Source organism: Aeromonas sp. Y293-4, assembly GCF_027705905.1.
In the GTDB taxonomy this organism is placed as follows: Bacteria; Pseudomonadota; Gammaproteobacteria; order Enterobacterales; family Aeromonadaceae; genus Aeromonas; species Aeromonas veronii.
The window spans coordinates 1-57,244 of the sequence record NZ_JAPDCI010000011.1; the positions used below are offsets into that span (position 1 = coordinate 1).

The window sequence follows — 57,244 nt, forward strand, 5'->3', positions numbered from 1 at the left end:
CCTATCTGGAAAAGGTACTGGATGCTGGGTTGGCTAAATTGACCTCAATTTAACAATTTGTTCACGCTCTCACCCTGTGTTTTTTGCCGCAGCCGTTGATGAGGCACTGCACGTGCCAGCAGAACATCTCGAGCGGTCAAAGTGTGAATATGTTTGGCCAGGTGCCGAAGACCAAGGGCGCCCAGCCCATGACAGATATCTTGGTTCAACAACAGGTATGGTTCTTCGCCTTCGAATGGATTATCACCATCCAAACCCGCATCATCTCGCTTGGCTAATTCCGCCAACTCAAAAAAACTTTTTTTGCTACTGAGTTGCTGCAACTTAAGGTCGGCCCCTTCAAGCCAATCAAATGCAATTTTAACCTTCCGTAATGGCTCCTTCAGTTCAGGGTATTGCTCCATAATCTGCTTGATGGAGCTATTGAGCGGAAATATGTCGAGTGGATTTGGTGCATGGTTCATAGCGCTAATAACTCAGCCTTATCTTGAAAGTGGCGTGGTGAAGGGAATGACATTCGGCATGTCGTTGATGATGGGTGTCAGTATGCAGACTAACTTTTCAAATGCCTCCCTGCGTTCGTTCAGGTAGTCGTGACGGTTGTAAATCCCTTCAACACCCTTGAGTTTGTGGTTAAGGCAGCGTTCGGCAATGTGGCTTGGCACCCCTAATGATGCCAACAAGCTGCGGCAGGTCCGTCGCAAGTCATGGATAGTGAAATGTTCCACACCTGCTTCTCCCAGCCGATTGGCAGTCGGTTGCTTCTTGCTGTCGACTTTTTTTCCAAACAGTTTCGCTAGGGCATGGTTAAGAGTGTCACTGGAGATATGTCCGTGTCGTTTGCTGGAGCGCCGAGATGGAAAGACATAGGGCGATCCGCAGGCGCGCACCTTCAGTTCGCTGAACCACTCTAGGCTGGTGGAACTCAGCGGTATGGTAATTGCTGCATCGGTTTTGCTGCGATTGATCGGGAGTCGCCAAACTCGTTCGTCAAAATCGATCTCGCTCCACATCGCCTCAATCAATTCGCTTTTACGCACCCCAAGATGAACCAGCAGGGCGATCGCCAAATAGTTTTCACGCACGAACTGGTCACGGTGTTTGCGCAGTACCCGGAACAAAATCTCCAGTTCATCCAGACTCAAGATTCGTTTCCGGCTTGTCTCTTGCCCACCAGCATCCGTCATGGTGAAAGCCTGTGCCGGGCTGTAGTCAATCAAGTTGAGCTTGATAGCGTGTTTGAACAACTGTTTGCAGACCATCAAAGTATCGTTCGCGGTGGCGTTGCGCCCAGAGTTGGCCACTTTATGGATGATGGCGCGGATATCGCGGGCATTAACCGCTTTCAATGCCAGCTTGCCAATGTGTGGTGCTATCTCTTTCCGGTAGATACGCTGGGGGATTTGCGGGTTCTTCAGTCGTCGTTTGACATCATGCTGATACCAGTCGAGAAACAGCTGTTCGACGGTTTTGACGGTCTCTTGCTGATCCCGTTTGCGCTCTACTGATGGGTCTTTGCCATTTTCTATATCGGCATTTAGACGGGAGGCCTCACCGCGAGCCTGAGCCAGAGACAAATGAGGGTATGACCCTATCGTGAACCAGACCCGCTTCCTAGCAAAGTTGGTATAGCGGAACATCCATTTACGGTTGCCGCTGGGGAGTCTTCGAAGATACAGGCCATCGCCCACGTTGATGTTATTGGTGGTGCCGAGTTTTCCCTCTTTCTCATCTTCACCATCCTGTTCCTTGATCTTCTTGGTGAGTGTACTTGCTTTCATGCGCAGTCCTTCAGCTAGTGGTATCACGTTCTCAAAAAAGTGGTATCACGTCGTGTCGTGATACCAAACGTGATACCACTTTATCAGGACAGCTGCGGACGATTCAAATCACACACAAACAACAAACCCCTGAAAATCAGGGGCTTGCGAGTCATATGAAACGGCCTGAAACGGCCAAAAACATCATTCTATGTTCTGGATCTGCTCGCGCATCTGCTCGATGAGGACTTTCAGCTCGACGGCGGACTGGGTCACTTCGGCGTTGATGGACTTGGAGCCCAGGGTGTTCGACTCGCGGTTGAACTCCTGCATCATAAAGTCGAGACGACGACCGCAGGCGCCACCCTTCTTCATGATCTTGTTGGTCTCGCTGATGTGCATCTCCAGACGATCCAGCTCTTCGGCTACGTCGATCTTCTGGGCCAGCAGCACGATCTCCTGCTCGATGCGGGCCGGATCCAGCTCCACCTTGGCTTCGGCCAGCCGGTCGGTGAGCTTCTGGCGCTGCCACTCGATGATCTGCGGCAGGTGGACGCGCACCTTCTTCACTTCCACCTGAATACCGGCCAGACGCTGTTCGATCAGCGCCTTGAGGTTGGCCCCTTCGCTGGCGCGGGAGGCGAGGAAATCTTCCATGGTCTGGTCAAAACCGCCGAGTAGCTCGGTGGCGACCGCGTCCATGTCCTGTTCGGCGGCAGCCATGACGCCCGGCCAGCGCAACACGTCGACCGGGTTGAGCTGGCCCTGACCCGCCTCTTTCATTACCCAGCTGGCGCTGTCGATGATCAGCTTGGCCAGCTCTTCATTGATGTGCAGCTGGCTGGCTGCGGCCTGAGCGGCCTCGAAACGCAGGTTGCACTCCACCTTGCCGCGCTGCAGCTTGGCTCGGAAACGCTCACGCAGAACCGGTTCCAGGCTGCGCAGTTGCTCCGGCAGGCGAATGTAGGTTTCCAGATAGCGCTGGTTGACCGAACGAATTTCCCAAACGGCTGTGCCCCAGTCGCCCTTGAATTCCTTGCGGGCGTAGGCGGTCATGCTGTGAATCATTGATTGTTCCGGGCTTGATGAAGTGTGCGGCCAGTATACTCAGCCCGGCCCTGTTCGTCAGCCGATGCCGTGGTTTTAGCGGCTGATATTTGGGGCGGGATCACTTATAATCCCCCGCCAATTTGAGCCAGCCCAGAGGTCCGTTCCATGTCACGTCCAAGCGATCGCAGTGCCGCGCAACTTCGCCCGGTTACCATTACCCGCAATTTCACCAAACATGCAGAAGGCTCAGTGCTGGTGGAGTTCGGTAACACTCGCGTGCTCTGCACCGCCAGCGTCGACACCAGCGTGCCGCGCTTCCTGAAAGGGAAGAACCAGGGCTGGGTGACTGCCGAATACGGCATGCTGCCGCGCTCCACCCACTCCCGGATGAACCGCGAAGCGGCCTCCGGCAAGCAGAGTGGCCGCACTCTGGAGATCTCCCGGCTGATCGCCCGCTCCCTGCGCGCAGCGGTAGACCTGACTGCGCTGGGCGAGCACTCCATCACCGTTGACTGTGACGTGCTGCAAGCCGATGGTGGCACCCGCACCGCTTCCATTACCGGTGCCTGCGTGGCGCTGGTGGATGCGCTGAACTGGATGGTCGAGAAGGGCATGATCAAGCAGAGCCCGCTCAAGCAGATGATCGCCGCCGTCTCCGTCGGCATGTATCAGGGCGAAGCCATCTGCGATCTGGAGTACATCGAAGACTCCGCCGCCGAGACCGACATGAACGTGGTGATGACTGAAGATGGTCGCATCATCGAGGTGCAGGGCACCGCGGAGGCCGAGCCCTTCACCCATGAAGAGCTGCTGGAGATGCTGGCGCTCGCCAAGGGCGGCATCGCCGACATCATTGCGTTGCAGAAGCAGTCGCTCTCCTGATACCAGGACCTGTTGATGTTTCGGCACAAGTCGCGTTGCAGTGTCAAAGGATGCCAGGCTAGGCGCAGGATGCCGCCAATGGTTATTCCCTTGGCAAGTCCTGCAACAACGCATGGCATCCTTTGCCACGCAACCCGTAGGGACGGGGCGGTTTTTGTGCACAACGTCGTTATTCGATGCCTCGTTTGGATTACCAAACTTCGCATCTCATGCCTAGTTCTGCGCAAAAACCGACTCCGTCGCGGCTGTGACGAAGCGTCAACAGATCCTGCAAACGCGGCATTGACCGCGTTTTTTTATACCCCCACACAAGACAACGACAAGCCAAGCAAGGAGCCAGAATGAAAGCCTACCAGCGTCAATTTATCGAGTTCGCCCTGGAGAAACAGGTTCTCAAATTCGGTGAATTTACCCTGAAATCCGGTCGTAAAAGCCCCTACTTCTTCAACGCCGGTCTGTTCAACAGCGGCCGCGATCTGGCCCGTCTCGGCCGCTTCTATGCCGCCGCCCTGATGGATGCCGGCATCGAGTTCGATGTGCTGTTTGGCCCGGCCTACAAGGGGATCCCCATCGCTTCCGCCACCGCCGTGCAGCTGGTGGAGCAACACGATGTGGATGTGCCCTGGTGCTTCAACCGCAAGGAGGCCAAGGATCACGGCGAGGGTGGCAATCTGGTGGGCAGCCCGCTCAAGGGGCGCATCATGCTGGTGGACGACGTTATCACCGCCGGCACCGCCATCCGTGAATCCATGGATCTGATCCAGGCCAACGGCGCCTCGCTGGCGGGCGTGCTGATCGCGCTGGACCGTCAGGAGAAGGGCAAGGGCGAGCTCTCCGCCATTCAGGAGGTGGAGCGTGACTACGGCGCCCACATCATCGCCATCATTCAGATGAGCGACCTGATTGCCTATCTGGAAGAGAAGCAGGCCGAGCAGCCGGATCTGGCGGCGCAACTGGCTGCCATGAAGGCTTACCGCGCCCAGTACGGTATCTGAGTCGCAGTTCACACCGCGCAATAGCTGAATGCGGCGCCCGTTTGCTCTCTGGCAGCAAACGGGCGCCGTTTTTTAATCTGCAAAAAGTGGAGCATGTGGCTTGAGCTTGCCCTTACAGTAAAGGTTAGGGTTTGCCCGTCGGCGTTTTGTGGTGCCGACGGGTTCCGGGGAGGAACAACATGACCACTCATCTTCAATCACCCATTCATCTGCAGTTGCCGCTCAGCGGCATGAGCTGCGCCAACTGCGCAGGCCGCATCACGACCGCCCTCAACAAGCTCGACGGGGTATCGGCCACCGTCAACTTCGCGCTGGAGCAGGCGGCCATCGAGCTGGCCAGCCACGACCGCCTGCCTGCGGTGCTCGAAAGCATCAAAAGTCAGGGTTATGACTACGGCAGCGAGACCTTTTTGTTTCAAATTACCGGCATGACTTGTGCCGGTTGTTCAGCTCGGCTTAACAAAATGCTGGCCGCGTTGCCCGGCGTTATCTCCGCCGAGGTCAACTTCTCCATCGAACAGGCCCGGATTGTGCTGGTGCCCGGGATGCAGACTCCGGCCGCTTTGCGCGAGCAGATCGAAGCGCTCGGCTTTGGCGCCCAGCTGGCACAAGGCTCGGCCAGCGGTCGTCGCCAGCAGTTGCTGGAGCGGGAAGCGCAGGAGGCCGCCACAGCCCGTCAGGCACAAACCCGGGTCATCGTCTCGGTTTTGCTCACCCTGCCGCTGCTGGTGGGGATGCTGGCCATGGCTGGACTGTTCCCCTGGCATCTTCCCGCCTGGCTCGAGCTGCTGCTCGCCACCCCGGTGCAGTTCTGGATCGGGGCCCGTTTCTATCGCGGCGCCTGGCTTGCCATCAAGAACCGCGCAGCCAATATGGATGTGCTGGTGGCAACCGGTACCAGCGCCGCCTACTTCTACAGCCTCTATCTGCTGCTGACGTTGGGGATGGCCGCCAGCGGCAAGCTCTATTTCGAGGCGAGCGCCATCATCATTACCCTGATCTCCCTCGGCAAGTTGCTGGAGGCTCGGGCCAGACGCAGCACCCAGTCCGCCATTCGTGAACTGATGGCGCTGCGACCGGAAACTGCCACCGTCTGGCGTGGCGAAGCGTGGCAGAGCGTCGCTATCGATGAGGTGCTGCGCGGCGATCGGCTGCGGGTGCTGGTGGGTGAGCGGGTGCCGGTGGATGGCAAAATCGTGAGCGGTGCCAGCGAACTGGACGAGTCGATCCTCACCGGCGAGAGCCTGCCGGTGCCGCGCGGTGAAGGCGACAAGGTGCTGGGCGGCGCCATCAACCGCACCGGCGTGCTGGAGATCGAAGCCACTACCGTGGGGGAGGACTCCAGTCTCAGCAAGATTATCGCATTGGTGGAGAGTGCCCAGATGGGCAAGGCCCCGCTGCAGCAACTGGTGGACAAGGTTTCTGCCGTGTTCGTACCGGTGGTGATGGCCATCGCCCTGTTCACCCTGCTGGTGTGGTACGCCATCAGCAACGACTTCGGTCAGGCCCTGCTGGCGGCGGTGGCGGTGCTGGTGATCGCCTGCCCCTGTGCGCTGGGGCTGGCGACCCCGGCGGCCATCGTCACCGGTACCGGAGTCGCGGCGCGCCACGGCATTCTGATCAAGGATGTGGATACCCTGCAGAAGGCCCACGCCATCAAGGCGCTTATCTTCGACAAGACCGGCACCCTGACCCAGGGCCGGCCGGTGCTGGACAGCTGGAGCGGCAACGACGAGCAGTTGCATCTGGCCGCCGCCCTGCAGCAGGCGAGCGAACACCCGCTGGCGCTGGCGATGCGCGAGGCGATCGGCAAAGAGGCGGTATTGCCCCAGCCGGAAGCGGTGGAGGTGCTGGTCGGGGCCGGTATTGTCGGTCAGGTGGCGGGCCACAGGGTCGCCATCGGTAATGGCTCCCTGCTGGCCCAGCTGGGCATTGATCAGCCGCAACAGGATAAACAAGCCGCCGATGGCGCGACCCGGGTTTGGGTGGCCATCGACGGCGTGGTGGCTGGTATCGCGGCGCTGGCTGATACCCTGCGCCCCGAGAGTCCGGAAGCCATCGCCACCCTGCGCCAGCGCGGCATTGCCAGCTGGTTGGTGAGCGGCGACGCGCCGGCCCCTGTGGCCCATATTGCCGCCAAGCTGGGGCTGGACGGGGCCTTTGACTCCGTGCTGCCTGCGGGCAAGGTGGAGAAAGTGGAGGCGTTGCGGGCGCAAACCCATGGGCTGGTGGCCATGGTGGGGGACGGGGTGAACGACGCCCCGGCGCTGGCGGCGGCGGATGTCGGTATCGCCATGGGCTCCGGCTCCGATGTGGCGATGGAGACCGCCTCCATCACCCTGATGCGATCTGACCCGCGGTTGGTGGCCGATGCCATCGATATCTCGGCGGCGACCTGGCGCACTATCCAGCAGAATCTGTTCTGGGCCTTCGTGTTCAACATCATCGGCATTCCGCTGGCGGCGCTGGGCTACCTGAGCCCCGAGCTGGCGGGGGCGGCCATGGCCCTGAGCAGCATTACCGTTTTGAGCAATTCCCTGTTATTGAAACGCTGGCAGCCCAGGGCGGCGCACGGGCCAGCATCCAACCCGATCAGTAAGGAGGCATAAATGAACATCAGCAAGGTTGCCAAGGCCACTGGGCTGACCGCCAAGACCATCCGTTATTACGAGAGCATTGGCCTCATTACAGCCCCGGTACGCAGTGACAACGGCTATCGCAGTTACACCGAGGGGGCGTTGCGCGAGCTGCGTTTCGTCAAGCGGGCGCGGGAGACCGGCTTCAATCTGGAGGAGTGTCAGGAGCTGCTGGCGCTCTATCGGGACGAACACAGAACCAGCGCCCAGGTGAAGAAGCTGGCGCAGGAGAAGATCGTCGATCTGCGCGCCCGCATTGCCGGTTTGCAGGCCATGCTTACCTCCCTGGAAGGGTTGGTTTGCTGCTGCCACGGGGATGAAAATCCCGAGTGCCCGATCCTCGACGAATTGGAGAAGGGGTGAGCAAGGACTCACCTGCCAGCGCAGAAGAAATCGTTATTGATTGATTAACTTCTTAATAAGCGGCGCTTTATTGTTGCGGGTCAGGGGGTAATGGTAGACTGCTCGGCTCTTGTACAGGAGTACTCAGTTGACCCAGAGTGTGACACGCCAGGTTAAGCAGGCCATTATGGCCCAGCTCTATACCCATGCATCGTTCAGTCTCCCCTGTTTGGGCGTGTTGGCATTTGGCTGGAGTCTGCTGTTTCACGACTATCTACCCGCCATCGAAGCGCTCGGTTGGCTGGCAGGCACTTTCCTGTGGCTGCTGGGTCGGGGTTGGCACCTGCGCTGGCGCCGAGCCCGCCTGCACCAGACACCGCTGCCGGTGCTGGAGCGGGAGCTCTTTATCGGAGCCACCATCACCTCAATCATCTGGGCGCTCGGTGTGCTGCTCTACATGGACAAGCTGCCCGATACCTACCGGGCCGCCATGATGATGCTCTCCAGCCTCATTCTGACCGGCAGCGCCATCATGCTGTTTGGCAGCCGCCGCACCCTCTATGGTTCCGCCCTGCCGCTGGGTATGGCTATGCTGTTCGAGCTGGGCAATGGCAACGAGCAGGAACGAATCGTCTCCTGCATGCTGGCGGGCTATCTGTTTGTCTTTCTGCCGACCCTGCTGCGCCGGATGCGGCGGGATCAGATCGCCTCGCTCCACCACCGTTTCTCCAACGCCGAGCTGGTGGCCGAGCTGAAGGCGGTCTCCGAGCATTTGCGTCTCACCTCCCGCCTCGACGGCCTGACCGGCATCGCCAACCGCGCCCATCTCGACGACTCTCTGGAGCGGGCCTGGCGGCGCTGTCACCGAGCCCGGGCGCCGTTGTCGCTGGTGCTGGTGGATGTGGATTACTTCAAGCAGTTCAACGATCTCTACGGTCATCAGCTGGGGGATGACTGCCTGCAACAGGTGGCGGGCTTGCTGGCCGAGGTGGAGCGGCGCGAGGATGATCTGGCGGCCCGTTACGGGGGCGAAGAGTTTGCCCTGCTGCTGCCCTGCACCGGCATGCAGGGGGCATTGCAGGTGGCCGACAATGTGCGGCAGGCACTCAAGGAGCTGGCCATCCCGCACCAGAAGTCACTGGTCTCCGGTCGGGTCACATGTAGTTTTGGTGTTGCGACACTGATACCGGACAACAACATGAAAATCGCCGATTTGATCCAAAAAGCGGATGCGGCCCTGTATCAGGCCAAGCATAATGGGCGGGATCGAATCGAAGTAGCCTTGATGGGTAAGGTTGCCTGAATTTAACGTGACAGATTAAAGAGGTTGTCTATGCAATGTCATCGTATCGAAGAGCTGCTGGAGTTGTTGCAGCCTGCCTGGATCAAGGAACAGGATCTCAGCCTGGTGCAGTTTGTTGCCAAACTGGCCCAAGAAGCGGGATTTGAAGGGCCTCTGTCCGAGCTGACCGACGACATGCTGATCTATCACCTCAAGATGCGGGAATCCGATAAGCAGGCGATGATCCCCGGTCTGGCCAAGGATCATGTGCCCGATTTCAAAGAGGCACTGCTCAAGGCTAGAGGAATCAAGTGAATCTTTAGCGGAAGCGCATCACCCCGGGGTGATGCGCTTTTTTGTTGCCGAAAATTGCGATCCAACCCCAATATTAGATACATCTAATCCACACAATTAGCATGCTGTTTAAGATATAATCCGCTCCATAACAAATAAGGGAGCGATGTCTTGCAATGGCCGACCACGATAAAATCGATATCAAGGACGTCACCGACAAGGGCGTAACCGGGACCTTCAACCCCAATACGTTCAAAGCCAGCGACGACAGATTCAATCCGGGCAACCGCATCTATGTGCGGGCCCAGAAAGGGTATTGGCAGCGGATGCGCAAGGCCATGGGCTGGTTCTTTGTGGCGCTGTTCGTGCTGCTGCCCTGGCTGCGTTACGACGGGCGACAGGCGGTGCTGTTCGACCTCGGTCACCAGCAGTTCCATATCTTTGGCGCCACCATCTGGCCGCAGGATCTGACCCTGCTCGCCTGGCTCTTCATGATCGCCGCCTTCGGACTCTTCTTTATTACCACCTTCCTCGGTCGGGTCTGGTGTGGTTATCTCTGCCCGCAGACGGTCTGGACCTTCATGTTCATCTGGTTTGAAGAGAAGCTGGAAGGGCCCGCCAACAAGCGGCGCAAGCTGGACGAGGCGCCCTGGAGCGGCGAGAAGCTGGCCCGCAAGGGAGCCAAGCATCTCGCCTGGCTGGCGATCTCGCTGGTGACCGGCCTGACCTTCGTCGCCTACTTCCAGGATGTGACTGAACTGGTGCCAGAGCTCTTCACCCTGCAGGCCAGCGGATGGGTGCTGTTCTGGGTGATCTTCTTCACCATCATCACCTACGGCAACGCAGGCTGGATGCGCGCCATCATGTGTATCCACATGTGCCCCTATGCCCGCTTCCAGTCCGCCATGTTCGACAAGGACACCTTCATCGTCGGCTATGACACCAAGCGTGGCGAGACCCGTGGCGCCCGCTCCCGCAAGGCGGATCCCAAGGCGATGGGGCTGGGCGACTGTATCGACTGCGATCTCTGCGTGCAGGTTTGCCCGACCGGTATCGACATCCGCGATGGCCTGCAGTACGAGTGCATCAACTGCGGCGCCTGCGTCGATGCCTGCGACCAGACCATGGAGCGGATGGGCTACCCGAAAGGGCTCATCAGCTACACCACAGAGCACAAGCTGGCCAACGACTCCACCCATGTGGCGCGGCCCAAGTTGATCGGTTACGGGCTGGTGATGGCGGTGATGCTGGGGGTCTTTGTCTACAATGCCATGTCCATCATGCCGATGGGGCTCGATATCCTGCGGGATCGCAACCAGCTGTTCCGCGAAAACAGCGAGGGGCTTATCGAGAACACCTACACCCTCAAGATCCTCAACAAGACTCTGCAGTCCCAGACCTACCAGCTGGATGTGGAGGGTTTGCCCGAGTATCAGTGGTTCGGCCCCCGTGAAGTGACCCTGAAGGCGGGCGAGATTTACACCCTGCCGGTCAGTCTGGCGGTCGATCCCTACAACCTGAAACGGCCGGCGCTGGATATCCAGTTCGTGCTGAAACGGGAGGGGGCGGCGCCCGATGACAGCAAGGGCAACCTGCGCCAGGGCAGCAAGTTTATCAGCCGGTTGTAACTGCGTGTGGCTGCGGGCCGGGCGTGACACCGGTCCGGTCACCAGCGAGCACGGCAATGGCGGGCAGTAGTGATAGAATGGGGCGCAACGGCGCCCCTTTCTTATGGTGGATGACATGCGTTTCAACTATTCCGACCTCAATCCCGACCTCATCATGGATGCGCTCGATCTCAGTGGCCTGCGGCTCGACTCCGGCCTTATCGAGCTCAACAGCTACGAAAACCGGGTCTACCAGTTTCAGGATGAGGATCGTCGCCGCTATGTGGTGAAGTTCTACCGTCCCGGCCGCTGGAGCTGGGCCCAGATCCTCGAGGAGCACGAGTATGCCACCCGCCTTGCAGAGGCTGAGATCCCGGTCGCCGCGCCGCTCGCCTTTGCAGGCGAGACCCTGCTGGAGCACGAGGGCTACCCCTTTGCCATCTGGCAGAGCGTCGGTGGCCGCCAGTTCGAGGTGGATAACCTCGACCAGCTGGAGTGGGTGGGGCGTTTCCTCGGCCGTATTCATCAGATCGGCGCCAGCAAGCCGTTTCATCATCGGGTGCGGCTCGATGTGGAGAGCATGCTGCACGAACCGCGTCAGCTGCTGGCGTCTGGCGAGTGGCTGCCAAGCGGGCTGGCGAAGCAATTCTTCGGGGTGCTGGACGAGCTGATTAAACATGTCAGCGACGCCATGACCCTGGATGTGGCGCAGATCTCCCTGCATGGCGATTGCCACCCGGGCAACATCCTCTGGCGCGATGGCCCCATGTTTGTCGACCTCGATGATTGCCGCACCGGCCCCGCGATTCAGGATCTCTGGATGATGCTGAGCGGCGAGCGCCACGAGCAGCAGATCCAGCTCGACACCCTGCTGGCGGGCTACGAGGAGTTTATGGAGTTCGACTCGCGGGAGCTGGCGCTGATCGAGCCGCTGCGGGCGATGCGCATCGTTCACTACATGGCCTGGCTGGCACGGCGCTGGGAAGATCCTGCCTTCCCCCGTCACTTCCCCTGGTTCAATACCGATCACTACTGGCGTCAACAGATAGCGACACTGCACGATCAGCTGGAGGCACTCAAGGCGCCACCGTTGAGCCTGATGCCAAACTGGTGAAATAGAAGGGATCTTGCGCGGCAAGGGGGACTCGATCTCCGGCCCTGACCATTGACGTCAGCATGGCGAAACAATAGGCTTGGCACTGCTTCGGTTCGCCGGGCGTGCCTCACAGTGATCCCTTAACAGGAAACATCATGAAAAAAGTTCTATTTTTCCTTGCTGCCATGCTGATGATCCCCATGGTTCACGCCGCCCCCGAGTTCAAGGAAGGCGTCAACTACGATGTGGTCAAACAGACTGGCAGTGCCCAGCCGGAAGTGATGGAGTTTTTCTCCTACTACTGCCCGCACTGCGCTACCTTCGAACCGATCGTTGAACAGTTGAAGGCCGGGTTGCCAGAGGGTGTGCCCCTCAAGAAGAACCCGGTTGCCTTCCTCGGCCGCGAAATGGGCCCCGAGATGCAGCGTGCTTATGCCGTTGCCAGCCTGCTCAACGCCGAAGCCAAGCTGACTCCGGCCATCTTCACCAAGATCCACACCCAGCGTCAGCCGCCGATGAGCCGTGACGACGTGAAGAAAATCTTCGTGGACAACGGCGTACCGGCTGAAGAGTTCGACGGTGCCGTCGACAGCTTCGCCGTCTCCGGCATGGTCTCCCAGTTCGATCGCAACACCGAGAGCTACAACATTCGCGGTGTACCGGCTTTCCTGGTGAACGGCAAGTACATGGTGAAGATTGAATCCATCACCTCTCAAGAGCAGTTCAACAAGCTGGTGCAGTTCCTGCTGGCCAAGAAAGACTGATTGTTGCCTGACCGCATAAAGAAAGCCCGCCGGTGTGAACCGGCGGGCTTTTTGTTTTCTGATGTTCGGGAAGATCAGACCCCGACGTGGAATGCCTGTTTGAGGTTGCGGATAAACTCCGCATCCCGACAGAGGGTCTTGCCCGGGCTGTCGGAGATCTTGGCAACCGGGCCACCATTGCACTCGATCAGCTTGAAGACGATGTTCATCGGGCTGACACCGGGCAGATCGCAGGTGAGCTTGGTGCCGATGCCGAAACTGGTGTTGATGCGGCCACGGAAGTGGCGGAACAGCTGCACCGCCTTGTCGAGGTTGAGCCCGTCGGAGAAGACCAGGGTCTTGTCGGTAGGATCGATGCCGAGGCGCTGATAGTGGCTGATCGCCTTCTCGCCCCACACCACGGGATCGCCGGAGTCGTGACGCAAGCCCTGATAGCTGCTGGCCAGCTCGAAGTCGAAGTCCCGCAGGAAGGCATCCATGGTGATGCAGTCGGTCAGGGCGATGCCGAGATGGTCGGTGAACTCGTCCAGCCAGCTGGTGAGGGCAGCGCGCTGGCTGTGCTCAAGCGGGAAGCCGAGCTGCTGGTGCGCCTGGAACCACTCATGGGCCTGGGTGCCGACCGCGGGCAGCTTGTACTTCTGGGCCAGCATGTAGTTGCTGGTGCCGCGAAACGCCGGCAGCCGCTCCTTGAGGCGACCCACTACCGCATCCTGTACCGCGTGAGAGAAGCGGCGGCGGGTGCCGAAGTCGATGAGGTTGAACTCGCTCATCTCGTCGCTGCTCAGCTCCTTCTCCAGCTTGTCGATCTTCTGATCGAGCCGCTCCAGCGCGTGGCTGACGCCGAACTGGGGGTAGCGGAAGCGGTTGCGCATCTCGCTGATGATGGCGAGCACCGGGATCTCCCACAGGATCACATCCTGCCAGGGGCCCTCGACCCGCACATTGATGCGGCCATCCTGCTCGAACACTTTAAGCAGCGAGGCGTCGAGCGGCTTGCGGCGCAGGTGGTCGAGGTAGTCAGGAGTGAAGAAGGGACGCTCGGCCAGAAAATCGAGCTCTGGCCTGGTCAGTCGCAGGGAGCCGGCGAGGCGCAGTTGCTCTTCGATCTGCCCCATCATGGGCAGCAGATCCTCTTCATTGCGGCTGTGAAACTCGGCCACCACCTCGGCATCCGGATAGCGATGGAACACCGCCTGCTGCATATGCAGCTTGTAGGCATCGGTGTCGAGCAGGCTGGTGAGGATTGGAGGCATATCAGGCTCCTCGCAGGCGGGCGAACGCCAGTTGCATAGGTAAATTGCAGGCGCCGCTATCGGACAGGCTGGTGAGGATTGGGGGCATATCAGGCGTCCAGTAGGCGTTGTACATCGATCAGGGTTTGGGCCAGTTCGGCGCCAGCCTCGATCATCTGGGTGTGGGCGCTGGCAACCGTCGCGGGTGCAATGCCACGGCAGGCATCGAGATGGACGATTACCCGGAAACCGGCGCGGCGCAGTTGCAGCACGCTGGTTTTGACACAGTAGTCGGTGGCAAGGCCGCCGACCAGTACGGTATCGACCTGGCGGGCTTGCAGGAATTCGATGAGTCCGGTGCTGCGCCGTTCGGCCAGGTCGTGGAAGCAGGTGCCATAGGGATGCAGATCAGGCTCGACCCCCTTCCAGACGAAGAAGTCATAGTCGATGGGTGAGGGCAGGCCGTCGAGCAGCTCGAAGCCCTTGCTGCCCGGTACGCAGTGCACCGGCCAAGTGAGGTCGGCGTTGGGCAGATCCAGCGGCAACAGCATGCCTGCGGGGTCAGAGACGGCCCAGTCGGCATTGGCAGGGTGAGAGTCTTTGCTGCCGATCCGCAGCGTGGCTAGGGTGGCCTGAGCGTTGAGCGCAGCCACAATATCATCACCGCCCGCGACGGGCAGTTCGTTCGGGCAGAGGGGGGTAAAGCCCTTCTGCGCATCAATATCCAGGCTGGCGACGGTTCCCATGATTGGCTCCTGCACATACTATTCGTGTGATATTATCTACCAAACATTAATGGAAGGCGAGCAGGGCGATCGGCATGCTGAGAATGAGTCTGGATATGGTGGTGCTGCGGTTGCATGAGGAGCGGCTCGAGCTGCTGCTCGAGACCCGCGATCGCCCCCCCTTTGCCCACTGCTGGCAACTGCCTGCGCTGCGCATCGACGAGACCCGGGATCGGGATCTCGATGCCGCCCAGCGCCGTCTGCTGGCGGAGTGGGGGCTCGGTCACTGCTACAGCGAGCAGGTCTGCACCCTCGGCAATCTGGAGCGGGATCCCCGCGGCTGGTCCACTACCCTGGTTTACCTCTGTCTGGTGGCGCCTGAAGTGGAGACCCGCCACGGTTGCTGGCATCCGGTTTCGACCCTGCCGGGCATGAGCCTCGCCTTCGACCATGTCCAGCTCATCGCCAAGGGGCTGGAGCGGCTGCGGATCAAGAGCCGCTACAGCACCCTGCCGCTGCAACTGCTGGGGCCCGAGTTCACCCTCTCCGAGGTGCAGCGCGCTTTTGAAATCATCCTGCAAACACCCATGAATACGGCGGCATTTCGCAAGCGGATCCATCGCGCCGACATTCTGGTGGATACCGGCCGCAAGCGCACCGGCAAACAGCGTCCCGCCATCCTCTACCGGCTGGAGAGCCCCTGCTGCGTGATGTTCGATCAAGTGATGCATGGAGCGGAAGCATGAGTGATACCAGCGTGCACAAGGTGCTGGTGAGTGCCTGCTTGCTGGGTCAGCCGGTGCGTTACGACGGTCAGAGCAAGGGGATCGTCAGCGACTGGCTGAGTGAGCTGGGTGCCGAGGGGCGGGCGCTGGCGTTTTGCCCCGAAGTGGCGGGCGGTCTGTCGACCCCGCGTCCTCCTGCCGAGCGGCAGGGCGAGCGTGTAGTGACGGCGAGCGGGCTGGATGTGACTGAAGAGTTTGATCGCGGCGCCGAGCTGGCGTTGGAAATCTGCCAGACACAGGGCATTCGCTTCGCCCTGCTGAAAGAGGGGAGCCCCTCATGTGGCAGCGGCCGTATCTATAACGGCCGCTTTGAAGGGGTTTCTGTGGCGGGCGAGGGCAAGACCACTGCCCTGCTGCGCCGCCACGGGATTGTGGTCTTTTCCGAAGATCAGTTGGCCGAGTTGGCCTCGGCACTCTCTTTGGATTCATCCCCGGATTTGGCGGCAACCGGCAGCGGCGCCTGACCGCTCTGCCACCCCTCCAGCACCTCGTCCTTCTCCTGCCAGCGCTGGTTTAGCCACTCCTGAAAACCGCGCTTGAATTGCTTGTCGTTGAAGTAATCTCCAATCAGCTGCTCATTCACCGGCAGCTCCTCAATCCGCACCTGAATGCGTTTTACCCGCCCCATCAGGAAGTCCTTGAACGGGGTCTCGGCGTTGTCCGGATAGCGGATGGTGACGTTGATCAGGCTGTCGAACTGCTCGCCCATGGCTGCCAGCGTAAAGGCCAGCCCCGCCGCCTTGGGCGGCATCAGGTGACGATAGCGGGAGCGGGCCGCATCCCGTTTCTGCTCGGTGAAGCGGGTTCCTTCCACGAAGTTGATGACGGTAGTGGGGATGTGGCGAAACTTCTCGCAGGCGTTGCGGGTGGTTTCTATATCTTTGCCGCGCAGATGGGGATTTCTTAACAGAAATTCTCGCGAATAGCGGCGCATAAAGGGCATATCGAGCCCCCAGCAGGCGAGCCCCAACAGCGGGATGTAGATGAGCTCGTGCTTCATGAAGAACTTGGGCACCGGCAGCCTATCGCGGAACAGGTGGCCGAGCACCACGATATCGGTCCAGCTCATATGGTTGCTGATGATGAGATACCAGCCATCCTTGCGCAGCTTGGTATTGTCCTCCACCTGCCAGTCAATACGGGTGGTGAGGCGGATCACCAGCGCATTGCAGGCCAGCCACAGGCGCATGAAGCGGTTGTTGAGGCGGCTGCAGGCGCGGCCAAAGGCCGGGATCGGCAGTACTAGTTTGGCCAGCGACACCAGCAGGATCAGGCTGGCGCACAAGGCGGTGAAAAGGATGGTCAGGCCCGCGCTGATGATCAGCACCAGCGGGCCGGGAAGCAGGGATAGCATGAATGTTTACTGCGCCTTGGTTGCCAGCAGTTGGCTCAGGGTCTGGTCCTTTTCGTGCCAGATCCCGTTCAACCACTGTTGAAACTCTTGTTGGAACTCGGGGTCATTGAAGTAATCCCCCACCAGCTTGCGGTCGATCGGCAAATAGCGGACCTGAACCTTGATTTGCCCGACCCGGCCACACATGAAGTCCCAGTAGCTGGGGATGCCGTCCGGATAGGCGATGGTGACATCCACCAGTTGATGCAACTGATCACCCATAGCGGCCAGAGTAAAGGCGATGCCCCCCGCTTTCGGGAGCAGCAGATGACGATAGGGCGAGCCCTGCTTCTGATGCTTGCTGCCGGTGAAGCGGGTGCCTTCGACGAAGTTCATCACACTCACCGGAATGTGGCGGAACCTGGCGCAGGCCTTACGGGTTGTTTCTATGTCTTTTCCCTTCAGATGGGGATGCTTTTCCAGAAATTTCCGGGAATATCGCCGCATGAAGGGGAAGTCGAGCGCCCACCATGCCAGACCGAGAAAAGGTACCCAAATCAGCTCTTTCTTGAGGAAAAACTTCAGGAAGGGGATTTTTCGGTTAAAAACCCGCTGCAGTACCAGTATGTCGACCCAGGATTGATGGTTGGCAATCACCATATACCACTCATTCCGGCGCCCTTTGTCCACTCCGACCACCTCGAAAGGGGTTTTTATGATGGTTTTCTGGATCAGATTGTTGAAACCTATCCAGCAGCTGGCACAGCCATCCAGCAGCCAGTTGCAGAGGGTGCGCCACCCCTTGAGGGGGAGCAGGAGCTTGAGCAGGCCCAGCGAAAAGATGGGGACAAACCAGAAGAGGGTGTTGAAAAAATAGAGCAGGGTGGAGAGGCTGCCGCGCAGTCGCTCTGTCAGCTTGTTGGGCATGAGTCGGGTCCGTCTTGCTGTCGATAAAGGGCCATCAAGTGGTCAGATCTGTGGCCATAATATCAGCCGATTGCCTGCGAGACCATGCAGAGCCTTTACGGGGTTGGACTCACCCTTTCCCTTCTGTCAGCTGCTGCGCAGTCGCGACAGCAGCCTGTCCATGGCGCGATAACCGAGCGCCTCGATAAGATGCTCCTTGCCGATGGCGGGTTGCCCGGCCAGATCGGCGATGGTGCGTGACACCCGCAGGATGCGATGCCAGGCCCGGATGCTGAGCCCCAGCTTCTGGATGGCGTTCTCCAAAAATTCGGCATCTTGCACCGATAAGCGGCAAATATCCTCTATCTCACGGCTATCCAGCAGGTTGTTGAGCTTGCCGTTACGGCTCAGCATGCGCTCCCGTGCCGCCAGCACCCGATCGCGGATCTGTTGGCTCGACTCCCCTCGCTCCGCCTTGCCGGTGAGGCTCCCCTTGGGCAGCAGCGGCACCTCCACCGTCAGGTCGAAGCGGTCGAGAAAGGGGCCAGAGAGTTTGCCGAGGTAGCGCAGGATCTGATCCGGGCTGGAGCGGGTCTGGCCGTCGCCATAGTGGCCGCAGGGGCTGGGATTCATGGCGCCCACCAGCTGGAAGCGAGCGGGAAAATCGACCTGACGGGCGGCCCGGCTGATGGTGATGTGGCCCGTCTCCAGCGGCTCGCGCAGGGAGTCGAGCACCTTGCGCTCGAATTCGGGCAATTCATCCAGAAACAGCACCCCGTTGTGGGCCAACGAAATTTCGCCGGGCCGCGGGTGGCTGCCGCCGCCCACCAGCGCCACCGCCGAGGCGCTGTGGTGGGGCGTGCGATAGGGTCTGTGGTGCCAGTGACCAGCGCGCGGGGTGAGACCTCCGATGGAGTGGATGGCGGCGGTCTGCTGCGCCTCCTGCTCGCTCAGCGGTGGCAGAATGCCGGGCAGACGGCTGGCCAACATGCTCTTGCCGGTGCCGGGCGGGCCGATGAACAGCAGGTTGTGGCTGCCGGCGGCTGCGATTTCCAGCGCCCGCTTGGCCTGTGACTGGCCGATCACATCCTGCAGATCCGGTACATCGGGCAGGCTCTCCGCGCTTTGTTGATCCGGCAGTGGCAGTTCGTATTGGCCTGCCAACCAGGCGGTGACGGCCAGCAGTTGGTGAGCGGTGCGCACCTCTGCATCCTGAATGAGGGAAGCTTCCGGGCCGTTCTCCCGCGGTACCAGCAGGGTGCGTCCCGCATCGCGGCAGGCGAGCACGGCGGGCAGCACCCCGAGCACGGGGCGAATTTCGCCGGTCAGAGCCAACTCGCCTAAAAATTCGTGATCGAGCAGGTATTTTGCTGGTATTTGCTTGGAAGCAGCGAGAATGCCGATGGCGATGGCCAGATCGAAACGGCCCCCCTCCTTGGGTAGATCGGCGGGGGCCAGATTGACTGTGATGTGTTTGCTCGGGAACTCGAAATTGCCGTTGAGCAGGGCGCTGCGCACCCGATCCCGTGACTCCTTCACCGAGGTTTCCGGCAGGCCGACCATGTTGAAGGCGGGCAGGCCGTTGGAGAGGTGAACTTCCACTGTAACTTGCGGGGCCGCGATCCCGAGGCTGGCACGGCTATAAACCACAGCTAATGACATTAATCCCGTCCTTGAGTTGATATATGTTCTGACTAACTGCTTGTTGTTGGTTTTTTATTCCAGAGTTCCGGCTGAGGAATAGCCAAAATCAGTGGGTTGTCACAGAAAAAAGGCTTGCCCAATAAAAATCACCGTGCTAGTTCTAATAGCCATTCGCGGTAGAAACCTCCCCAATTTCACAGGATTTCCGGTTGTAACTATGAACATGGCCTCCCGTTTCGTCAGCATTATTGTGGTCCTAGTGGTGATTATTATCTCACCGCTCGGGGCTCGTTTAGCTGCACGGAACAAGGGATAGACCCACCACCGGACAGAACGAAACAAGCGACCCCCGAGCCTCACAGCTCGGGGGTTTTTTTTCGACCAAAGGACAGGATTTTCCACATGAACGGCGCGCAGTTTTTGGTACAGGCTCTCAAGAAACAGGGTGTGACCCAGGTGTTTGGTTACCCGGGCGGGGCCATCATGCCGGTCTACGATGCTCTGTATGACGGTGGTCTGGCCCATCAGCTCTGCCGCCACGAGCAGGGCGCCGCCATGGCTGCGGTCGGTTATGCCCGCGCCTCTGGTCAGGTGGGCGTCTGCATCGCCACCTCCGGCCCCGGCGCTACCAATCTGGTGACCGGTCTGGCGGAGGCGCTGCTCGATTCGGTGCCGCTGGTGGCCATCAGCGGTCAAGTGCCCTGTTCCGCCATCGGCACCGATGCGTTTCAGGAGGTCGACGTGCTCGGCATGTCCCTCTCCTGTACCAAGCACTCCTTTATGGTGACTGATGCCGCCGATCTGGGGCGGGTGCTGGCAGAAGCCTTCGCCATCGCCACCGAAGGGCGCCCCGGACCTGTGCTGATCGATCTCCCCAAGGATGTACAACTGGCTGCCGTGCCGCCCCAGAGCCCGCTGTTTGCGGTGGAAGAGCCGGAGGCGCTCAACCCCTCGGAACTGACCGCAGCCCGCACCCTGCTGGCTGCCGCCGAGCGCCCGGTGCTCTACGTCGGTGGCGGGGTGGGTATGGCCAATGCCGAGCAGCAGTTGCGCGAGTTTGCCGCCGCCACCGGCATGCCTGCAGTCACCACCCTCAAGGGGATCGGCGCACTCGACCCCGACAGCCCTGTTTATCTGGGCATGCTCGGCATGCACGGCACCAAGGCGGCCAACTATGCGGTGCAGCAGTGCGATCTGCTGGTGGTGGTGGGTGCCCGTTTCGATGATCGGGTGACCGGCAAGCTGGAGGAGTTTGCCCCCGAGGCCAAGGTGATCCATCTCGATGTGGACGCCGCCGAGTTCGGCAAGCGCCGCGCCGCCGAGGTGGGTATCACCACGGATCTCAAGCAGGTGTTGCCAAGCCTCGCCATGACTCTCGACATCGCCCCCTGGCGTGAACACTGCGCCGCCATGGCCCGCGAATATGCGTTTCGCTACGACCATCCGGGTCAGGCCATCTATGCCCCGGCTCTGCTCAAGCAGCTCTCTGCCCGGCTGCCGGAGAGCAGCGTGGTGGCCTGCGATGTGGGTCAGCACCAGATGTGGGTGGCCCAACACATGCGTTTCACCAGCCCGCGCAACCACCTCTCCAGCGCCGGTCTCGGCACCATGGGTTTCGGTCTGCCGGCCGCCATCGGCGCCAAGATGTCGCGCCCGGAGGATGAAGTGGTGTTGGTAAGCGGTGACGGCTCTTTCATGATGAATGTGCAGGAGCTTGGCACCATCCGCCGGGCCCAGCTCAAGGTGAAGATGGTGCTGCTGGATAACCAGCGCCTCGGCATGGTGCGCCAGTGGCAGGAGCTGTTCTTCGACGGCCGCTACAGCGAGACCATCCTCTCCGACAACCCCGATTTCGTCGCCCTGGCTGCCGCTTTCGGCATTCCGGGTGAGACCATCACATGCAAGGAGCAGATAGCCGGTGCCCTCGATCGCCTGCTGGCAAGCGAGAGTGCCTATTTACTGCATGTGGCTATTTCAGAGGAAGAAAACGTCTGGCCCCTGGTTCCGCCGGGAGTCGCCAACCACCAGATGATGGAGCAACGCCCATGAACCCGCACACCCTTGCACAGCCAGCATTTGCACAACACACCCTGCATATCCACGCCCAGCCCAGACCCGAAGTGATGGAGCGGGTGCTGCGGGTGGTGCGCCACCGCGGCTTCAATCTCTGCGCTCTGAACATGGAGCAGGATTGCCAACAGCTGCGGATCACGGTTACTGTCGAGTCGGTGCGTCCCATCCAGCAGTTGTGGAGCCAGCTGGTGAAGCTGGTGGACGTCTCCCGGGTCGATGCACTGGAACAGCAACCCCGGATCAGAGCTTAAGGAGCCAAGCCAATGTCACAGCCTTCCCAATCCGCCACTCACCCGCAATACATCTGGTTCAACGGCACACTGGTGCCCTGGCAGGATGCCCAGGTGCACGTGATGAGCCACGCCTTGCACTACGGCTCCTCGGTGTTTGAGGGGGTGCGTGCCTACGATACCCCCAAAGGCACCTGCATCTTCCGTCTGCAGGAGCACACCCGCCGCCTGTTCGACTCCGCCAAGATCTACTGGATGGACGTCCCCTACAGCGAGTCCGAAGTGAATGAAGCCTGCCGCACCGTGGTGCGCGAGAACGGCCTGAAGAGCGGCTACCTGCGCCCGCTGGCCTTTGTCGGCAACGTGGGGCTGGGGCTGCATCCGCCGCTGGATGCCAAGGCTGACCTGATGGTTGCCGCTCTGCCGTGGGGCGCTTATCTGGGGGAAGAGGGGCTGAAAAACGGGGTGGATGTGTGCGTCACCTCATGGAACCGGCTCGCGCCCAACACCATTCCCACCGGCGCCAAGGCGGGCGGCAACTACCTCTCCTCCCAGCTCATCAGCCGCGAGGCAAAGCGCAACGGCTTTGCCGAGGGGCTGGCGCTGGATGTGAACGGCTACCTGAGCGAAGGGGCGGGGGAGAACCTGTTTCTGGTGAAGAACGGCGTGCTGTTTACCCCGCCCGCTACCGCCGCCATCCTGCCCGGCATCACCCGTGACACCATCATGACGCTGGCGCGTGACTTGGGTTACGAGGTACGCGAGCAGGCGTTGCCCCGTGAGGCGCTCTATGTCGCAGACGAAATCTTCATGACCGGCACCGCCGCCGAAGTGACCCCGGTGCGCTCCGTCGATCGGATGAAGGTAGGGGCTGGCAGCCGTGGCCCGGTGACCGAGCGGCTGCAGAACGCCTTCTTCGGCCTTTTCAATGGCAAGACCGAGGACAAGTGGGGTTGGCTGACGCCCGTCAATGACTGATGAGAGAGGGGAGGCGCTGTGCCTCCCCGAGTCGCTTCCGGTGAGTGCTTCCCAGAGGAGTCTTCACCAGGATCGATTCCGATCCACTCGTATCATCACCGCATAACGCATCGAGCCCATATGGGCATTCAGGGAGTAGAGACATGCCGAAGTTGAGATCCGCCACCACCACTCACGGACGTAACATGGCCGGGGCCCGCGCCCTGTGGCGCGCCACCGGAATGACCGATCAGGATTTCGGCAAGCCCATCATCGCCGTGGTCAACTCCTTCACCCAGTTCGTGCCGGGCCACGTCCACCTAAAGGATCTGGGTCAGCTGGTGGCCCGCGAGATTGAAGCCGCGGGTGGTGTTGCCAAGGAGTTCAACACCATAGCAGTGGATGACGGCATCGCCATGGGCCACGGCGGTATGCTCTATTCCCTGCCATCGCGGGAGCTGATTGCCGACTCGGTGGAGTATATGGTCAACGCCCACTGCGCCGACGCCATGGTCTGCATCTCCAACTGCGACAAGATCACTCCGGGGATGCTGATGGCCGCCCTGCGCATCAACATTCCGGTGATCTTCGTCTCCGGCGGCCCGATGGAAGCGGGCAAGACCAAGCTCTCCGACCAGATCATCAAGCTGGATCTGGTGGATGCCATGATTCAGGGCGCCGACCCCAAAGTTTCCGACGCCCAGAGTGAACAGGTTGAGCGCAGTGCCTGCCCTACTTGCGGCTCCTGCTCCGGCATGTTTACCGCCAACTCCATGAACTGCCTGACCGAAGCGCTCGGCCTCTCCCAGCCGGGCAACGGCTCTATGCTGGCTACCCACGCCGATCGCGAGCAGCTGTTCAAGCTGGCGGGTCAGCGCATCGTGACTTTGGCCAAGCGCTGGTATGAGCAGGACGATGCCTCGGCACTGCCGCGCAATATCGCCACCAAGGCGGCGTTCGAGAACGCCATGGCGCTCGATATCGCCATGGGCGGCTCCACCAATACCGTGCTGCACCTGCTGGCGGCGGCGCAGGAGGCCGGGGTGGACTTCACCATGGCCGATATCGACCGCATGTCCCGCAAGGTGCCGCAACTGTGCAAGGTGGCGCCCTCTACCCAGAAATACCATATGGAAGATGTGCACCGCGCCGGTGGCGTGGTCGCCATTCTGGGCCAGCTGGAAAAAGCGGGTCTGGTGCATGGGGATGCCCGTACCGTGCTGGGTTGCTCCCTCGTCGAACAGCTCAATGAATATGACGTCAGCCGCCAGCCGAGTCAGGAGGTGGTGGACTTCTACCGCGCTGGCCCGGCCGGCATCCGCACCACCAAGGCGTTCAGTCAGGATTGCCGCTGGCCAGAGCTGGATCTGGACCGCGCCGAAGGCTGCATCCGCTCGCTGGAAAATGCCTACAGCCAGGAGGGCGGCCTTGCCGTACTCTCCGGCAACCTCGCGGTCAATGGCGCCATCGTCAAGACCGCAGGCGTGGATGAGGAGAACCTCACCTTCCGTGGCCCGGCCCGGGTGTTCGAGAGTCAGGAGAGCGCGGTGAACGGTATCCTCGACGGCACCGTGAAAGCGGGCGAGGTAGTGGTGATCCGCTACGAAGGGCCGAAAGGGGGTCCGGGCATGCAGGAGATGCTCTACCCCACCACTTATCTCAAGTCCATGGGGCTCGGCAAGGCGTGTGCCCTGATCACCGACGGCCGCTTCTCCGGCGGCACCTCGGGCCTCTCCATCGGCCACGTATCGCCGGAAGCTGCCTCTGGCGGCACCATAGGTCTGGTGGAGGATGGCGACATCATCAGCATCAACATCCCGGCCCGCAGTATGGTGCTGGAAGTGGCTGACAGCGTGCTGGCCACCCGCCGTGTCGCCGTAGAAGCTCGTGGCTGGAAGCCGCTCGATCGCCAGCGTCAGGTCTCCTTTGCCCTGCGCGCCTACGCCATGTTCGCCACCAGCGCCGATAAAGGTGCGGTGCGCGATCGCTCGATGCTGGGGGAATAAACCATGGTCTCTGCGGCTGATTATCTACGCAAGGTGTTGCTCTCTCCCGTCTATGAGGCGGCGCGGGTCACCCCCTTGCAAACCCTGAAGAAACTCTCCGAGCGGCTCGGCAACCACGTCAGCCTGAAGCGGGAGGATCTGCAACCGGTCCACTCCTTCAAGCTGCGCGGTGCCTACCACAAGATCGCCACCCTGACCGAGGAGCAGAAGGCGCGCGGCGTCATCGCCGCCTCTGCGGGCAACCACGCGCAGGGGGTCGCCCTGTCTGCCGCCAAGCTCGGCATCAAGGCGATCATCGTGATGCCCAAGACCACGCCGGACATCAAGATCGATGCGGTACGCCGTCAGGGCGGCAACGTAATGCTGTTCGGCAACAGCTTCGACGAGGCCTATGGCGAGAGTCGCCGCCTCTCCACGCTTGAGGGCTACACCCTGATCCCGCCGTTTGACGACGTTGAGGTGATCGCCGGGCAGGGCACCATCGGCAAGGAGCTGTTGGAGCAGGATACCCACCTCACCCACGTGTTTGTGCCGGTGGGGGGGGGCGGGTTGGCCGCCGGGGTGGCGGTCTATATCAAGCAGCTGCTGCCGGATGTGAAGGTGATCGGGGTGGAGGCTGAAGGGTCTGCCTGCCTCAAGGCCGCGCTGGCGGCTGGCGAGCCGGTCAATCTGGAGCGGGTCTCGCTGTTTGCGGATGGTGTAGCGGTCAAGCGCATCGGCGAGGAGACCTTCCGCCTGTGCAACCAGTATCTGGACGAGGTGGTGACCGTCTCCAACGACCAGATCTGCGCCGCGCTGAAAGATATCTTCGATGACTGCCGCGCCATTGCCGAGCCGTCGGGCGCCCTGTCGTTGGCGGGCCTCAAGGCCTACAGCGAGCGGGAGCAGGTGAAAGGGGGGCGGATGGCGGCCATTCTCTCCGGCGCCAACGTCAACTTCCACAGCCTGCGCTATGTGTCGGAGCGCTGCGAGATTGGCGAGAAGCGTGAGGGCATGCTGGCGGTGACCATCCCCGAGCGCAAGGGGGCCTTCCTCGACTTCTGCCGTCAGCTCGGGCCCCGTATGGTGACCGAGTTCAACTACCGCTACGCCGATGCCGAGCAGGCGTCGCTGTTCGTCTCGGTGCGCCTCACCGGTGGTGACGAAGAGCTGGGCCAGATCATCGATCAGCTCGGCGGCAACGGCTATCCGGTGGTCAACATGACCGAGAGCGAGCTGGCTAAAAACCACGTGCGTTACATGATTGGCGGCCGCCCGGCCCGGCCCCTCGGTGAACGGCTCTATAGCTTCAAGTTTCCGGAGCAGCCTGGCGCTTTGATGCGCTTTCTCGAGACCCTCGGCTGTCGCTGGAACATCAGCCTGTTCCACTACCGCAACCACGGTGCCGACTACGGCCGGGTGCTCTGTGCCTTCGAACTGCCGGACGATGACGTGGCCGCCTTCCACGACTATCTGCGCGAGATTGGCTACGGCTGGAAAGAGGTGAGCGACGACCCCGCCTACCGGTTATTTCTGGCCAGCTGAGCGAGATTATTCAACAACAAATCTGAAGGGAGGCATTATGCCTCCCTTTTCTATTGCTGCGTGTGGATAGGTCCACTCCGTACGACGCAAAGTCATGGTTTAACTGGCAAAACAGTGTGAATAGGTACACAGGTGATTTTTACGCCGGATATTGCTGGCAAGCTCACACTCCTGATGGCTTGGTCATTTGAGGCTGCGTTCGGATGGGATACCCTGAATAGCGGAGAGGCCGCCTGACGGCTTCACACAGGGAAAGTGCGCACTCAGGCGCCCATAACGACTTATTGCAGAGGCGAAAATATGAATAAATCCATGCTTGCCGTATTGGTCAGTGGTTTGCTGGCGGCCGGAGCCGTACAGGCCGCCGCTCAGGACAATACCTGGTATGTCGGTGGCAAGGCCGGTTGGTCCAATTACTATGGCGTTGACCACAACCAGTATGCCGAGTCGATTGCCCAGACGTTGGGTAATACCAGCGAGAACACGGATGATCTGGGTCTTGGCCTGTTCGCCGGTTACCAGCTCAACCCCAACCTGGGTTTCGAGCTGGGTTATGACTGGCTTGGCAAATACGACACCACTTCGGGCACTGGTGCCAATACCCTCAAGACCGAAGCCAAGAGCCAGATGATTCAGGCCACCATGAAGATCAGCTTCCCGGCAACGAACGTGCTCGATCTTTATGGCCGACTGGGCGGTGCTTATGCCTGGACGGATAGCGAGATCAGCTTCGCTAATAGCCGCGAGACCGGCAAAAAGCATGGCGCCGCCTTCGTTGGTGCGCTGGGTGCCGAATATGCCATCGATCGTGACTGGGCTGCTCGTCTGGAGTACCAGTACACCACACCGCTGGGAGATGCCTCTCTCGATCGCTCCGGTATCGAGATGGATAACGGCCTGATTTCGTTCGGGATGCTCTATCGCTTCGGTCAGCAAGGTGGCGAGGTCGCTGCACCGGCGCCCGCTCCGGCAGCCGAACCGGCACCTGTAGCCGTGGTTGAGCCCAAGACCTTCAGTCTGAGTTCCGATGTGCTGTTCGAGTTCAACAAGGCGACCCTGAAACCGGCTGCCAATCAGGCGCTCGATGCCCTGTTCAGCCAGATTGTGGCGGCCAATCCGAAAGATGGTGTCGCAACTGTCATCGGTTATACCGACCGCATCGGCTCCGACAACTACAACCTGGCCCTCTCCGAGAAGCGGGCCCAGAGTGTGGCCAGCTATCTGGTATCCAAAGGCTTGTATGCCGACAAGGTACGAGTCGAGGGACGTGGCAAGGCCAATCCGGTCACTGGCAGCAGCTGTGCCAGCCGATCCAAGCAGGAGCTGATCGCCTGTCTGGCACCGGATCGCCGGGTGGAAATCCATCTGGAAGGGGTTTCCCAGCCTGTCCAATAAGCAGAGCGACGGGAGCAGTAAATGTAAAAACGGGAGGCTTGGCCTCCCGTTTCTTATGGGGTGTTTACGATGTCGTGCCTCAGAGCCCGAACAGCGGGCGCAGGCGGATGCCGATGAGGCTGCCAGCGAGGGCCATCAACATCCAGACCCAGCCGTGCAGGCTGCCAGAGGCGGTGCCGTCGAAGAAGCCGCCGAGGTTGCAGGCGCTGTACATGGCGCCCATCCCCATCAGCAGGCCGCCGAGGATGGATGCCAGACTGTTGCCGATCCGCATCGGGGCGAAGTTACCGCCACCGCTAATGCAGCGCGCCAGCATAGCCCCCAGAATGCCGAGCCAGAACATGCCGACCATGGGATTGATGAAGAGCGGCTGGGCCAGCTTGGGGTTGCCCTCGAACAGGCCGAACAGAGAGGCGCCGCGCAGCGCCATGTCATAGACGGCGCCGGTGATGGTCCAGGCCGAGCCGTGCAGGGCGACGACAGTGGAGTTGAGCACCGCGATGATGATGCCGCCGGTCAGCACGGTGAAGCGGCCATCGCGCCAGAATAGGTTGCCGCCGCTGAAGAGGGGCTTGAGTTCGCCGGTACGCTTGAGTTCGCTCTTGCGAAACAGCAGGAACAGCGCGGCGACCAGCGCCAGGTTGAGCAGCATGCCGCTCCAGATATTGCCGGTCAAATCCTTGGCCAGCACCACATGGCTGGAGAAGGTGGCCTCCAGTTCGGGGCGGAACTGGTTGCTGATGAGGGTGCCGATGCCGTAGCAGATCAGCACCAGCCAGAAGCGGGGTTGCCCCTCGCCGCAGCAATAAAGAGTGCCGGTGGCGCAGACGCCTGCCAGCTGCATGCCGATGCCGAACAGGAAGGCACCGACGATGAAAGGAATGCCGATAGCCATCACGTTACCCACCATGGCATCGCCAAAGAGGGCGTGACTAAAGGAGAGGAAGGTGGTGAACAGCAGAATCTCGATGGCGATGGTGAGCAGGTGAACCCGCACGTAGTAACTGTTGCGCTTGGTCAGCATCTCGCGCCAACCGAACACGATGCCGAAGCGGCTGAAGGAGAGGGTGAAGCCGAAGCCGAATCCGATCAGGGCCATCAAAGCCCATTTCATACCAAAGGTGTTGCCGAGCCAGAGTAACGCTCCCCCCGCGATTGCCACGATGGGGAGCGACCATTTTCGATTCATGCCAGTTGATCCTTGTAGTTGGTTATTGGAGGGGCGGATCCTATTCCCTCATGGAGCCCAACACCACCCATTTTGCCAGTGATTGAAAAAATGGGTGGTGGAGTCGCTCGGCTATGGCCGGCCGGGTGATTCAGTGCTGCAGGGTGTCGAGATGGAAATGACGGGTCTGTTTGGTCAGGATGCGGGCATGCTGGGCCACCATGGTCGCCTCTTCGGCGGCGTGGCTGGCGTTTTGATTTACCTCGGTTGCCAGTCGGGACAGTTCGCTAACCTGATGATGGATCCCCTGCACCAGCCGGGTCTCATCGCTCATCAACTGATCGACCTGAGCGATGCGCTGGTTGATCTCCTCGCAGCTCTGCGCGATCCGGGCGACGCTCTGGCGTGCTGTCATCGTGTGAGTGACCGCCTGTTCGACCCGGGCCAGCTCGGTATCCATCTCGCTGGCGGCGCGCAGGCTGACATCCTGGATCTTGCCGATGATGGTGTTGATCTCGGTGGTGGCGCTGCCGGTGCGGGTCGCCAGCGAGCGCACTTCATCGGCTACCACGGCAAAACCGCGCCCTTGTTCACCTGCCCGCGCCGCTTCAATGGCGGCGTTGAGCGCCAGCAAATTGGTCTGCTCCGCAATATCGTGAATGGCGCCTGCCAGCCCGGCAATCTGCTGCGAGAGGCCAGCCAGATCCGAAATGGTCTGGGAGACCTGCTTCACTCCCGTGACTTGTTCCCCGATCACCTGTTCCACGGTGTGGATGGCGAGTGTCGCCTCTTGTGCCCGCTCTGCTGACTGCAGGGTTTGCTCCCCCACCTGATGCAGCTGGCTAACCGCCTGTTCAATGGAGTGGGTGAGCTGTTCGATGGCCTGTTCGATATGGTGGGCCGCCCCGACCTGAGCCTGACTGTCATCGGTGTGCCGTTGTGCCATGGCGGTCAGGCTGGTGGCGCGATCATCCAGCGTACTGGCGCTGCGTTGCAGGGACTCCACCAGGGTTGCCAGCTGGTCACGCATGGCCCCGATCTGGCGGATCAGCTCGCCGATGGCATCGAGGCCCGGCTCTGGCATGGGGCGGTTCAACTCCCCTTCGGCGATGGCGGCGGTGGCTTTGCCTGCGGCCAGCAGCCGCTGTTGGGTGGGGCGTCCCAGCCAGAAGATGAGCCAGGCCCCCAGCAGTGCGGCGCACAACAGCAGGGCGTAACAGAGTCGGGTGGTGTTGGCGAGATGGGCCATCTGCTCGGCGGCATACTGGTTGCCGCGGATGACGGTGGCGTCCACCCCTAGCCGGTGGGCGTTATAGAGGGTGTGCAGGCGTGCCGCAATCGCGCCCGCCTGCGCCAGATCCCCCGCCTTGATGGCGGGGACAAACTTGTCGTTGAGCAACTGCCAGAACAGTTCCCCCTGCACTTTTTGCTCCCCCAGCAGCAGCTCCCTGAGGGGCTCGTTCAGGCTGCTCTCTTGCCAGAAACGGTTACGGCTCTCGAACTCTTGCTGCAGCCGGGCGAGGGTTTGCAGCAGGGCCTCCCGCTCCTCCGGTTTGGCATGGAGCAGGGTGTAGACCTGCAACTGGGATTCGATGAGGTAGAGAGGCGGCGGCAGAATATCGGCTACCACATCCTTCCCCTGTCCCATCTGATCGGCTGCACTCCGGACCGAATAAAGCCCGAAAAAGCTGATGGAGATCAGCGTGATAATGACCATGATCCCCAGAACCTGACCAAAAAGCAGGGATCTGTCGTGAATGTGCTTGAGCATGTTGCCTCCATTCGGCTCCGTTCATGGATAGCATAGCTCTCTGGCGGGATAGTGAGACTCGGGTGTGGTCTGTTGATGGCGAGTCGGCATTGGAGAAGGGGAAGTAGCGCTCTAAAAACCGCTGGTGCCAGGAAAAAGAACCCCGGCCTATGAGCCGGGGTCGATGGTGGTGAGACGGTGTCAGGTTCGGCTTGGCGCGGCTTTGCCGCTGCGCAGCCCATCAAGACTGAACAGCACCAGCGCGCTCCAGATGCAGGCAAAGGTGAGCAGTTTGTCCATCGCCAGCGCTTCCCCATAGAGGGTGACCGCGAGGATGAACATCAGGCTGGGGCCTATGTACTGGAAGAAGCCCAGGGTGGAGAGCTTGAGCCGGGTCGCGGCGGCGGTGAAGCAGAGCAGGGGGGCCGTGGTGACGGCGCCTGCGGCGATCAGCAGCAGGTTGAGGTGCCAGTCATTCTGGGTGAGATGGCTGGTGGGACTGTCGGCAAAGCCCCACAGATAGATGGCCGCTGGCGGCAGCATGATCATGGTTTCGATCAGCAGACCGGTGAGGGCATCGAGGGCCAGTTTTTTGCGCACCAGCCCATAGATGGCGAAACTCGACGCCAGCACCAGCGCAATCCAGGGCAAGGAGCCAAAGGCGATAAGCTGGATCGCCACCCCGGCAAAGGCCAGCGCCACCGCCCACCACTGCAGGCGGCGCAGCTTCTCGCTCAGAAACACCATTCCCAACAGTACGTTGAACAGCGGGTTGATGTAGTAGCCGAGGCTGGCATCCAGCATATGGCCGTTGTTGATGGCCCAGATGAACAGCAGCCAGTTGCCGCCGACGGTAACCGAGGTAAACGCCAGGGTGAGCAACACTTTTGGCTGGCGCAGCACCGCCTGCACCTTGTGCCACTGACGGCCTGCCAGGGTCAGTACCATCAGCAGCACGCAGGACCAGATCATCCGGTGGGTCAGGATTTCGGCGGCCGGAACGGCAGAGATGGTCTTGAAATAGATGGGGGCTATGCCCCAAAGGGTATAGGCGCACAGGGCGTAGATGACGCCCTGACGCTGGATCTGTTGCGGCATGCGGATGACCTTTACTGAAGCGTTGGATGCGGGAAAACATCGCAAAAAATCAGTGTAGCGATCCTTTTGCGGGGAAAGAAGCGAATAAACGAAGTTTGAGGGAAAGGAGGAGGGTGACTGGCCGGTCAGCCTTTACCGCGGCGGATCTTGTCGACGTCCATCAACAGCCACAACATCAGGGCGATGGCGGAGATCCAGGGGCCCCAGGTCACGTAGGCCTCGCCGTGCCCCAGCACGAAGAACAGCAGGGGCAAACCGATCACCAGAAAAAGTACGCTTCCCAGAAAAAATAGCATTTTTGTCTTTATATTTAACATGTTGGCTTTTTTGTCATTATAAGGATTGAGCCCGGTGATGGAAGGCCAAAAATGCAAAAGGGGGATTTCTCCCCCTTTTTGATCCGATACTGCTGCTTTGTCGTGTTATTCCAGCTGAATCCAGGTGCTTTTCAGCTCGGTGTACTTCTCCAGCGCATGAAGTGACTTGTCGCGACCGTTACCGGACTGTTTGAAGCCGCCAAATGGCATGGTCATGTCACCACCGTCCCAGTTGTTGACGAACACGGTACCGGCGCGCAGGGCGCGCGAGCCTTTCACCGCCTTGTTGAGATCCGCCGTCCAGATCGCCGCCGCCAGCCCGTAGTCGGTGTCATTGCCCAGCGCGATAGCCTCCTCCAGCGTATCGAAGCCGGTCACCGCCAGTACAGGGCCGAAGATCTCCTCGCGGAAGATGCGCATCTGCGGGGCCACGTCGTCAAAGATGGTGGGTTCGATATAGAAGCCGCCACTCTCCATATTGGTGCGGTTGCCCCCCAGCAGCAGCTTGGCCCCCTCCTGCTTGCCAATCTCGATATAGCGCAGCACCTGCTCCATCTGGATGTGATCCACCATGGCGCCGATACGGGTCGCAGGGTCGAGCGGGTTGGCCGAGATCCACTCGCGGGCATGGGCCAGCAGTCGCTCCATAAATTGCGGCTTGATGCTGTTTTGCACCAGCAGCCGAGAGGCGGCGGTGCATACTTCGCCCTGGTTGTAGAAGATGGCACCTGCGGCGCTCTTGGCCGCTGTGTCCAGATCCGGTGCGTCGGCCAGTATGATGTTGGGGCTCTTGCCGCCGCACTCCATAAAGGCGCGCTTGAGGTTGGACTTGCCGGAGCACTCCACCAGATGTTTGCCGATCTTGGTGGAGCCGGTGAAGGTGATGCAATCCACATCCATATGCATGGCCAGCGCCTCGCCCACGGTATGGCCAAAGCCCGGCAGCACGTTGAACACGCCGTCCGGAATACCCGCCTCCTTGGCCAGACCGGCGATGCGCAGGGCGGTCAGCGGAGATTTCTCGGAAGGCTTGAGAATGACCGAGTTGCCGGTAGCGAGCGCCGGGCCCAGCTTCCAGCAGGCCATCACCAGCGGGAAGTTCCATGGCACGATGGCGGCAACCACCCCGAGCGCTTCGCGGGTCACCAGCGCCAGTGCTGACTCCTCCACCGGGGCGACCTGATCGTAGATCTTGTCGATCGCTTCGGCGTTCCAGGCGATACAGTTGGCGGCGGCGGGGGCGTCATAGCCCATGGCATCGCCGATGGGTTTGCCCATATCCAGCGACTCCAGCAGCGCCAGCTCCACCTTGTTGAGGCGCATCAGCTCGGCGAAGCGCTGCATGATCTGTTTGCGCTGTTTCGGCGGCAGGCCGCTCCAACGCTTGTCGTTGAAGGCGTCACGGGCAGCCTGTACCGCCAGTTCGGCATCGGCGGCATCGCAGGCAGCCACCTTGGTCAGCAGCTTGCCGTTGGCCGGGTTGATGCAATCGAAGGTGGCGCCATTGACGGCATCCCGATAGCTGCCGTTGATAAAGGCTTGCGAGGGCAGGGTCAGATGGGCGGCCTTGTGTTGCCACTGGGCCAGGGTCAGGTCACTCATGTTCACTCCTTGAACCGGCAAAAGTCAGATTCCGCGTATCAATATGCTAAACATCCTGCCGCTTGTAAATCCATCTTGTAACAATTCATTAAACATTGCCCCCTGCCGACGCGCGCCTGAATGTCAGAAACTGGCGGGGGTGTTGGCCGAAATCAGCACGCACTCCTGCTCGCCGCTATTGCGAAAACGGTGGGGGGTGCGGCTGTCGAAGTAGTAGCCATCCCCGGCGCCCAGCAGGTAGATCTGCTCGCCCACGGTCACTTCAACTTCGCCCTTGATGACGATGCCGCACTCTTCACCCTCGTGGCTCAGCATGTCGTCGCCGGTGTCGGCGCCCGGTGGCAGCACCTCCTGCAACATGCCGATGGCGCGGTTGGCGCGGCTGTGCCCGACCAGCCGGTAGCTGATGGGATGCGTGCCGAGATCCGGCATATCGGCGGCGCGGAAGATCACTTCGGTGCCCATTTCGGTCTCTTCGGTGAAGAAGCTGGCCAGCGACATGGGGATGCCTTCCAGCACCTTGCGCAGGGAGGCGACAGAGGGGCTCACCTGATTTTTCTCGATCTGGGAGATAAATCCGTTGGTCACACCGGAGCGCTTGGCCAGCTCGCGCTGGGAGAGGGCCGCCTTGGTGCGAACCGCCTTGAGGCGGTGACCGATATCCATCTATAGACACTCCTTGACTGTTTACTATTATTAAAATTGTGTTAAATATCTTATACCACCCTGCTGATGCGTCTAGCTAGGGGTGGCACCAGACAGGGCGATAACGGGCCCTTTTTTATGGATTCAGGTGTTTAATTTAATAGGCATTGGCCGACAGTTGCTAAACACCTTAAGGATGAGGTGACCATGAAACCGATCAGCGACATCAATACGCCCTCCGACATGTCCGCGTTCTGGATGCCGTTCACCGCCAACCAGCAGTTCAAGGCCGCGCCGCGCATCCTGAAGTCGGCAGAGGGGATGTATTATCACTCAGAGGATGGCCGCAAGATACTGGATGGCACAGCCGGACTCTGGTGTTGCAACGCTGGCCATGGTCGGCGCGAGATTGCCGAGGCGGTCTCCCAGCAGATTTCCCATCTCGATTTCGCCCCCACTTTCCAGATGGGCCACCCCCTGCCGTTCGAGCTGGCCAACAAGCTGGTGGAGATCGCTCCCAAGGGGTTTGGCCATGTCTTCTACACCAACTCGGGTTCCGAGTCGGTCGATACCGCGCTGAAAATCGCGCTGGCCTGGCAGCGGGCTCGCGGTCAGGGCACTCGCACCCGGCTGATTGGCCGCGAGCGTGGCTATCACGGGGTCGGCTTTGGCGGCATCTCGGTGGGGGGCATTCCCGGCAACCGCAAGTGGTTCGGCTCCCTGCTGACCGGGGTGGATCATCTGCCTCATACCCTCAACATCGCCAAGAACGCCTTCACCAAAGGGCTGCCCGAGGAGGATGTGGCGCTGGCCGACGAGCTGGAGAAGATCGTCTTCCTGCACGATGCCAGCAATATCGCGGCGGTGATCGTCGAGCCCATCGCTGGCAGTACCGGCGTGCTGATGCCCCCCAAAGGCTACCTCAAGCGGCTGCGGGAGATCTGCACCAAACACGGCATCCTGCTGATTTTTGACGAGGTGATCACCGGTTTCGGCCGCCTCGGTTCCCCCTTCGCCGCGCAGGAGTTCGATGTCATCCCCGACATGATCACCTGCGCCAAGGGGCTGACCAACGGCGCTATCCCCATGGGCGCGGTGCTGGTGCAGAAGCACATTTATGACGACATGATGGTGGCAGGAAAGGGGGCTATCGAGCTGTTCCACGGCTACACCTACTCCGGTCATCCTGTGGCTGCTGCTGCGGGGCTCGCGACCCTCGAAATCTATCGCAACGAGAACCTGCTCAGCCGCGCTGCCGATCTGGCGGGCTACTGGGAGGAGGCGGCCCATTCGCTGAAGGGTTGCAAGCATGTGAAGGATGTACGCAACTACGGGCTGATGGCTGGTATCGAGCTGGAGTCCATGCCGGATGCGCCGGGCAAGCGCGCCTATGAGGTGTTCGTGCGCTGCTTCGAGAAGGGGGCATTGATCCGGGTGACCGGCGATATCATCGCCCTGTCGCCGCCCCTCATCATCGAGCGCAGTCAGATCGACGATCTCTTCACCCTGCTGCAGGATGCCCTGCAGGCACAACCCTAACCCATTTGATGGCCCCGCACTGGCGGGGCCTTGCGTTGGTTTGCTCAGCGCATTTACCACATCAGTTATCACGGAGGATACATGACATACAGGGTCAGCAACTTCATCAACGGCCAGCCGCAGGAGAGTCGCAGCGAGCGCCAGGGTGCCATCTTCAATCCCGCCTGCGGCAAGCAGCAGGGGAGTGTGGGGCTGTCCAGCGCCGCCGAGTGTCAGGAGGCGATCGCCATCGCCGAGCGCGCCTTTGCCGACTGGTCGCAAACCCCCCCGCTGGTGCGGGCCCGGGTCTTTTTCCGCTTCAAGGAGTTGATGGAGCAGCACAGAGACGAGCTGGCCCAGCTCATCAGCCGCGAGCATGGCAAGGTCTTCTCCGATGCGCAGGGCGAGTTGACCCGCGGGCTGGAGGTAGTGGAGTTTGCCTGCGGCATTCCCCATCTGCTCAAGGGGGAGCACTCCCTCAACGTCGGCCGTGGGGTAGACAGCTACTCCATGATGCAGCCGGTGGGGGTTTGCGCCGGCATCACCCCGTTCAACTTCCCGGCCATGGTGCCGCTCTGGATGTTCCCGGTCGCCATCGCCTGCGGCAATACCTTTATTCTCAAACCCTCCGAGAAGGATCCCTCCCTCTCGTTGCGGATGGCCGAGCTGCTCAAGGAGGCCGGTCTGCCTGACGGCGTGCTCAACGTGGTGAACGGTGACAAGGAGGTGGTGGATGTGCTGCTGACCGACCCGCGAGTGGGTGCCGTGTCGTTTGTCGGCTCGACCCCCATCGCCCAGTACATCTATGCCACCGCCTCGGCCCACGGCAAGCGAGTGCAGGCGCTGGGCGGCGCCAAGAACCACATGGTGGTGATGCCGGATGCGGACCTCGATCAGGCGGTCTCCGCCCTGATGGGGGCTGCTTATGGGGCAGCGGGCGAGCGCTGCATGGCGATCTCGGTAGCCGTGGTAGTGGGTGACGAGACCGCCGATGCCCTGGTGGCCAAGCTGACACCGCTGGTGGAAAAACTGCGAGTGGGCCCGGGGTTGGGCCAGAGCCCGGAGAACGAGATGGGGCCGCTCATCAGCAAGGAGCATCTGGCCAAGGTGCGTGGCTACGTGGATCAGGGGGTGGCCGAAGGGGCCGCGCTGCGGGTCGATGGTCGCACGCTGAGCCACGACGAGGGTTACTTTATCGGGGGCTGCCTGTTTGACGAGGTGACCCCCGAGATGCGCATCTACCGCGAGGAGATCTTTGGCCCTGTGCTCTCCATCGTGCGGGTGCCGGATTACGAGACGGCGCTGCGGCTCATCAACGAGCACGAGTACGGCAACGGCACCGCCATCTTTACCTGTGATGGCGACACCGCGCGGGACTTCACGGCACGGGTGCAGGTCGGTATGGTAGGGGTGAACGTTCCCATTCCGGTGCCGATGGCGTTTCACAGCTTTGGCGGCTGGAAGCGCTCCATCTTCGGGCCGCTCAACATGCACGGGCCGGACGGGGTTCGCTTTTATACCCGGATGAAGACGGTGACGGCGCGCTGGCCCCAGAGCCTGCGCAGTGGTGCCGAGTTCTCCATGCCGACCATGAAGTGACGCGCTGGCGCGTGCTCATGGCTTAACCTCTTGCCCCCGCCGGTCGTTGATTGGCGGGGGCGAACTCTGTAAAGGAACAACAGATGCGATTGGGAATTCTCGATTGTGACCGGCTCGATCCCGATCTGGCGGATCGTTTTGGCCCCGTTTACTCCGAGATGTTTATCAGGGGCTTTGCGGCCCTGGCCCCCGAACTGGAATTTCGGGTCTGGTCGGCTCTCGATGGGGAGCTGCCGGAGGATCTGCACGAGTGCGATGCCTGGCTCATCACAGGCTCGCGCCACGATGCTTACAGCGATATTCCCTGGATTCAGGCACTGCGGGCGTGGATCCGCCAGGCGCACGATGCCGACGTCAAGCTGGCAGGTGTCTGCTTCGGTCATCAGGTGATCGCCCAGGCGCTCGGTGGCGAGGTGGTGAAGTCTACCAAGGGGTGGGGGCTGGGTGTGTCGGTGCACCCCATGCTGGTAGATGAGCCCTGGATGGCGCCAGCGCGGGATCATATCCGCATTCTGGCGAGCCATCAGGATCAGGTGGCGCTGCTGCCCCCCGGAGCAACCCGGCTGGCGGGCAACGATTTTTGTCCCAACTTTATGTTTTTGCAGGGTGATCACATCGTCGCCATTCAGGGGCATCCGGAGTTCTCGGTGGAGTACAACCGGGCGCTGATCGAGCGGCGCCGTGGCCTGTTGCCCGACGAGCGCTACCAGAGCAGCCTCTCCTCGCTGGAGGGGGAGGTGGATTCGGCGACCATGATGCAGTGGCTGCTGCAGTTTTTGGGGATCCTGCCGCTGCGTGCTGGTGCGGCCTGAGCCCGGTTTGTCAGCCACCCCTTCGGATGCTAGATTTTGTAGCAAAATGAAGGATCAAGCGCTGAGATGTCGGGATCGGATGGTACACTGGCCGCCCATGTGGCGGCCTGTTTGTATGGCTTGATTGCCGTCCCGGCCTGAGCCAAACCTGTCTGAGCCAAACCAGTGTGAGAGTGTGACGCCTTGAAACTACAGCAATTGAAGTATTTGATCGCGATCCGGGACCACAACCTCAATGTGTCCGTGGCTTCCGATGCGCTCTTCACCAGTCAGCCGGGGGTCAGCAAACAGATTGGCCTGCTGGAGAGCGAGCTGGGGGTGCGGATCTTCGAGCGTCGTGGCAAGCATTTGCACCGCATCACCCCGGTGGGGGAGGAGATCATCAAGTGTGCAGAGGCGATGCTCAATATCGAGAGCAAGATCAAGGCGATCTCCCGCGAGTATCTGGACCCGACCGTGGGCACCCTCAACATCCACACTACCCACACCATCGCCCGCTATCTGCTGCCCAAGTCGGTCACCTACTTCACCAAGAAGTATCCCAAGATCTCGTTCCACCTCCATCCGGTGATGTCGGCGAGCAAGGAGCAGATCAGCAAGGGTTACTCCGATTTCTCCATCGTTGCCCACGAGATTGGCTTCGACAAGGAGCTGATCGCGCTGCCCGCCTACCTCTGGACCCTCTCGCTGGTGGTGCCGCAGGATCATCCGCTGGCCAAGGTGAAGAAGCCGACCCTGGAGCAGCTCTGCCACTACCCCATCCTCAGCTACGAGAGTGGCGCCACTGGCCGTCAGGTGCAGGACGAGGTGTTTCAGGCGGCGGGGCTGACACCGAGTTACTACATGACGGTAATGGATGCCGGAGTGATCAAGCGCTACGTGGAGCTGGGCTTTGGCATCGGCATCATCTCCTCGCTGGTGGCCAACGACACCGACAGCCCCGGGCTGGTCTCCATCAATCTGGAGCACCTGTTCAAGCCCTGCCCGGCGCAGATCTGTTTCAGCAAGAGCATCCTGCTGCAGAACTACATGTATGACTTCATCAGCTCCTTCTCGCCCCACCTCACCAAAGAGGTGATCCAGAGTGTGATGCAGCAGCCGAGTCAGGCGCGCATCGACGAGCTGCTGGCCGGGGTGGAGCTGCCCATCTATTGATCCCGATCGGATTCCCGATCGCTGCCGGTTGTCTCTTCTGTCAGGCTGGGCTCTACTCGGGGTTCAGCCTGTCTCTTTTGGGCTATCTCCATCGTCCGAGGTCTCTATGTCCCGCATTCTGCTGCTTGCCAATCTCAACTGTGATCATGTGCTCTCCCTCTCCGAACCGCTGGTGGCGGGGGCCCGGCTGCAATATGTGGATCAGGGGCGCAGGCTCGGCGGTGGCGCCGCCAACACCGGCATCGGGCTGGTGTGGGCGGGCCACGAGGTGACCATTGCCTCCCGCATCGGGCTGGACGAGACCGGCGACTGGCTGCTGGAGCAGGCGGCCGGTTACGGGCTGGATTGCAGCCATGTGGAGCGCTTTGGCGGTGAGACCGGCGAGCTGCTGATCCTGGTGGACTCCACCGGCGAGCGCACCATACTGCGCCGCCCGCGGCGTCCCGACCTGCCCGGCGATCTGCCGCTGGAGGGGATCGACTGCTTCTATGTGAACTATCCCGGCACCGCCATCATCAGCTACATGCGCCAGATGCTCGGCAAGAGCTTCGTGGTGGCCCAGTATCCCAAGGGTGGCCAAGCACGCCGTCCCTGTCACGTGCTGGTGGCCTCCCGCTCCGATCTCGGCGAGGTGAGCGACCCTTGGCAACATGCCCGCCAGCTGGCGGGGGAGCAGCTCGAATGGCTGGTGTTGACCGAAGGCAAGGCGGGCGCAGTGGCCATCCACGGCGATGAGCAGATCCGGGTTGCCGCCCGGCCAGTATCTGTGGTCGATACCACGGGGGCGGGGGATGCCTTCGCTGGCGGATTGATCCATGGTCTGGCGCGGGGCATGGCGATCAAGGATGCGTTGCAGTGCGCGGTGGACTGGGGCGCATTTGCTGTCGCCTCCGAGAGCTCCATTCCCTCGGTCGCGCTGAAAAACTGGCTGAAACAGCTCCACTGAACCACCTCTCTACTGGTCGATTGAGGGCGGTTCGCAGGCCATATGGCTGCTGGTCGAAGGGGCTTGGTGAGGGGGACTATTCGGGAGATTTACCCGCTATAAAGCGGGTAAACGCCGGGCTAACCCGGCAAGTTTGCGATCAATCAAAGAAAGTGTCGATTTATGTGCATCTTCATCGACACCCGGTTGTGCTGCTCTTAACCTGTCACTCCGCAACTCAGATTAAGAGACAGGCCCCTCTGGCGAACCAATTGGCAAACAGAGGCAAACCGGTTGTCTCCTGCCTCTTAGCTCAACGTTGTCGTCCTGATTCCTGGCTTGTAGTAAGAGGCAAGTGCGACCATGCAACTGACACGATTTACCGACTACGCCCTGCGTACCCTGACCTTCCTGGCGGTTCAGCCGGGGGATCGTCTGTCGACCATTACCGAAGTGGCCGATACCTTCGGCATCTCTCGCAACCACGTGGTCAAAATTGTGCACCAGCTTGGCATCAAGGGGTACATCGAGACGGTACGCGGCAAGCACGGTGGCATCCGCCTCGGTCGCTCGGCGGTATCCATCAATTTGCGGGATGTGGTGATGGACATGGAGCATGTGCTCTGTCCGGTCGACTGCAAGCGCGAAAACTGCCGTCTCTCCGGTGGCTGCCGCATTCAGGGCATTCTGCGCCGCGCCATGAACGCCTTCCTCGAAGTGCTGGGTGAGTACACCCTGGCCGATGCGGTGCGCGATCCCAACCGTCTCTGCCACCTGCTGGGTATCGAGCAAGAGACTATTGTGACCATGGCCTGACAGGGCGCGGAATAACGAACAAGATGTGAAAGGGGCCTGATGGCCCCTTTTGCTTTGGTACGCGGGTGGTTTTTAACGACTGCCTGGCTGGCGGATCAGGGTAATGGCGCCGTGCAGGCAGGCGAGGCCACAGGCACCGCAGCCATTGCAGGCATCCATATTGACGTTGATGCCGTCGGCCGTGGCCTTGATCGCCTGCTGGGGACAGGCATCTTCACAGAGCAAGCAGTAGAAGCCCTGCCGTGCCTGACAGCTCTCCTCAATCTGCACCCGGGTCTGCACCTGACGACCCAGCTGCAGGTCGAGGGCGCCGGTGGGACAGGCTCTGGCGCAGCTGCCGCAGTAGCTGCACTGGCCGCAGGCGAGATCGAGCACCGGGGTACCGGCGATGGGACTCCCCTCGTACTCCTCCTGGGTGGCCGGTTTGAGTAGACCGCGCGGGCAGGCCTTGAAACACTCGCCACAGCGGGTGCAGAGGGAGAGGTACTGGGACTCCTCGATGGCCCACGGCGGGCGCGCTTCATGGCAAACCACGGCGGGCTTGCGGGAAGCTTGCCAACCTTGTGTCAGCCAACGGAGGAAATAGTGAGTCATGCTCGCCCCTGATACCTATTAGGGGTTAATTTTATCGAAGTTTCGGGAAGCAGGCCAGAGAATAGCGGCCGTCAGGATCGCAAGCGCAGTTGCCCTTGTGTAAGCTAGGCGGGTCTTTTTACGTGGTTGAATGAAATCATATGTGGCTATTTCTCTGGCGTGCGTCCCTGCTCTATGTCTTTCCCCTGCTGATGTGGGCCTACTGCCGCATCAAGGATATCGAGTTCGCCGAGCTCGATACCGGCGTCAACACCCACAAGTGGGTGGTGCTGGCCGCCTACCTCATCTACGTGGTGATCTGGATCCTGGTTAACCGCTATCTCGAACTCTTCCTGCGTCAGCGGAGCCGTAAATGATCGACCCCGGGCTCTGGGGGATCTTGCTGCCCGCCGCCGTGCTGGCCCTCGGGCTTGGCTGGCTGATCGGGCGGCGTACCGCCACGGCGCAGGCTCAGGAGCTGATGCTGGCGCAGGAGCGTTATCAGGCGCTTCAGGATCGCTTCGACGAGTTGCAGGATGAGCGGATGCAGGGCCAGCAGAAGCTGGATCAGCAGCAGACCCTGCTCATCAAGCTCACCGCCCGCCTCAAGGATGCGGAAGCGACCCTGCGCAGCGAACGGCTGGCCGCTGCAGAGAAGCTGCAACTGCAACAGGAGGCGGAGCAGCGCCTCAGCCAGCAGTTCGAGAATCTCGCCAACCGGATCTTCGAGCAAAACTCCGGCAACTTCCGCGAATTGAACCAGAACAGCCTCGATCTGCTGCTCGCTCCACTCAAAGAGCAGCTCGAGGGCTTTCGCCGTCAGGTGGGCGAGACCCACGCGCAGGAGACGGCCCAACGCCACAGCCTCAAGTTCGAGTTGGAGCGCCTTGCCGAGCTCAATGCCCGCATGACCGAAGAGGCGGCCGCCCTGACCCGCGCCCTCAAGGGCGACAGCAAGCAGCAGGGCAACTGGGGGGAAGTGGTGTTGGCGCGGATCCTCAGCGAATGCGGCCTGCGCGAGGGCCACGAGTACCACACCCAGGTCAATATCGAGGTGGAGAAGGGCAAGCGCTACCAGCCCGACGTGATCGTCCACCTGCCGCAGGAGAAGGACATCATCATCGACGCCAAGGTGTCGCTGACCGCCTACGAGCGCTGGTACAACGCTGAGGACGAGCTGGAGAAGGCAGTGGCGCTGAAAGAGCACGTCGCCTCGGTGCGCAACCATATCCGCGAGCTGGGCCGCAAGGATTACCAGCAGCTGCCCGGGGTGCGCACCCTCGACTATGTGCTGATGTTCGTGGCGGTGGAGCCCGCCTTCCTCACTGCCATGGAGGCCGATGCCTCGCTGGTGCGTTACGGTCTCGACAACAACATCCTGTTGGTGAGCCCCACCAACCTGATGGTAGCGCTGCGCACCATCGAGAACCTGTGGCGCTACGAGCGGCAAAACCAGAATGCCCGCCAGATTGCCGAGCGGGCCGGTCGCCTCTACGAAAAGCTGCGGCTGTTTGTCGAGGAGATGCAGCAGATGGGCGGCAGCCTGCACAAGGCGCAGGAGAGCTACGACAAGGCAATGGGACGGCTGGTCAACGGCCGTGGCAACCTGATTGCGCAGGTCGAGCGTTTCCGCGAGCTGGGGGTGGAGGTGACCAAGAGCCTGCCCGAGCCGCTGGTGGAACGGGCGCTGGAGCGCGACAAGGAGCGGGAGTAGTTAGCCTGATCCTGCTTGTCAGCAAAAGGCCCAAACCCGGTTTGGGTCTTTTGCTATCTGCCAGCTGGCCCAGTGCTTACTCATCATCAGAAATCCGCAAAGCAAACGGCCCACCGAAGTGGGCCGTTGTTATTTGCACTGCCGATGTGGATCAGCGGCTGGCAGCGCGGGCGCTCAGTTCGGCTTTCTCGCTATCGCTCAGGAAGGCCAGGGTCAGGCCGTTCTGCTGGGCAGTGCGGATCTCGCTCGCCGTCATGCCAGCGGCCGGGGCGGCTACTCCATATTCGTGTGGCAGGTCGATCCCTTCCACCGCCGGATCGTCGGTGTTGAGGCAGGCCAGCACTCCAGCGGCCAGGAACTGGCGGATCGGGTGTTCGGTCAGGCTCGCTACCGTGGTGGTCTGGACGTTGGAGGTGAGGCAGGATTCGATGCCGATGCGGTGCTCGGCCAGATAGGCCATCAGGGCCGGATCCTGAATCGCTTTGACGCCGTGGCCGATACGCTCGGCGCCCAGCTCGCGAATGGCTTGCCACATGCTCTCGGGGCCAGCGGCTTCACCGGCGTGTACGGTGACGCGCATGCCTGCATCGCGCACCTTGCGGAAGTGGTCGACAAAGAGTTCGCCCGGGAAGCCCAGTTCGTCACCGGCCAGATCGATGGCGACCAGCTTGTCGCGGTGAGCCAAGCAGGCGGCCAGCTCCTGATTGCACTGCTCGGTGCCGAAGGTGCGGCTCATGATGCCGATCAGGTTGGTCTTGATACCGAAATCGCGGCTGCCCGCGGCCACGCCGTCGATGATGGCTTCCACCACGCCCTGCGGGTGCAGCTTGTGGGCCATTGCCATATAGGCCGGGCTGAAGCGCAGCTCGGCATAGTCGATACCGGCGCGCAGCAGATCTTCCACGTTCTCGTAGGCGACCCGGCGGCAGGCGTCATAGTCAGCCAGCACGGCCACGCCCCAATCCAGCTTCTTCAAAAAGGCAACCAGACTCGGCTCGTTTTCGACGATCTGTACGTGGGGGCGCAGCGCCTCCAGCTCGAAGGCGGGCAACTGAATGTTGTGTTGGCGACCCAGCTCGAGGATGGTTTGCGGGCGGATGTTGCCGTCCAGATGGCGGTGCAGGTCGGTCAGGGGGAGAGATCTGTCAATCATGGGGGCGCCCTCGTCGAGTCAGGTTTGAAAGCCTGCCATTCTAGGCGGGGCTTTCAAAAAAGATACCCCGTTTATGGTTAAACGGGGTTCTGGCGGACGGTGATTTGTCAGGGCGTGATGGGAATCGTTTTTCCCCGGGACTCAGGAGAGATCGAGTTCCTTCAGCTTGCGGGTGAGGGTATTGCGACCCCAGCCAAGCAGGCGGGCGGCCTCCTGCTTGTGGCCGTGGGTGTGCTCCAGCGCCGTCTCCAGCATGATCCGCTCGAACTGGGGCATGGCATCGGCCAGGATGTCTGTCTCTCCCAGCGCCAGCTTGCTGGCCACCCACTCCTGCAACTGTTGCTGCCAGCAACCGGGTAACGCCGGTTGACCCGGTTCGGCGTTGTGGGTGATGGGGGTGAGCAGCTCGGCAGGCAGGTCGCCGACCAGCACTTCCTGACCGGATGCCATCACGGTGAGCCAGCGACAGACGTTCTCCAGCTGGCGCACGTTGCCCGGCCAGGGCAGGCGACTGATATAGGCCTGGGTATCTGGGTGCAGGCTCTTGGCCTCGACGTTCAGCTCTTTGGCGGCGCGTAGCAGGAAGTGGCGGGCCAGCTGGGGAATATCCTCACGGCGCTCCTTGAGGGCAGGAATATGGATGCGAATGACGTTGAGGCGGTGAAACAGATCCTCGCGAAACTCGCCATCGGCCACCCGCTTTTCCAGATTCTGGTGGGTGGCGGCGATGATCCGCACGTCTACCTGCACCGGCTGGTGGCCGCCAACCCGGTAGAACTGGCCATCGGCCAGCACCCGCAGCAGTCGGGTCTGCACATCCAGCGGCATATCGCCGATCTCGTCGAGAAACAGGGTACCGCCGTCGGCTTGCTCGAAGCGGCCGTGGCGGATGTTGTTGGCGCCGGTAAAGGCCCCCTTCTCGTGACCGAACAGCTCGGATTCGATGAGATCTTTGGGGATGGCCGCCATGTTGAGGGCGATAAAGTTCTTGTGGGCGCGCGGGCTGTGCTTGTGCAGCGCATGGGCGACCAGCTCCTTGCCGGTACCACTCTGGCCGTTGATCAGCACCGAGATACTGGAGCGCGACAGGCGGCCGATGGCGCGGAACACCTCCTGCATCGCCGGCGCCTCACCGATGATCTCGGGAGTGGCGGCGGCCTCTTGCTGGCGAGACTTGCGTTTGGTGCGCTGCTCTTTGAGGTGATTCTCGGCGCGGCGCACCAGGGTCACCGCTTCGTCTATGTCGAATGGTTTGGGCAGGTACTCGAAGGCGCCGCGCTGGTAGGCGTTGACCGCGCTGTCGAGATCCGAGTGGGCGGTCATGATGATGATGGGCAGATCGGCCTGACGGCGGTGGATCTGCTCCAGCAGGCTCAAACCATCGATGCCGGGCATCCGGATATCGGAGAGGATCACATCGGGCGAGCGCAGCTCAAGGGCGTGTAGCAGGGCTTCGCCATCGGCAAAGCTCTCGCAGTTGAAGCCTTCGCTGCCGAGAGTGCGCTCCAGCACCCAGCGGATAGAACTGTCGTCATCGACGATCCACACTTTGGCGGTCATGGGGTTCCCTTACTTGCGAAGCGGTAGAAAAATGGTGAATTCGGTGTGACCCGGCCAGCTGATGCAGTCAATTCGTCCTTTGTGCTGGTCGATCAGGTTCTGGGCGATGGAGAGGCCGAGCCCGGTTCCCCCCTCTTTGCCGGTGATCATCGGGTAGAACAGGGTGTCGCGAATGGCATCGGGAATGCCGGGGCCGTTGTCGATGATCTTGATCTCCGCTGCCAGCCGGTAACGCTGGCCGTGGATGGTGATCTGGAACGCGGTGCGGGTCTTGATACGGATAAGCCCGGTCTGATCCCCCAGTGCTTCGGCGGCGTTGCGCACTATGTTGAGAAACGCCTGCTGCAGCTGATCCGGCTCCATCTCGAATTCGGGGATGCTGGGGTCGTAATCCCGCTCGATGCGAACAGAGGGAGGGAGTTCGAGCTCCACCAGTCGGCGTACCTGCTCCAGCACCGAATGGACATTGTGCATCTGGTGACGGCCGGGGCGCTGGGGGCCGAGCAGGCGATCGACCAGTACCCGCAGCCTGTCAGCCTGTTCGATGATGATGCCGGTATATTCGCGCAGCGCCGGATCCGGCAGCTCTTTTTGCAGCAGCTGGGCCGCGCCGCGCAGGCCGCCGAGGGGATTCTTGATTTCGTGGGCCAGCCCGCGCACCAGCTCCTTGGCCGCCAGCTGTTGGGCATGTTGCTGCTGCTCCTGACTGATCTTCTTCTGCTGGTCGATCTTGCGCAGCTCCACCACCAGCAGACGCTGTTCGTGGTCGGCCATCGGGGTAGCGCTCAGCTCCACCAGTCGCGGTTCTCCCTCTACCACCAGAGTCACTTCGCTATCGGTAAAGCCCTGCCCTGAAACGAGGCAATGTTTCAGTCGTTGCAGGTCGAGGGAGATATGTTCCAGCAGATGGGGCAGTTCGATGCCGATCAGCCTGCGTTCACTGAGGGAGAGCAGCTGTTCAGCCGCTGGGTTGACGAATTGGATGCAGAGCCGCTCATCCATCAGGATCACGGCGGTCAGCAAATTATCCAAGAGTGTTTTGGCGTTGTCCGAGCGGGTTGGCACAGGTTTCTCCCTAAAACGGTGCTACACACCTGTTATGCACCGATATGGTGCATAGAGTTTACCCGCATCGGTGCGCTATATCACCCCTGGTCGGCTTTGGGGGTGGGTTTGGGAGCCGGCGTCACGCTCGCTCTATGCAGGTAAAAGGTGACTGCACTGGATTTAGCAAGGATCGTACCGTCTTTGGCGAGCAGCTCGAGCTGAGCCTCGTGGGCGCCGCGATCGACGTTTTCGACCCGGACAGAGAGGCTGTTGCTGACGATGGGGGCGGCTTTGCCATCCAGGGTCAGGCGCACATCATACTGGGTCGGAGGTTTGGGGCTGATGGTGCCCTGAAAGACGATGTTGCCTGTGTTGTCGCGCAGGGTGCTGCCCTGTTCCGGGGAGAGCAGTTCGATGGTCAGCTTGGCTGCCTCTTTCTCTTTCTTGGCATCAGCGCCGGTCAGGCTGTTGAAGTTATCCACCTGAACCGATCTGGGCGCGCTGCTGCCCAGCAGCGGGGCGACCCGCAGATCGACCTCTTTGGCGTTTTTGCCGGGTGGTGGCGCATCCGAGTAGTGGGTGATGCCATTGCCATCGACCCAGGAGTAGACCTTGGCCGCGTCCGCAGCGAACGAGGTCAGCAACAGGAGGCTGAGCACCCCTATGCCATGCTTGTTGTTCATCCATCTCTCCTTGACGGTATTTTGCTTAATCCTATCAGAGAAAAAACCCGCCAGATGGCGGGTTTTGTCACGATTAAGCAAGCTGACCTGATTTAAACGGCCAGTCTGCTGAGACTTAGACGGAGTAGTACAGTTCGAACTCCAGCGGGTGCGGGGTCATGCGCACACGGTCAACATCCTGCTGTTTCAGTTCCAGATAGGAGTTGATGAAGTCATCGCTGAACACGCCGCCGCGGGTCAGGAACTCGCGGTCAGCATCCAGAGCAGCCAGGGCTTCGTCCAGAGAACCGGCAACGGTCGGCACTTCTGCGGCTTCTTCCGGCGGCAGGTCATACAAGTTTTTGTCCATGGCATCGCCCGGATGGATCTTGTTGATGATGCCGTCCAGACCGGCCATCAGCTGGGCTGCGAAGGCCAGGTACGGGTTGGCAGCCGGATCCGGGAAGCGCACTTCGATACGACGGGCTTTCGGGCTCGGTACCACCGGGATACGGATGGAGGCAGAGCGGTTGCGGGCAGAGTAAGCCAGCATGACCGGTGCTTCATAACCCGGAACCAGACGTTTGTAGGAGTTGGTGGTCGGGTTGGCGAAGGCGTTGATGGCCTTGGCGTGCTTGATAATACCGCCGATGTAGTGCAGAGCCATCTCGGACAGACCGCCGTACAGGTCACCAGCGAACAGGTTGACGCCGTTCTTGGCCAGAGACTGGTGGCAGTGCATGCCGGAGCCGTTGTCACCGAACATGGGTTTCGGCATGAAGGTCACGGTCTTGTTGTAGGCGTGGGCCACGTTGTGGATCACGTACTTCAGTACCTGCACTTCGTCAGCTTTCAGCGTAAGAGTGTTGAAGCGGGTAGCGATTTCGTTCTGACCGGCAGTGGCCACTTCGTGATGGTGAGCTTCAACGACCTGGCCCATCTCTTCCAGCACCAGACACATGGCGGCGCGGATATCCTGGGAGGAGTCGACCGGTGCAACCGGGAAGTAACCGCCTTTCACGAACGGACGGTGACCCTTGTTGCCATGCTCATAAGCAGTGCCGGAGTTCCATGCGGCTTCTTCAGATTCGATTTTCACGAAGCTGTGGCCCATGGTGTTGGAGAAAGTAATGTTGTCGAACATGAAGAATTCCGGCTCCGGCCCGAACAGCACGGTGTCAGCGATGCCGCTGGACTTCAGGAAATCTTCTGCACGTTTGGCGATGGAGCGCGGATCGCGATCGTAGCCCTGCATGGTGGCAGGCTCCAGCACGTCACAAACGATGTTCAGAGTGGTCTCTTCGGTGAACGGGTCCAGCTTGGCGGAGGCTGCGTCCGGCATCAGTACCATGTCGGATTCGTTGATGCCCTTCCAGCCGCCGATGGAGGAACCATCGAACATCTTGCCGTCTTCGAAGAAATCTTCATCAACTTGGTGAGCAGGGATGGATACATGCTGCTCTTTACCCTTGGTGTCGGTAAAGCGCAGATCAACAAACTTGACTTCGTGTTCCTGGATCAGGGCCAAAACGTTCTGGGCTGACATGCTAAGTAACCTCCGGTGTTAAAACTCTCTGGGTGAATGCGTCGTCGTATTCACATAAGCCAGTATCGTGCCAAGTTTGTGACAGCTTGATTTCAGGGCAATCTCGCAGAAGAGGCTCCCCAAAATCAGGCGATCTCGACTCGCGTTGCATCAATTTAGTGCGATGGTGGATCGTTTTGGTGCACTGTAATGGTGCGCGAAATACGGTCACCGCCCATCTAAGCAGGGTTTGTCAGAGAGGTCTATGATCCAGATCTGTTGTTATGCGCGAATGTACTGCAATTCTGCTAGGCAGATCACAAAGGCAAGAGTACAATTAGCGCCCAATTTTACCCGGTGATTGAGGCGAGAATGTTAGAGAATTTACGCAATATTGCGATTATTGCGCACGTTGACCACGGCAAAACGACTCTGGTTGATAAGCTGCTGCAGCAGTCCGGCACCCTGGACCGCTCCACGGAAGGCCAGGAACGGATCATGGACTCCAATGATCTGGAACGGGAACGTGGCATCACCATTCTCGCCAAGAACACTGCGATCCGCTGGAATGACTACCGCATCAACATCGTTGATACCCCGGGTCACGCCGACTTCGGTGGTGAAGTAGAGCGCGTACTGTCCATGGTTGACTCCGTGCTGCTGCTGGTTGACGCCGTTGACGGCCCGATGCCGCAAACCCGTTTCGTGACCCAGAAAGCGTTCGCTCAGGGTCTGAAGCCGATCGTGGTCATCAACAAGGTTGACCGTCCGGGTGCTCGTCCTGACTGGGTAATGGATCAGGTATTCGACCTGTTCGACAACCTGGGCGCGACTGACGAACAGCTGGATTTCAAAGTTGTTTACGCCTCTGCACTGAACGGTTGGGCCACCATGGATCAGGACGTCGAGTCCGAGAACATGGAGCCGCTGTTCCAGGCTATCGTTGACAACGTTGAAGCGCCGAAGGCTGATGCCGAAGGTGGTTTCCAGATGCAGATCTCCCAGCTGGACTACAACTCCTACGTGGGTGTTATCGGTATCGGCCGTATCACCCGTGGTCGCGTCAAAACCAACCAGCAAGTCACCATCGTTGGTGCTGACGGCAAGACCCGTAACGGTAAAGTCGGTCAGGTGCTGGGTTACCTGGGTCTGTCCCGTACTGAAGTTACCGACGCGCAAGCGGGTGACATCATCGCTATCACCGGTCTGGGCGAGCTGAAAATCTCCGACACCATCTGTGACAACGGTGCCGTTGAAGCCCTGCCGCCGCTCTCCGTTGACGAGCCGACCGTGAACATGACCTTCCAGGTCAACACCTCACCGTTCGCCGGTAAAGAGGGCAAGTTCGTGACCTCCCGTAACATTCTGGAGCGTCTGAACCAGGAGCTGGTCCACAACGTGGCCCTGCGCGTGGAAGAGACCGATGATCCGGACAAGTTCCGTGTATCCGGTCGTGGTGAGCTGCACCTCTCCATCCTGATCGAAAACATGCGTCGCGAAGGTTACGAACTGGCGGTATCCCGTCCGGAAGTAATCCTGCGTACTGTTGATGGTGTTTTGCAGGAACCGTTCGAAACCGTAACGGTGGACGTTGAAGAAGCGCACCAGGGTTCCGTGATGGAGCAACTGGGTCTGCGTAAAGGCGAAATGACCAACATGACCCCGGATGGCAAGGGTCGTGTCCGTCTGGACTTCATGATCCCGAGCCGTGGCCTGATCGGTTTCCAGACCGAGTTCATGACCATGACCTCAGGTACCGGTCTGCTGTACCACACCTTCGACCACTACGGTCCGCACAAGGGTGGCAGCATCGGCGAGCGTCAGAATGGCGTGCTGATCTCCAACGCTACCGGTAAAGCACTGACTTACGCCCTGTTCGGTCTGCAAGACCGTGGTCGTCTGTTCATCGGTCACGCGACCGAAGTGTACGAAGGCCAGGTGATCGGTATCCACTCCCGTTCCAACGACCTGACTGTTAACTGCCTGAAAGGCAAACAGCTGACCAACATGCGTGCCTCCGGTACCGACGAAGCTCAAGTGCTGACTCCGCCGATCCGCATGACTCTGGAACAGGCTCTCGAGTTCATCGATAACGACGAACTGGTAGAAGTGACTCCGAAGAACATCCGTATCCGCAAGAAATTGCTGACTGAGCTGGATCGTAAGCGCTCTGGCCGTGGTTAATGCCATGTGCTGAGTCTCGGCAGCCCTTGCGGCCGCTGACGGTTCACTGATAAACGGACCCAAACCTCTGGTTTGGGTCCGTTTTTTTATGCCTGTGATCCGCTCTGGCCATCCTGATGAGCTCGTTCAGGCCATCCGGTAATGGGGCTGATGAGCATTGAGCGAAGGTCGTGGGGATGGGTGAGATAAAAAAGCCGCAGCGGATGAACGCTGCGGCTTTTTGCTGGCTTGCAGTAAGGGGTTACTGGCGCCAGAAGGAGGGGAAGAAGAGCACTGCGACCGTCAGGATCTCCAGCCGTCCCAGCAGCATGCCGAATGACAACAGCCATTTGGCCGATTCCGGCAGGCTGGCAAAGTTGGTGCTGGGGCCGACCACCGGGCCCATGCCCGGGCCGACGTTGGCAACGGCGGTGATGGAGCTGGATATGGCTGTCAGGGGGTCAAGCCCGATGGCGCCCAACAGTGCAGCTATCACCAGAATGATGGCGAAGTAGGCCAGCACGAAGGAGATCATCGAGCGGATGATGGCGTCATTGACTGTCCGGCCGTTGTACTTCTGCGGGAACACGGCGGAGGGGTGCATCAGCTGGCGCATCTGCTTTCTGAACAGGGCAAACGCCACCTGCACCCGGAAGATCTTCAGACCACCCGCAGTGGAGCCTGAGCAGGCCCCAAGAGCCAGCAGCACGATGAAGACGATGCTGGCGAGCGGCCCCCAGGTGCCGAAGTCACCAAGGCCATAGCCGGTGGTAGTGAGCACCGAGACGATGTTGAAGCAGCTGATGCGCAGGGCATCCCAGAAGCCGAACAGATCTCTCTCCCACAGATAGAAGGTCATGATGACGGTGACCCACACCACCAGCCAGAAGAAGCCTCGTACCTGGGCATCCTTGAACAGGCTGTTGTCCCTGTGGTTGAGGCTCTGCACATAGAGCAGGAAGGGCAGGCCGCCAAGGAACATGAACAGGGTGCCAATCCAGTGGGCCGAGTTGGAGAAGTGGGACATGGATTGATCGGAGGTGGAGTAGCCGCCGGTACTGAGAGTGGTCATGGCGTGGTTGATCGCCTCGAACATGTTCATGCCGCTGGCCCAGTAGGCCATGAAGCAGAGCATGGAGAGCACCAGATAGACCACGACAATGTTATTGGCGACCGTCTTGGCACGCGGGGCGCTTTTGTCTGACCAGTCCGAGCTCTCGGTCTGGAACAGCTTCATGCCGCCGACGTTGAGGTAGGGCAGCACGGCTACCGCCATCACGATAAAGCCGACCCCGCCCAGCCACTGCAGGATGGATCGCCACAACAGGATGCTGTGAGCCATGTTGTCGAGGCCGGAGAGCACGGTGGAGCCCGTGGTGGTTACCCCCGACATGGTCTCGAAGTAAGCGTCGGTGAAGTTGATGTGGGTGATGAAAACAAAAGGAAGGGCGCCGAAGGCGCAGGCCACCACCCAAACCGAGGTGGTGAGCAGGAACATCTCCCGCACCCCCAGATGAAACTCCGCCTTGCGTCCATAGTGGAGGCAGAGCAGGGCGGCGCCGTGGGTGATCAGCACGGACTTGAGAAACTCGACAAATCCCTCTGACCCGGTGAGCAGTGCCAGCAAGGTGGGCAGCCACATGAAGAGCGCCAGCTTGGAGAGCACCAGCCCGAGGGTGAAGATGATGGGACGCAGCTTGATCATGTTCGATAACCTGGTCGTTGATTAACAAAAGACCCGGACCATCCCTTTGGGGGAGCTGAGCCGGGTCTGGTTTGACAGCCTGTGCGCATGAAGACGTTACAGGAAGAAGGGGCTTGGCTGGAACAGCCGCTCCACTTCCGGGATGTACTTCTTGTCCACCAGGAACATGACCACGTGGTCATCCTGCTGGATCTTGGTGCGATCGTGGGCGATCAGCACCTCATCTCCGCGCACCACGGCACCTATGGTGGTGCCCGGCGGCAGCTTGAGCTCGCCCACCGTCTTGCCGACCACCTTGGAGGTGTTCTCGTCACCGTGGGCAATCGCCTCGATCGCCTCGGCCGCGCCGCGGCGCAGGCTGTAGACGTTGGCGATATCGGCCCGACGCACGTGTGTCAGCAGGGCCGAGATGGTGGCCTGCTGCGGCGAGATAGCGATATCGATAGAGCCACCCTGCACCAGATCGACGTAGGCGCCGCGCTGGATCAGCACCATGGTTTTCTTGGCGCCCATCTTCTTGGCGAGCAGCGCCGACATGATGTTGGCCTCATCCTCGTTGGTCACGGCGATGAAGACGTCGATCTGGTCGATGTGCTCCTCGGCCAGCAGCTCCTGATCCGCCGCATCGCCGCAGAAGACGATAGTGTTCTCCAGCAGTTCGGAGAGCTGCTCCGCCCGCTTCTGATTGCGCTCGATAAGCTTGACGCTGTAACGCTTCTCCAGTTGGCGGGCGAGACCCGCGCCGATGTTGCCACCACCGACGATCATGATGCGACGGTAGGGGCTCTCGAGGCGCTGCAGCTCCGACATCACGGCACGGATATGGCCCGCGGCGGCGACGAAGAAGACCTCGTCATCCGCTTCGATGATGGTGGTACCTTGCGGACGGATCGGGCGGCCCTGACGGAAGATGGCCGCTACCCGAGTTTCGATGTTGGGCATGTGCTCGCGCAGGGTCGAGAGCGCATTGCCGACCAGCGGGCCGCCGTAGTAGGCCTTGACCGCCACCAGACCGACGCGGCCACCTGCAAAATCAACCACTTGCAGGGCACCCGGATACTCGATCAGGCGACGCACATAGTCGGTCACCAACTGCTCCGGCGCGATCAGGTGATCCACCGGCACCGATTCCGGCAGGAACAGCCGATCCCGCTCGGTCAGATAGGCGGGCGAACGGATACGCGCCACCTTGTTCGGGGTGTTGAACAGGGAGTAGGCCACCTGACAGGCGATCATGTTGGTCTCGTCACTGTTGGTGACGGCGACCAGCATGTCGGCATCCTGAGCCCCCGCTTCGCGCAGCACCTTGGGGTGAGCGCCATGGCCGTTGACCACCCGCAGGTCAAACTTGTCCTGCAGTTCGCGCAGGCGCTCGCTGTCGGTATCGACGATGGTGATGTCGTTGTTCTCCCCGGCCAGGTTCTCGGCCAGGGTGCCGCCGACCTGGCCGGCTCCCAAAATGATGATTTTCATAGGGAACGTCTACTCACGTTGATGCTGTAAAGGGGAGCGCCAGAACGGAGCAGGCGGCTCTCCCGAATGAGGTTTGTCATGCCCGGCTCAGAGCTTGACCAGTTTGGCGTAGTAGAAGCCATCCATTTCGGCTTCACCCGGCAGGAACTGGCGGCCCGGGCAGTCCGGGGTGTCCTGTTCGTGCAACGGTACCAATTTGGCATCTTTGGTCGCGGCAAGGAAGGCGCGGATCTGTTCGCGGTTCTCTTCCGGCAGGACGGAGCAGGTAGCGTAGAGCAGGGTGCCGCCGCTTTTCAGCTTGCCCCAGAGGGCATTGAGAATGCGGCGCTGCAGCTCGGCCAGCTCGCGGATGTCCTGATCACGGCGCAACCACTTGATGTCGGGGTGGCGACGGATGACGCCAGTGGCGGAGCAGGGGGCATCCAGCAGGATGCGGTCGAACTGGCCCTCCGGCCACCACTGTTCCGGTGCCGCGGCATCGCCGTGGATCACTTTGGCGGTCAGGCCGATGCGATCCAGGTTCTCCTGCACCCGCTTGAGGCGGTTCTCGTCGGCATCGACGGCGACCACTCCGGCCAGCTTGGGCTGACGCTCCAGCAGGTGGGCGGTCTTGCCGCCGGGGGCGGCGCAGGCATCCAGCACCCACTCACCCGGTTGCGGGTCGAGCAGTGCCGCGGCCTGTTGTGCTGCACCATCCTGTACCGAGCAGTCACCGACCTCGAAGCCGGGCAGCTTGGTCACATCGCAAGGACGCTCCAGCAGGATGCAATCCTCGCCCTCTTCACCGGCCACGGCATTGATGCCGACTTCAGCCATGCGAGCCAGCATGGCATCGCGGCTCTGGCGCTGGCTGTTGTTGCGAATCCACATGGGAGGGCGCTGGTTGTTCGCCTCCATGATGAATTCCCACTCATCGTGATAGGCCTGACGCAGGCGCTTGGTGAGCCACTCCGGATGACCGAGGCGAATGCTGGGAACGCGGTCGATACGCAGCAGAATGACTTCGGCGCTGCGCTGGAAGTTGCGCAACACGCCGTTGATGAGGCCACGCAGGGAGGTACCCTTGAGCAGTTTGACGGCGTTAACGGTCTCGGCCACCGCGGCGTGAGCCGGAATGCGGGTGTAGATGAGCTGATAGAGACCGACCAGGATGAGGTAGTGGAAAATGCGGCTCTTGTTTTTGAGCGGCTTGTCCATCATCTCGTTGACTGCCGCATCGAGGCGGGGCAGCCAGCGCAGGGTGCCGTAGCAGAGTTCTTGCAGGAGAGCGCGATCGCGAGGTGCGACCTTCTCCTGGGCAGCAGGCAGAACAGCGGAGAGGGATTGACCCTGATCCAGCACCTGTTGAATAACGAGAGCGGCCTGTGCACGTGTTTTCATAGAGTTACCTTAGATGCGCAAGTCGGGGCCTGGGCCCCGCTTGTGTCAATTCAATCCAGTTCAATTCAATTGCGTGCCGGGTTCAAACCAGTCGCGGCGAGAGTTGAGCAGGTCCGAAACGGACATCGCCTTCTTGCCGGGCGGTTGCAGGGTCAGCAGGCGCAGTACCCCTTTGCCGGTCGCGATATCGATCCCCTGCTTGTCGGCCTTGAGCAGGGTGCCGGCAGGTTGGTCGTGGTCGCTGTCAATGACGGCGGCTTGCCATACCTTGACGGTCTGGTCAGCCACTTCAAACCAGCTGATGGGCCAGGGGTTGAACGAGCGGATGCAGCGTTCGATGGCAACCGCCTCCATCGACCAGTCGATGCGGGCCTCTTCCTTGGAGAGCTTTTCGGCATAGTTGGCCAGCGCATCATCTTGCGCCTCGGCAGCAGTTTCACCGGCGGCCATGGCATTGATGGTATCGACCAGCGCCTGCGGGCCCAGCTCGGCCAGCTTGTCATAGAGGCTGGCGGAGGTCTCGTCGGCGGCGATGGGGCAGCTTACCTTGCGGATCATGGCGCCGGTATCCAACCCCACATCCATCTGCATGATGGTGACGCCGGTTTCGCTATCCCCCGCCCAAATAGAGCGCTGGATCGGTGCCGCGCCGCGCCAGCGCGGCAGCAGGGAGCCATGGACGTTGATGCAGCCCAGACGCGGGGTATCGAGTACCACCTTGGGCAGGATCAGACCATAGGCCACCACCACCATCAGGTCGGCGCCAAGGGCGGCCAGTTCGACCTGCGCCTCTTCCTTGCGCAGAGAGGCCGGTTGGTAAACCGGCAGGTTGTGGGCCAGTGCCAGCTCTTTGACCGGGCTGGCAGTGAGCTTCTGGCCACGGCCTGCGGGCTTGTCCGGCTGGGTATAAACGGCAACGACCTCGTGGTCGGAAGACAACAACGCCGCCAGGTGACGGGCGGCGAAGTCGGGAGTACCGGCAAAAATCAGTTTCAGCTTATTCAATGGGGCAGATCCTCAGAGGACTTTGCGATCTTCACGGGCCATCTTTTCCAGCTTCTGGCGAATGCGCTGGCGCTTGAGCGGGGACAAGTAATCCACAAACAGCTTGCCGACCAGATGATCCATCTCATGCTGGATGCAGATGGCGAGCAGATCATCGGCTTCCAGCTCGAATGGCTTGCCGTTGCGGTCCAGGGCGCGGATTTTGATCTGTTCAGCGCGAGGCACCAGAGCACGGCTGCCGGGCACGGAGAGGCAACCCTCTTCAATGCCGGTGCTGCCGCACTGCTCGATGACCTCCGGATTGATCAATACCAGAGGATCTTCACGGTTTTCAGAGACATCGATCACTATGATGCGCTGG

51 protein-coding genes (1 of these 51 cut by a window edge) are annotated in these 57,244 nt (G+C 60.7%); 26 read left to right on the plus strand and 25 right to left on the minus strand.

What is annotated here, in order from left to right:
* Nucleotides 1–44 precede the first annotated feature (44 nt).
* The 3 genes from OKC31_RS13205 to OKC31_RS13215 form a co-directional block, all read right to left on the minus strand.
* A complete protein-coding gene (locus OKC31_RS13205; protein WP_270657076.1) occupies nt 45–464 on the minus strand; it encodes a hypothetical protein in 420 nt (139 codons plus the stop codon).
* Nucleotides 465–482: 18 nt separating this feature from the next.
* Nucleotides 483–1,781: a tyrosine-type recombinase/integrase gene (locus OKC31_RS13210; protein ID WP_265783706.1), complete on the minus strand. Its 1,299-nt coding sequence runs from the start codon at nt 1,779–1,781 to the stop codon at nt 483–485.
* Between the two features lie 183 nt (nt 1,782–1,964).
* Nucleotides 1,965–2,828 (minus strand): YicC/YloC family endoribonuclease, encoded by an 864-nt coding sequence (locus OKC31_RS13215; RefSeq protein WP_005342032.1) that lies wholly within the window; start codon nt 2,826–2,828, stop codon nt 1,965–1,967.
* A gap of 147 nt (nt 2,829–2,975) precedes the next feature.
* Here OKC31_RS13215 and rph point away from each other — a divergent pair, with 147 nt between their 5' ends.
* The 9 genes from rph to OKC31_RS13260 all read left to right on the plus strand — a co-directional run bounded on the left by rph (nt 2,976) and on the right by OKC31_RS13260 (nt 12,708).
* Nucleotides 2,976–3,692 carry a ribonuclease PH gene (gene rph, locus OKC31_RS13220; protein ID WP_005339589.1) on the plus strand — a complete coding sequence of 239 codons (717 nt, stop codon included), beginning with the start codon at nt 2,976–2,978 and terminating at the stop codon, nt 3,690–3,692.
* Nucleotides 3,693–4,033: 341 nt separating this feature from the next.
* Complete coding sequence (pyrE, locus tag OKC31_RS13225; protein WP_216952344.1) at nt 4,034–4,687, plus strand: orotate phosphoribosyltransferase; 654 nt, start codon at nt 4,034–4,036, stop codon at nt 4,685–4,687.
* Between the two features lie 179 nt (nt 4,688–4,866).
* The gene (locus OKC31_RS13230; RefSeq protein ID WP_247823768.1) at nt 4,867–7,296 is read left to right on the plus strand and encodes a heavy metal translocating P-type ATPase; all 2,430 of its coding nucleotides are present in this window, start codon (nt 4,867–4,869) and stop codon (nt 7,294–7,296) included.
* The gene (cueR, locus tag OKC31_RS13235) at nt 7,297–7,686 is read left to right on the plus strand and encodes a Cu(I)-responsive transcriptional regulator (RefSeq protein ID WP_005356117.1); all 390 of its coding nucleotides are present in this window, start codon (nt 7,297–7,299) and stop codon (nt 7,684–7,686) included.
* 127 nt (nt 7,687–7,813) lie between these two features.
* Nucleotides 7,814–8,968 carry a GGDEF domain-containing protein gene (locus OKC31_RS13240; protein WP_270657077.1) on the plus strand — a complete coding sequence of 385 codons (1,155 nt, stop codon included), beginning with the start codon at nt 7,814–7,816 and terminating at the stop codon, nt 8,966–8,968.
* A gap of 30 nt (nt 8,969–8,998) precedes the next feature.
* On the plus strand, nt 8,999–9,262 hold the full coding sequence (locus tag OKC31_RS13245) for a YihD family protein (RefSeq protein ID WP_005339598.1): 264 nt from the start codon (nt 8,999–9,001) through the stop codon (nt 9,260–9,262).
* Between the two features lie 155 nt (nt 9,263–9,417).
* On the plus strand, nt 9,418–10,869 hold the full coding sequence (gene ccoG, locus OKC31_RS13250; protein WP_160881484.1) for a cytochrome c oxidase accessory protein CcoG: 1,452 nt from the start codon (nt 9,418–9,420) through the stop codon (nt 10,867–10,869).
* A gap of 103 nt (nt 10,870–10,972) precedes the next feature.
* A complete protein-coding gene (locus OKC31_RS13255) occupies nt 10,973–11,962 on the plus strand; it encodes a serine/threonine protein kinase (RefSeq protein WP_160881483.1) in 990 nt (329 codons plus the stop codon).
* 137 nt (nt 11,963–12,099) lie between these two features.
* Complete coding sequence (locus OKC31_RS13260) at nt 12,100–12,708, plus strand: thiol:disulfide interchange protein DsbA/DsbL (protein WP_005339604.1); 609 nt, start codon at nt 12,100–12,102, stop codon at nt 12,706–12,708.
* Between the two features lie 74 nt (nt 12,709–12,782).
* Here OKC31_RS13260 and pncB read toward each other — a convergent pair whose 3' ends face one another.
* Together pncB and OKC31_RS13270 are read right to left on the minus strand one after the other, a co-directional pair.
* The gene (pncB, locus tag OKC31_RS13265) at nt 12,783–13,961 is read right to left on the minus strand and encodes a nicotinate phosphoribosyltransferase (RefSeq protein WP_005342020.1); all 1,179 of its coding nucleotides are present in this window, start codon (nt 13,959–13,961) and stop codon (nt 12,783–12,785) included.
* Between the two features lie 89 nt (nt 13,962–14,050).
* Nucleotides 14,051–14,686 (minus strand): nicotinamidase, encoded by a 636-nt coding sequence (locus tag OKC31_RS13270; RefSeq protein WP_108541466.1) that lies wholly within the window; start codon nt 14,684–14,686, stop codon nt 14,051–14,053.
* A 74-nt stretch (nt 14,687–14,760) separates the two neighbouring features.
* Between OKC31_RS13270 and OKC31_RS13275 the strand changes: the two genes are divergently transcribed.
* Both OKC31_RS13275 and OKC31_RS13280 read left to right on the plus strand, forming a co-directional pair.
* Nucleotides 14,761–15,411, plus strand: a complete 651-nt coding sequence (locus tag OKC31_RS13275; protein ID WP_064338986.1) for an NUDIX hydrolase — start codon at nt 14,761–14,763, stop codon at nt 15,409–15,411.
* The gene (locus tag OKC31_RS13280; protein WP_199427676.1) at nt 15,408–15,914 is read left to right on the plus strand and encodes a DUF523 domain-containing protein; all 507 of its coding nucleotides are present in this window, start codon (nt 15,408–15,410) and stop codon (nt 15,912–15,914) included. Before OKC31_RS13275 ends, OKC31_RS13280 begins: the two co-directional genes overlap by 4 nt.
* On the opposite strand, the gene OKC31_RS13285 is transcribed toward OKC31_RS13280, so the two are convergent.
* From OKC31_RS13285 to OKC31_RS13295, 3 genes are all read right to left on the minus strand, one after another.
* Nucleotides 15,839–16,804 carry an acyltransferase gene (locus OKC31_RS13285; RefSeq protein WP_064338984.1) on the minus strand — a complete coding sequence of 322 codons (966 nt, stop codon included), beginning with the start codon at nt 16,802–16,804 and terminating at the stop codon, nt 15,839–15,841. The genes OKC31_RS13280 and OKC31_RS13285 overlap by 76 nt on opposite strands.
* A 6-nt stretch (nt 16,805–16,810) precedes the next feature.
* Nucleotides 16,811–17,710: an acyltransferase gene (locus tag OKC31_RS13290; protein WP_088870382.1), complete on the minus strand. Its 900-nt coding sequence runs from the start codon at nt 17,708–17,710 to the stop codon at nt 16,811–16,813.
* A gap of 126 nt (nt 17,711–17,836) precedes the next feature.
* Entirely contained in the window at nt 17,837–19,351 is a 1,515-nt protein-coding gene (locus tag OKC31_RS13295; protein WP_139734431.1) for a YifB family Mg chelatase-like AAA ATPase, read from the minus strand.
* A 384-nt stretch (nt 19,352–19,735) separates the two neighbouring features.
* On the opposite strand from OKC31_RS13295, the gene ilvG reads away from it, so the two are divergent.
* From ilvG to ompA, 6 genes are all read left to right on the plus strand, one after another.
* Nucleotides 19,736–21,382: an acetolactate synthase 2 catalytic subunit gene (gene ilvG / locus OKC31_RS13300; protein WP_216976577.1), complete on the plus strand. Its 1,647-nt coding sequence runs from the start codon at nt 19,736–19,738 to the stop codon at nt 21,380–21,382.
* Nucleotides 21,379–21,657, plus strand: a complete 279-nt coding sequence (gene ilvM, locus OKC31_RS13305; RefSeq protein WP_005342011.1) for an acetolactate synthase 2 small subunit — start codon at nt 21,379–21,381, stop codon at nt 21,655–21,657. The genes ilvG and ilvM overlap by 4 nt, the downstream gene beginning before the upstream one ends.
* A gap of 12 nt (nt 21,658–21,669) precedes the next feature.
* Nucleotides 21,670–22,614 (plus strand): branched-chain amino acid transaminase, encoded by a 945-nt coding sequence (locus tag OKC31_RS13310; RefSeq protein ID WP_204380370.1) that lies wholly within the window; start codon nt 21,670–21,672, stop codon nt 22,612–22,614.
* Nucleotides 22,615–22,757: 143 nt separating this feature from the next.
* A complete protein-coding gene (gene ilvD, locus OKC31_RS13315; RefSeq protein ID WP_216976579.1) occupies nt 22,758–24,599 on the plus strand; it encodes a dihydroxy-acid dehydratase in 1,842 nt (613 codons plus the stop codon).
* A gap of 3 nt (nt 24,600–24,602) precedes the next feature.
* Nucleotides 24,603–26,123 carry a threonine ammonia-lyase, biosynthetic gene (gene ilvA, locus OKC31_RS13320; RefSeq protein WP_247823774.1) on the plus strand — a complete coding sequence of 507 codons (1,521 nt, stop codon included), beginning with the start codon at nt 24,603–24,605 and terminating at the stop codon, nt 26,121–26,123.
* Between the two features lie 300 nt (nt 26,124–26,423).
* A complete protein-coding gene (ompA, locus tag OKC31_RS13325; protein ID WP_247823775.1) occupies nt 26,424–27,518 on the plus strand; it encodes a porin OmpA in 1,095 nt (364 codons plus the stop codon).
* 79 nt (nt 27,519–27,597) lie between these two features.
* Here ompA and OKC31_RS13330 read toward each other — a convergent pair whose 3' ends face one another.
* From OKC31_RS13330 to OKC31_RS13355, 6 genes are all read right to left on the minus strand, one after another.
* Entirely contained in the window at nt 27,598–28,707 is a 1,110-nt protein-coding gene (locus tag OKC31_RS13330) for a YeeE/YedE thiosulfate transporter family protein (protein WP_247823776.1), read from the minus strand.
* 130 nt (nt 28,708–28,837) lie between these two features.
* Nucleotides 28,838–30,457: a methyl-accepting chemotaxis protein gene (locus tag OKC31_RS13335; protein WP_247823777.1), complete on the minus strand. Its 1,620-nt coding sequence runs from the start codon at nt 30,455–30,457 to the stop codon at nt 28,838–28,840.
* Between the two features lie 180 nt (nt 30,458–30,637).
* Nucleotides 30,638–31,534: an EamA family transporter RarD gene (gene rarD / locus OKC31_RS13340; protein WP_005356175.1), complete on the minus strand. Its 897-nt coding sequence runs from the start codon at nt 31,532–31,534 to the stop codon at nt 30,638–30,640.
* A 125-nt stretch (nt 31,535–31,659) separates the two neighbouring features.
* Nucleotides 31,660–31,830 carry a hypothetical protein gene (locus OKC31_RS13345; protein ID WP_005341999.1) on the minus strand — a complete coding sequence of 57 codons (171 nt, stop codon included), beginning with the start codon at nt 31,828–31,830 and terminating at the stop codon, nt 31,660–31,662.
* 126 nt (nt 31,831–31,956) lie between these two features.
* A complete protein-coding gene (locus OKC31_RS13350; RefSeq protein WP_236353797.1) occupies nt 31,957–33,453 on the minus strand; it encodes an aldehyde dehydrogenase in 1,497 nt (498 codons plus the stop codon).
* A gap of 123 nt (nt 33,454–33,576) precedes the next feature.
* Complete coding sequence (locus OKC31_RS13355; protein ID WP_005339643.1) at nt 33,577–34,119, minus strand: cupin domain-containing protein; 543 nt, start codon at nt 34,117–34,119, stop codon at nt 33,577–33,579.
* Between the two features lie 186 nt (nt 34,120–34,305).
* Between OKC31_RS13355 and OKC31_RS13360 the strand changes: the two genes are divergently transcribed.
* From OKC31_RS13360 to OKC31_RS13385, 6 genes are all read left to right on the plus strand, one after another.
* Complete coding sequence (locus OKC31_RS13360; RefSeq protein ID WP_247823778.1) at nt 34,306–35,637, plus strand: aspartate aminotransferase family protein; 1,332 nt, start codon at nt 34,306–34,308, stop codon at nt 35,635–35,637.
* 81 nt (nt 35,638–35,718) lie between these two features.
* Entirely contained in the window at nt 35,719–37,215 is a 1,497-nt protein-coding gene (locus OKC31_RS13365; protein WP_167566080.1) for a CoA-acylating methylmalonate-semialdehyde dehydrogenase, read from the plus strand.
* 83 nt (nt 37,216–37,298) lie between these two features.
* Nucleotides 37,299–38,027 carry a glutamine amidotransferase-related protein gene (locus tag OKC31_RS13370; RefSeq protein WP_005339650.1) on the plus strand — a complete coding sequence of 243 codons (729 nt, stop codon included), beginning with the start codon at nt 37,299–37,301 and terminating at the stop codon, nt 38,025–38,027.
* A gap of 183 nt (nt 38,028–38,210) precedes the next feature.
* Nucleotides 38,211–39,182 (plus strand): LysR substrate-binding domain-containing protein, encoded by a 972-nt coding sequence (locus OKC31_RS13375; RefSeq protein WP_005339651.1) that lies wholly within the window; start codon nt 38,211–38,213, stop codon nt 39,180–39,182.
* Nucleotides 39,183–39,288: 106 nt separating this feature from the next.
* Nucleotides 39,289–40,128: a PfkB family carbohydrate kinase gene (locus tag OKC31_RS13380; RefSeq protein ID WP_247823779.1), complete on the plus strand. Its 840-nt coding sequence runs from the start codon at nt 39,289–39,291 to the stop codon at nt 40,126–40,128.
* Nucleotides 40,129–40,470: 342 nt separating this feature from the next.
* Nucleotides 40,471–40,923: an Rrf2 family transcriptional regulator gene (locus OKC31_RS13385; RefSeq protein ID WP_005339654.1), complete on the plus strand. Its 453-nt coding sequence runs from the start codon at nt 40,471–40,473 to the stop codon at nt 40,921–40,923.
* A gap of 72 nt (nt 40,924–40,995) precedes the next feature.
* Here OKC31_RS13385 and OKC31_RS13390 read toward each other — a convergent pair whose 3' ends face one another.
* Nucleotides 40,996–41,517: a ferredoxin-type protein NapF gene (locus tag OKC31_RS13390; RefSeq protein ID WP_005339657.1), complete on the minus strand. Its 522-nt coding sequence runs from the start codon at nt 41,515–41,517 to the stop codon at nt 40,996–40,998.
* A gap of 140 nt (nt 41,518–41,657) precedes the next feature.
* On the opposite strand from OKC31_RS13390, the gene OKC31_RS13395 reads away from it, so the two are divergent.
* Complete coding sequence (locus OKC31_RS13395) at nt 41,658–41,873, plus strand: hypothetical protein (protein WP_021231493.1); 216 nt, start codon at nt 41,658–41,660, stop codon at nt 41,871–41,873.
* The gene (gene rmuC / locus OKC31_RS13400; protein ID WP_247823780.1) at nt 41,870–43,210 is read left to right on the plus strand and encodes a DNA recombination protein RmuC; all 1,341 of its coding nucleotides are present in this window, start codon (nt 41,870–41,872) and stop codon (nt 43,208–43,210) included. Before OKC31_RS13395 ends, rmuC begins: the two co-directional genes overlap by 4 nt.
* A gap of 151 nt (nt 43,211–43,361) precedes the next feature.
* Here the strand turns inward: rmuC and add are convergent, their stop codons facing one another.
* The 5 genes from add to glnA all read right to left on the minus strand — a co-directional run bounded on the left by add (nt 43,362) and on the right by glnA (nt 49,178).
* Nucleotides 43,362–44,363 carry an adenosine deaminase gene (gene add, locus OKC31_RS13405; RefSeq protein WP_160881927.1) on the minus strand — a complete coding sequence of 334 codons (1,002 nt, stop codon included), beginning with the start codon at nt 44,361–44,363 and terminating at the stop codon, nt 43,362–43,364.
* Between the two features lie 141 nt (nt 44,364–44,504).
* On the minus strand, nt 44,505–45,923 hold the full coding sequence (gene glnG / locus OKC31_RS13410) for a nitrogen regulation protein NR(I) (protein ID WP_236301822.1): 1,419 nt from the start codon (nt 45,921–45,923) through the stop codon (nt 44,505–44,507).
* 9 nt (nt 45,924–45,932) lie between these two features.
* Nucleotides 45,933–46,988: a nitrogen regulation protein NR(II) gene (gene glnL / locus OKC31_RS13415; RefSeq protein ID WP_040070099.1), complete on the minus strand. Its 1,056-nt coding sequence runs from the start codon at nt 46,986–46,988 to the stop codon at nt 45,933–45,935.
* Nucleotides 46,989–47,068: 80 nt separating this feature from the next.
* Entirely contained in the window at nt 47,069–47,653 is a 585-nt protein-coding gene (locus OKC31_RS13420; RefSeq protein ID WP_019445773.1) for a DUF4124 domain-containing protein, read from the minus strand.
* A gap of 115 nt (nt 47,654–47,768) precedes the next feature.
* Nucleotides 47,769–49,178, minus strand: coding sequence for a glutamate--ammonia ligase (gene glnA, locus OKC31_RS13425; RefSeq protein ID WP_005339672.1), 1,410 nt, complete (start codon nt 49,176–49,178; stop codon nt 47,769–47,771).
* Between the two features lie 351 nt (nt 49,179–49,529).
* Here glnA and typA point away from each other — a divergent pair, with 351 nt between their 5' ends.
* Nucleotides 49,530–51,341 (plus strand): translational GTPase TypA, encoded by a 1,812-nt coding sequence (typA, locus tag OKC31_RS13430; protein ID WP_005339679.1) that lies wholly within the window; start codon nt 49,530–49,532, stop codon nt 51,339–51,341.
* A 241-nt stretch (nt 51,342–51,582) separates the two neighbouring features.
* On the opposite strand, the gene OKC31_RS13435 is transcribed toward typA, so the two are convergent.
* From OKC31_RS13435 to def, 5 genes are all read right to left on the minus strand, one after another.
* Nucleotides 51,583–53,025 carry a TrkH family potassium uptake protein gene (locus OKC31_RS13435; protein WP_005341967.1) on the minus strand — a complete coding sequence of 481 codons (1,443 nt, stop codon included), beginning with the start codon at nt 53,023–53,025 and terminating at the stop codon, nt 51,583–51,585.
* Nucleotides 53,026–53,121: 96 nt separating this feature from the next.
* The gene (trkA, locus tag OKC31_RS13440; protein WP_005339689.1) at nt 53,122–54,498 is read right to left on the minus strand and encodes a Trk system potassium transporter TrkA; all 1,377 of its coding nucleotides are present in this window, start codon (nt 54,496–54,498) and stop codon (nt 53,122–53,124) included.
* 87 nt (nt 54,499–54,585) lie between these two features.
* Nucleotides 54,586–55,878, minus strand: coding sequence for a 16S rRNA (cytosine(967)-C(5))-methyltransferase RsmB (gene rsmB / locus OKC31_RS13445; protein WP_069555587.1), 1,293 nt, complete (start codon nt 55,876–55,878; stop codon nt 54,586–54,588).
* Nucleotides 55,879–55,938: 60 nt separating this feature from the next.
* Entirely contained in the window at nt 55,939–56,883 is a 945-nt protein-coding gene (gene fmt, locus OKC31_RS13450) for a methionyl-tRNA formyltransferase (protein WP_247823781.1), read from the minus strand.
* Between the two features lie 12 nt (nt 56,884–56,895).
* Nucleotides 56,896–57,244, minus strand: partial view of a peptide deformylase gene (gene def / locus OKC31_RS13455; protein ID WP_005357510.1) — the 3' portion only. Its footprint extends 164 nt past the window's final position; the window shows 349 of its 513 coding nt (coding positions 165–513); the start codon falls outside the window, past its right edge — the gene reads right to left on this strand; it ends in the stop codon at nt 56,896–56,898.

Excerpts from the sequence above, each read along its gene's own strand:
- OKC31_RS13275 (WP_064338986.1), top strand. The coding sequence starts at position 14,761 with ATGCTGAGAATGAGTCTGGATATGGTGGTGCTGCGGTTGCATGAGGAG.
- OKC31_RS13335 (WP_247823777.1), bottom strand. The coding sequence starts at position 30,457 with ATGCTCAAGCACATTCACGACAGATCCCTGCTTTTTGGTCAGGTTCTG.
- OKC31_RS13270 (WP_108541466.1), bottom strand. The coding sequence starts at position 14,686 with ATGGGAACCGTCGCCAGCCTGGATATTGATGCGCAGAAGGGCTTTACC.
- OKC31_RS13290 (WP_088870382.1), bottom strand. The coding sequence starts at position 17,710 with ATGCCCAACAAGCTGACAGAGCGACTGCGCGGCAGCCTCTCCACCCTG.
- OKC31_RS13260 (WP_005339604.1), top strand. The coding sequence starts at position 12,100 with ATGAAAAAAGTTCTATTTTTCCTTGCTGCCATGCTGATGATCCCCATG.
- OKC31_RS13370 (WP_005339650.1), top strand. The coding sequence starts at position 37,299 with ATGCGATTGGGAATTCTCGATTGTGACCGGCTCGATCCCGATCTGGCG.
- OKC31_RS13365 (WP_167566080.1), top strand. The coding sequence starts at position 35,719 with ATGACATACAGGGTCAGCAACTTCATCAACGGCCAGCCGCAGGAGAGT.
- ilvD (WP_216976579.1), top strand. The coding sequence starts at position 22,758 with ATGCCGAAGTTGAGATCCGCCACCACCACTCACGGACGTAACATGGCC.
- rarD (WP_005356175.1), bottom strand. The coding sequence starts at position 31,534 with ATGCCGCAACAGATCCAGCGTCAGGGCGTCATCTACGCCCTGTGCGCC.
- typA (WP_005339679.1), top strand. The coding sequence starts at position 49,530 with ATGTTAGAGAATTTACGCAATATTGCGATTATTGCGCACGTTGACCAC.
- OKC31_RS13310 (WP_204380370.1), top strand. The coding sequence starts at position 21,670 with ATGTCACAGCCTTCCCAATCCGCCACTCACCCGCAATACATCTGGTTC.
- OKC31_RS13205 (WP_270657076.1), bottom strand. The coding sequence starts at position 464 with ATGAACCATGCACCAAATCCACTCGACATATTTCCGCTCAATAGCTCC.
- rsmB (WP_069555587.1), bottom strand. The coding sequence starts at position 55,878 with ATGAAAACACGTGCACAGGCCGCTCTCGTTATTCAACAGGTGCTGGAT.
- OKC31_RS13355 (WP_005339643.1), bottom strand. The coding sequence starts at position 34,119 with ATGGATATCGGTCACCGCCTCAAGGCGGTTCGCACCAAGGCGGCCCTC.
- add (WP_160881927.1), bottom strand. The coding sequence starts at position 44,363 with ATGATTGACAGATCTCTCCCCCTGACCGACCTGCACCGCCATCTGGAC.
- OKC31_RS13215 (WP_005342032.1), bottom strand. The coding sequence starts at position 2,828 with ATGATTCACAGCATGACCGCCTACGCCCGCAAGGAATTCAAGGGCGAC.
- OKC31_RS13330 (WP_247823776.1), bottom strand. The coding sequence starts at position 28,707 with ATGAATCGAAAATGGTCGCTCCCCATCGTGGCAATCGCGGGGGGAGCG.
- OKC31_RS13420 (WP_019445773.1), bottom strand. The coding sequence starts at position 47,653 with ATGAACAACAAGCATGGCATAGGGGTGCTCAGCCTCCTGTTGCTGACC.
- OKC31_RS13395 (WP_021231493.1), top strand. The coding sequence starts at position 41,658 with ATGTGGCTATTTCTCTGGCGTGCGTCCCTGCTCTATGTCTTTCCCCTG.
- glnA (WP_005339672.1), bottom strand. The coding sequence starts at position 49,178 with ATGTCAGCCCAGAACGTTTTGGCCCTGATCCAGGAACACGAAGTCAAG.
- OKC31_RS13385 (WP_005339654.1), top strand. The coding sequence starts at position 40,471 with ATGCAACTGACACGATTTACCGACTACGCCCTGCGTACCCTGACCTTC.
- pncB (WP_005342020.1), bottom strand. The coding sequence starts at position 13,961 with ATGCCTCCAATCCTCACCAGCCTGCTCGACACCGATGCCTACAAGCTG.
- OKC31_RS13280 (WP_199427676.1), top strand. The coding sequence starts at position 15,408 with ATGAGTGATACCAGCGTGCACAAGGTGCTGGTGAGTGCCTGCTTGCTG.
- OKC31_RS13255 (WP_160881483.1), top strand. The coding sequence starts at position 10,973 with ATGGTGGATGACATGCGTTTCAACTATTCCGACCTCAATCCCGACCTC.
- OKC31_RS13350 (WP_236353797.1), bottom strand. The coding sequence starts at position 33,453 with ATGAGTGACCTGACCCTGGCCCAGTGGCAACACAAGGCCGCCCATCTG.
- OKC31_RS13295 (WP_139734431.1), bottom strand. The coding sequence starts at position 19,351 with ATGTCATTAGCTGTGGTTTATAGCCGTGCCAGCCTCGGGATCGCGGCC.
- ccoG (WP_160881484.1), top strand. The coding sequence starts at position 9,418 with ATGGCCGACCACGATAAAATCGATATCAAGGACGTCACCGACAAGGGC.
- ilvA (WP_247823774.1), top strand. The coding sequence starts at position 24,603 with ATGGTCTCTGCGGCTGATTATCTACGCAAGGTGTTGCTCTCTCCCGTC.
- ompA (WP_247823775.1), top strand. The coding sequence starts at position 26,424 with ATGAATAAATCCATGCTTGCCGTATTGGTCAGTGGTTTGCTGGCGGCC.
- OKC31_RS13380 (WP_247823779.1), top strand. The coding sequence starts at position 39,289 with ATGTCCCGCATTCTGCTGCTTGCCAATCTCAACTGTGATCATGTGCTC.
- pyrE (WP_216952344.1), top strand. The coding sequence starts at position 4,034 with ATGAAAGCCTACCAGCGTCAATTTATCGAGTTCGCCCTGGAGAAACAG.
- OKC31_RS13245 (WP_005339598.1), top strand. The coding sequence starts at position 8,999 with ATGCAATGTCATCGTATCGAAGAGCTGCTGGAGTTGTTGCAGCCTGCC.
- OKC31_RS13435 (WP_005341967.1), bottom strand. The coding sequence starts at position 53,025 with ATGATCAAGCTGCGTCCCATCATCTTCACCCTCGGGCTGGTGCTCTCC.
- OKC31_RS13230 (WP_247823768.1), top strand. The coding sequence starts at position 4,867 with ATGACCACTCATCTTCAATCACCCATTCATCTGCAGTTGCCGCTCAGC.
- rmuC (WP_247823780.1), top strand. The coding sequence starts at position 41,870 with ATGATCGACCCCGGGCTCTGGGGGATCTTGCTGCCCGCCGCCGTGCTG.
- OKC31_RS13390 (WP_005339657.1), bottom strand. The coding sequence starts at position 41,517 with ATGACTCACTATTTCCTCCGTTGGCTGACACAAGGTTGGCAAGCTTCC.
- OKC31_RS13360 (WP_247823778.1), top strand. The coding sequence starts at position 34,306 with ATGAAACCGATCAGCGACATCAATACGCCCTCCGACATGTCCGCGTTC.
- OKC31_RS13285 (WP_064338984.1), bottom strand. The coding sequence starts at position 16,804 with ATGCTATCCCTGCTTCCCGGCCCGCTGGTGCTGATCATCAGCGCGGGC.
- glnG (WP_236301822.1), bottom strand. The coding sequence starts at position 45,923 with ATGACCGCCAAAGTGTGGATCGTCGATGACGACAGTTCTATCCGCTGG.
- cueR (WP_005356117.1), top strand. The coding sequence starts at position 7,297 with ATGAACATCAGCAAGGTTGCCAAGGCCACTGGGCTGACCGCCAAGACC.
- ilvM (WP_005342011.1), top strand. The coding sequence starts at position 21,379 with ATGAACCCGCACACCCTTGCACAGCCAGCATTTGCACAACACACCCTG.
- OKC31_RS13210 (WP_265783706.1), bottom strand. The coding sequence starts at position 1,781 with ATGAAAGCAAGTACACTCACCAAGAAGATCAAGGAACAGGATGGTGAA.
- trkA (WP_005339689.1), bottom strand. The coding sequence starts at position 54,498 with ATGAAAATCATCATTTTGGGAGCCGGCCAGGTCGGCGGCACCCTGGCC.
- rph (WP_005339589.1), top strand. The coding sequence starts at position 2,976 with ATGTCACGTCCAAGCGATCGCAGTGCCGCGCAACTTCGCCCGGTTACC.
- ilvG (WP_216976577.1), top strand. The coding sequence starts at position 19,736 with ATGAACGGCGCGCAGTTTTTGGTACAGGCTCTCAAGAAACAGGGTGTG.
- OKC31_RS13345 (WP_005341999.1), bottom strand. The coding sequence starts at position 31,830 with ATGCTATTTTTTCTGGGAAGCGTACTTTTTCTGGTGATCGGTTTGCCC.